The organism is Arthrobacter sp. P1_B11 (assembly GCF_056406715.1).
On sequence record NZ_JBFTZQ010000005.1, the window covers coordinates 1 to 57,671 of the forward strand.

At 64.6% G+C, this 57,671-nt stretch carries 49 protein-coding genes; 31 read left to right on the forward strand and 18 right to left on the reverse strand.

Annotated elements, in window-relative coordinates; genetic code table 11:
• The first annotated feature begins 99 nt into the window (after nucleotides 1-99).
• From AC1D14_RS05505 to AC1D14_RS05515, 3 genes are all read left to right on the forward strand, one after another.
• Complete coding sequence (locus tag AC1D14_RS05505; protein ID WP_476968199.1) at nucleotides 100-762, forward strand: WD40 repeat domain-containing protein; 663 nt, start codon at nucleotides 100-102, stop codon at nucleotides 760-762.
• Between the two features lie 661 nt (nucleotides 763-1,423).
• Nucleotides 1,424-2,899, forward strand: coding sequence for a sensor histidine kinase (locus tag AC1D14_RS05510; RefSeq protein WP_476968185.1), 1,476 nt, complete (start codon nucleotides 1,424-1,426; stop codon nucleotides 2,897-2,899).
• Nucleotides 2,896-3,573 carry a response regulator transcription factor gene (locus tag AC1D14_RS05515; protein WP_230120455.1) on the forward strand — a complete coding sequence of 226 codons (678 nt, stop codon included), beginning with the start codon at nucleotides 2,896-2,898 and terminating at the stop codon, nucleotides 3,571-3,573. The genes AC1D14_RS05510 and AC1D14_RS05515 overlap by 4 nt, the downstream gene beginning before the upstream one ends.
• Before the next feature lie 39 nt (nucleotides 3,574-3,612).
• Here the strand turns inward: AC1D14_RS05515 and AC1D14_RS05520 are convergent, their stop codons facing one another.
• The 4 genes from AC1D14_RS05520 to AC1D14_RS05535 form a co-directional block, all read right to left on the reverse strand.
• Nucleotides 3,613-4,026, reverse strand: coding sequence for a hypothetical protein (locus AC1D14_RS05520; RefSeq protein WP_230120454.1), 414 nt, complete (start codon nucleotides 4,024-4,026; stop codon nucleotides 3,613-3,615).
• A 274-nt stretch (nucleotides 4,027-4,300) separates the two neighbouring features.
• Nucleotides 4,301-6,124: a glycoside hydrolase family 15 protein gene (locus AC1D14_RS05525; protein WP_230120446.1), complete on the reverse strand. Its 1,824-nt coding sequence runs from the start codon at nucleotides 6,122-6,124 to the stop codon at nucleotides 4,301-4,303.
• 1,453 nt (nucleotides 6,125-7,577) lie between these two features.
• The gene (locus AC1D14_RS05530) at nucleotides 7,578-9,245 is read right to left on the reverse strand and encodes a phosphodiester glycosidase family protein (RefSeq protein ID WP_230120444.1); all 1,668 of its coding nucleotides are present in this window, start codon (nucleotides 9,243-9,245) and stop codon (nucleotides 7,578-7,580) included.
• Between the two features lie 256 nt (nucleotides 9,246-9,501).
• Nucleotides 9,502-12,288, reverse strand: a complete 2,787-nt coding sequence (locus tag AC1D14_RS05535) for an alkaline phosphatase family protein (RefSeq protein WP_476881396.1) — start codon at nucleotides 12,286-12,288, stop codon at nucleotides 9,502-9,504.
• Between the two features lie 731 nt (nucleotides 12,289-13,019).
• Here AC1D14_RS05535 and AC1D14_RS05540 point away from each other — a divergent pair.
• Together AC1D14_RS05540 and AC1D14_RS05545 are read left to right on the forward strand one after the other, a co-directional pair.
• A complete protein-coding gene (locus tag AC1D14_RS05540) occupies nucleotides 13,020-14,714 on the forward strand; it encodes a phospholipase C (RefSeq protein ID WP_476968186.1) in 1,695 nt (564 codons plus the stop codon).
• Between the two features lie 614 nt (nucleotides 14,715-15,328).
• Nucleotides 15,329-15,571 (forward strand): hypothetical protein, encoded by a 243-nt coding sequence (locus AC1D14_RS05545; RefSeq protein WP_230120438.1) that lies wholly within the window; start codon nucleotides 15,329-15,331, stop codon nucleotides 15,569-15,571.
• A gap of 101 nt (nucleotides 15,572-15,672) precedes the next feature.
• On the opposite strand, the gene AC1D14_RS05550 is transcribed toward AC1D14_RS05545, so the two are convergent.
• Nucleotides 15,673-16,722, reverse strand: coding sequence for a glycerophosphodiester phosphodiesterase (locus tag AC1D14_RS05550; protein ID WP_230120436.1), 1,050 nt, complete (start codon nucleotides 16,720-16,722; stop codon nucleotides 15,673-15,675).
• Nucleotides 16,723-16,961: 239 nt separating this feature from the next.
• Between AC1D14_RS05550 and AC1D14_RS05555 the strand changes: the two genes are divergently transcribed.
• Together AC1D14_RS05555 and AC1D14_RS05560 are read left to right on the forward strand one after the other, a co-directional pair.
• On the forward strand, nucleotides 16,962-17,708 hold the full coding sequence (locus AC1D14_RS05555; protein ID WP_230120435.1) for a potassium channel family protein: 747 nt from the start codon (nucleotides 16,962-16,964) through the stop codon (nucleotides 17,706-17,708).
• A 99-nt stretch (nucleotides 17,709-17,807) separates the two neighbouring features.
• Entirely contained in the window at nucleotides 17,808-18,743 is a 936-nt protein-coding gene (locus AC1D14_RS05560; protein WP_476881394.1) for an endonuclease/exonuclease/phosphatase family protein, read from the forward strand.
• Between the two features lie 154 nt (nucleotides 18,744-18,897).
• Here the strand turns inward: AC1D14_RS05560 and AC1D14_RS05565 are convergent, their stop codons facing one another.
• Nucleotides 18,898-19,200 carry a helix-turn-helix domain-containing protein gene (locus AC1D14_RS05565; RefSeq protein WP_230120424.1) on the reverse strand — a complete coding sequence of 101 codons (303 nt, stop codon included), beginning with the start codon at nucleotides 19,198-19,200 and terminating at the stop codon, nucleotides 18,898-18,900.
• Nucleotides 19,201-19,243: 43 nt separating this feature from the next.
• Between AC1D14_RS05565 and map the strand changes: the two genes are divergently transcribed.
• From map to AC1D14_RS05595, 6 genes are all read left to right on the forward strand, one after another.
• Entirely contained in the window at nucleotides 19,244-20,026 is a 783-nt protein-coding gene (gene map / locus AC1D14_RS05570) for a type I methionyl aminopeptidase (protein WP_230120417.1), read from the forward strand.
• A gap of 372 nt (nucleotides 20,027-20,398) precedes the next feature.
• Complete coding sequence (locus AC1D14_RS05575) at nucleotides 20,399-20,563, forward strand: hypothetical protein (protein ID WP_476881393.1); 165 nt, start codon at nucleotides 20,399-20,401, stop codon at nucleotides 20,561-20,563.
• A 493-nt stretch (nucleotides 20,564-21,056) separates the two neighbouring features.
• Complete coding sequence (locus AC1D14_RS05580; protein WP_476881392.1) at nucleotides 21,057-22,808, forward strand: Ig-like domain-containing protein; 1,752 nt, start codon at nucleotides 21,057-21,059, stop codon at nucleotides 22,806-22,808.
• A gap of 571 nt (nucleotides 22,809-23,379) precedes the next feature.
• Nucleotides 23,380-23,898, forward strand: coding sequence for a hypothetical protein (locus AC1D14_RS05585; protein WP_230120413.1), 519 nt, complete (start codon nucleotides 23,380-23,382; stop codon nucleotides 23,896-23,898).
• Nucleotides 23,899-24,453 (forward strand): RES family NAD+ phosphorylase, encoded by a 555-nt coding sequence (locus AC1D14_RS05590; RefSeq protein WP_230120412.1) that lies wholly within the window; start codon nucleotides 23,899-23,901, stop codon nucleotides 24,451-24,453.
• 264 nt (nucleotides 24,454-24,717) lie between these two features.
• The gene (locus tag AC1D14_RS05595) at nucleotides 24,718-26,118 is read left to right on the forward strand and encodes a hypothetical protein (protein WP_476881391.1); all 1,401 of its coding nucleotides are present in this window, start codon (nucleotides 24,718-24,720) and stop codon (nucleotides 26,116-26,118) included.
• A 38-nt stretch (nucleotides 26,119-26,156) separates the two neighbouring features.
• Here the strand turns inward: AC1D14_RS05595 and AC1D14_RS05600 are convergent, their stop codons facing one another.
• Nucleotides 26,157-26,282 carry a hypothetical protein gene (locus AC1D14_RS05600; protein ID WP_476968187.1) on the reverse strand — a complete coding sequence of 42 codons (126 nt, stop codon included), beginning with the start codon at nucleotides 26,280-26,282 and terminating at the stop codon, nucleotides 26,157-26,159.
• A 1,258-nt stretch (nucleotides 26,283-27,540) separates the two neighbouring features.
• Here AC1D14_RS05600 and AC1D14_RS05605 point away from each other — a divergent pair.
• From AC1D14_RS05605 to AC1D14_RS05615, 3 genes are all read left to right on the forward strand, one after another.
• The gene (locus AC1D14_RS05605) at nucleotides 27,541-28,998 is read left to right on the forward strand and encodes an FAD-dependent monooxygenase (RefSeq protein ID WP_476881390.1); all 1,458 of its coding nucleotides are present in this window, start codon (nucleotides 27,541-27,543) and stop codon (nucleotides 28,996-28,998) included.
• Between the two features lie 135 nt (nucleotides 28,999-29,133).
• The gene (locus AC1D14_RS05610) at nucleotides 29,134-29,733 is read left to right on the forward strand and encodes a hypothetical protein (RefSeq protein ID WP_230118079.1); all 600 of its coding nucleotides are present in this window, start codon (nucleotides 29,134-29,136) and stop codon (nucleotides 29,731-29,733) included.
• Nucleotides 29,734-29,977: 244 nt separating this feature from the next.
• Nucleotides 29,978-30,589: a carbonic anhydrase gene (locus AC1D14_RS05615; protein WP_230118078.1), complete on the forward strand. Its 612-nt coding sequence runs from the start codon at nucleotides 29,978-29,980 to the stop codon at nucleotides 30,587-30,589.
• Nucleotides 30,590-30,697: 108 nt separating this feature from the next.
• Here the strand turns inward: AC1D14_RS05615 and AC1D14_RS05620 are convergent, their stop codons facing one another.
• Complete coding sequence (locus AC1D14_RS05620) at nucleotides 30,698-31,078, reverse strand: DUF7793 family protein (protein WP_230118077.1); 381 nt, start codon at nucleotides 31,076-31,078, stop codon at nucleotides 30,698-30,700.
• A 725-nt stretch (nucleotides 31,079-31,803) separates the two neighbouring features.
• Here AC1D14_RS05620 and AC1D14_RS05625 point away from each other — a divergent pair.
• The 5 genes from AC1D14_RS05625 (at nucleotide 31,804) to AC1D14_RS05645 (ending at nucleotide 35,863) form a co-directional block, all read left to right on the forward strand.
• The gene (locus tag AC1D14_RS05625; RefSeq protein ID WP_476881389.1) at nucleotides 31,804-32,424 is read left to right on the forward strand and encodes a TetR/AcrR family transcriptional regulator; all 621 of its coding nucleotides are present in this window, start codon (nucleotides 31,804-31,806) and stop codon (nucleotides 32,422-32,424) included.
• A gap of 190 nt (nucleotides 32,425-32,614) precedes the next feature.
• The gene (locus tag AC1D14_RS05630; RefSeq protein ID WP_476968188.1) at nucleotides 32,615-32,965 is read left to right on the forward strand and encodes a YegP family protein; all 351 of its coding nucleotides are present in this window, start codon (nucleotides 32,615-32,617) and stop codon (nucleotides 32,963-32,965) included.
• Nucleotides 32,966-33,594: 629 nt separating this feature from the next.
• The gene (locus AC1D14_RS05635) at nucleotides 33,595-33,960 is read left to right on the forward strand and encodes a hypothetical protein (protein ID WP_230118076.1); all 366 of its coding nucleotides are present in this window, start codon (nucleotides 33,595-33,597) and stop codon (nucleotides 33,958-33,960) included.
• Between the two features lie 205 nt (nucleotides 33,961-34,165).
• Nucleotides 34,166-34,441 (forward strand): hypothetical protein, encoded by a 276-nt coding sequence (locus AC1D14_RS05640; protein ID WP_230118075.1) that lies wholly within the window; start codon nucleotides 34,166-34,168, stop codon nucleotides 34,439-34,441.
• A gap of 159 nt (nucleotides 34,442-34,600) precedes the next feature.
• A complete protein-coding gene (locus AC1D14_RS05645; protein ID WP_230118074.1) occupies nucleotides 34,601-35,863 on the forward strand; it encodes a MinD/ParA family ATP-binding protein in 1,263 nt (420 codons plus the stop codon).
• A 26-nt stretch (nucleotides 35,864-35,889) separates the two neighbouring features.
• Here the strand turns inward: AC1D14_RS05645 and AC1D14_RS05650 are convergent, their stop codons facing one another.
• From AC1D14_RS05650 to AC1D14_RS05675, 6 genes are all read right to left on the reverse strand, one after another.
• A complete protein-coding gene (locus AC1D14_RS05650; RefSeq protein WP_476881388.1) occupies nucleotides 35,890-36,819 on the reverse strand; it encodes a DUF6177 family protein in 930 nt (309 codons plus the stop codon).
• Nucleotides 36,816-37,226 (reverse strand): hypothetical protein, encoded by a 411-nt coding sequence (locus tag AC1D14_RS05655; RefSeq protein ID WP_230118072.1) that lies wholly within the window; start codon nucleotides 37,224-37,226, stop codon nucleotides 36,816-36,818. Before AC1D14_RS05655 ends, AC1D14_RS05650 begins: the two co-directional genes overlap by 4 nt.
• A complete protein-coding gene (eccCa, locus tag AC1D14_RS05660; RefSeq protein WP_476968189.1) occupies nucleotides 37,223-41,206 on the reverse strand; it encodes a type VII secretion protein EccCa in 3,984 nt (1,327 codons plus the stop codon). Before eccCa ends, AC1D14_RS05655 begins: the two co-directional genes overlap by 4 nt.
• A gap of 1 nt (nucleotide 41,207) precedes the next feature.
• A complete protein-coding gene (locus AC1D14_RS05665; RefSeq protein WP_230118070.1) occupies nucleotides 41,208-42,092 on the reverse strand; it encodes a CpaE/TadZ family protein in 885 nt (294 codons plus the stop codon).
• 205 nt (nucleotides 42,093-42,297) lie between these two features.
• Nucleotides 42,298-43,665: an EsaB/YukD family protein gene (locus AC1D14_RS05670; RefSeq protein ID WP_476881386.1), complete on the reverse strand. Its 1,368-nt coding sequence runs from the start codon at nucleotides 43,663-43,665 to the stop codon at nucleotides 42,298-42,300.
• Entirely contained in the window at nucleotides 43,662-43,934 is a 273-nt protein-coding gene (locus AC1D14_RS05675) for a hypothetical protein (protein WP_230118068.1), read from the reverse strand. The genes AC1D14_RS05670 and AC1D14_RS05675 overlap by 4 nt, the downstream gene beginning before the upstream one ends.
• A gap of 195 nt (nucleotides 43,935-44,129) precedes the next feature.
• Here AC1D14_RS05675 and AC1D14_RS05680 point away from each other — a divergent pair, with 195 nt between their 5' ends.
• The 6 genes from AC1D14_RS05680 (at nucleotide 44,130) to AC1D14_RS05705 (ending at nucleotide 49,295) form a co-directional block, all read left to right on the forward strand.
• Complete coding sequence (locus AC1D14_RS05680; protein WP_230118067.1) at nucleotides 44,130-44,471, forward strand: hypothetical protein; 342 nt, start codon at nucleotides 44,130-44,132, stop codon at nucleotides 44,469-44,471.
• A gap of 81 nt (nucleotides 44,472-44,552) precedes the next feature.
• Nucleotides 44,553-44,858, forward strand: coding sequence for a pore-forming ESAT-6 family protein (locus AC1D14_RS05685; RefSeq protein WP_230118066.1), 306 nt, complete (start codon nucleotides 44,553-44,555; stop codon nucleotides 44,856-44,858).
• Between the two features lie 20 nt (nucleotides 44,859-44,878).
• Nucleotides 44,879-45,259: a DUF6507 family protein gene (locus AC1D14_RS05690; protein WP_230118065.1), complete on the forward strand. Its 381-nt coding sequence runs from the start codon at nucleotides 44,879-44,881 to the stop codon at nucleotides 45,257-45,259.
• A gap of 31 nt (nucleotides 45,260-45,290) precedes the next feature.
• The gene (locus tag AC1D14_RS05695; RefSeq protein WP_476881385.1) at nucleotides 45,291-47,564 is read left to right on the forward strand and encodes a DNA/RNA non-specific endonuclease; all 2,274 of its coding nucleotides are present in this window, start codon (nucleotides 45,291-45,293) and stop codon (nucleotides 47,562-47,564) included.
• A 72-nt stretch (nucleotides 47,565-47,636) separates the two neighbouring features.
• Nucleotides 47,637-48,224 carry a hypothetical protein gene (locus AC1D14_RS05700; protein ID WP_476881384.1) on the forward strand — a complete coding sequence of 196 codons (588 nt, stop codon included), beginning with the start codon at nucleotides 47,637-47,639 and terminating at the stop codon, nucleotides 48,222-48,224.
• A gap of 96 nt (nucleotides 48,225-48,320) precedes the next feature.
• On the forward strand, nucleotides 48,321-49,295 hold the full coding sequence (locus AC1D14_RS05705) for a dienelactone hydrolase family protein (protein WP_476881383.1): 975 nt from the start codon (nucleotides 48,321-48,323) through the stop codon (nucleotides 49,293-49,295).
• Between the two features lie 71 nt (nucleotides 49,296-49,366).
• Here AC1D14_RS05705 and AC1D14_RS05710 read toward each other — a convergent pair whose 3' ends face one another.
• Nucleotides 49,367-50,257 (reverse strand): ribonuclease Z, encoded by an 891-nt coding sequence (locus AC1D14_RS05710; RefSeq protein WP_476968190.1) that lies wholly within the window; start codon nucleotides 50,255-50,257, stop codon nucleotides 49,367-49,369.
• A gap of 165 nt (nucleotides 50,258-50,422) precedes the next feature.
• On the opposite strand from AC1D14_RS05710, the gene AC1D14_RS05715 reads away from it, so the two are divergent.
• Together AC1D14_RS05715 and AC1D14_RS05720 are read left to right on the forward strand one after the other, a co-directional pair.
• Nucleotides 50,423-51,640 (forward strand): pyridoxal phosphate-dependent aminotransferase, encoded by a 1,218-nt coding sequence (locus AC1D14_RS05715; RefSeq protein WP_230118084.1) that lies wholly within the window; start codon nucleotides 50,423-50,425, stop codon nucleotides 51,638-51,640.
• Nucleotides 51,641-51,661: 21 nt separating this feature from the next.
• Nucleotides 51,662-52,081 carry a nuclear transport factor 2 family protein gene (locus AC1D14_RS05720; RefSeq protein ID WP_230118060.1) on the forward strand — a complete coding sequence of 140 codons (420 nt, stop codon included), beginning with the start codon at nucleotides 51,662-51,664 and terminating at the stop codon, nucleotides 52,079-52,081.
• A gap of 106 nt (nucleotides 52,082-52,187) precedes the next feature.
• Here AC1D14_RS05720 and AC1D14_RS05725 read toward each other — a convergent pair whose 3' ends face one another.
• Entirely contained in the window at nucleotides 52,188-53,039 is an 852-nt protein-coding gene (locus AC1D14_RS05725; protein ID WP_230118059.1) for a glycoside hydrolase family 16 protein, read from the reverse strand.
• A 592-nt stretch (nucleotides 53,040-53,631) separates the two neighbouring features.
• Nucleotides 53,632-54,009 (reverse strand): cupin domain-containing protein, encoded by a 378-nt coding sequence (locus AC1D14_RS05730; RefSeq protein ID WP_230118058.1) that lies wholly within the window; start codon nucleotides 54,007-54,009, stop codon nucleotides 53,632-53,634.
• Nucleotides 54,010-54,614: 605 nt separating this feature from the next.
• On the opposite strand from AC1D14_RS05730, the gene AC1D14_RS05735 reads away from it, so the two are divergent.
• The gene (locus AC1D14_RS05735; protein WP_230118056.1) at nucleotides 54,615-55,268 is read left to right on the forward strand and encodes a DNA alkylation repair protein; all 654 of its coding nucleotides are present in this window, start codon (nucleotides 54,615-54,617) and stop codon (nucleotides 55,266-55,268) included.
• Nucleotides 55,269-55,292: 24 nt separating this feature from the next.
• Here AC1D14_RS05735 and AC1D14_RS05740 read toward each other — a convergent pair whose 3' ends face one another.
• Nucleotides 55,293-56,627, reverse strand: a complete 1,335-nt coding sequence (locus AC1D14_RS05740; protein WP_476968191.1) for an ammonium transporter — start codon at nucleotides 56,625-56,627, stop codon at nucleotides 55,293-55,295.
• Nucleotides 56,628-57,050: 423 nt separating this feature from the next.
• Between AC1D14_RS05740 and AC1D14_RS05745 the strand changes: the two genes are divergently transcribed.
• Nucleotides 57,051-57,500: a DUF1810 domain-containing protein gene (locus AC1D14_RS05745; RefSeq protein ID WP_230118054.1), complete on the forward strand. Its 450-nt coding sequence runs from the start codon at nucleotides 57,051-57,053 to the stop codon at nucleotides 57,498-57,500.
• The last annotated feature ends 171 nt before the right edge of the window (nucleotides 57,501-57,671 follow it).

The following is a 57,671-nucleotide window of genomic DNA, read 5'->3' on the forward strand; positions in this document are numbered from 1 at the left end:
GCACCGGATCGTTTCCGGCAGCACCGGATCGTTTCCGGCAGTACCGATGGCACGATAAGGCGTTGGGAGGCGGAGACGGGCCGGGCCYTYGGCRARCCGTTGACCGGACACAGGGATGCGGTGACGAGTGTTGCGTTCAGCCCCGACGGGCACCGGATCGTTTCCGGCAGTACCGATGGCACGATAAGGCGTTGGGAGGCGGAGACGGGCCGGGCCTTCGGCGAGCCGTTGACCGGACACARGGATGCGGTGACGAGTGTTGCGTTCAGCCCCGACGGGCACCGGATCGTTTCCGGCAGTACCGATGGCACAGTGGAGCGTTGGGACGCGGAAACGGGCCAGTCCCTTGGTAAGCCGATGACCGGGCACTTGAATGGGGTGTACAGCGTGGCGTTTAGCCCGGACGGGCTCCGCATCAGCACGGGGGGTAACGACGGCACGGTGCGGCTATGGGACGCGGAAACGGGTCAGCCCCTCGTTGGACCGATGACCGGACACGAGGGCCCGGTGTACAGCGTGGCGTTTAGCCCCGACGGCCGCCGAGTCGCCTCCGGGAGCGACGACAGCACAGTGAGGCTGTGGCCCGCACCCCRGACCCCGTCCGACACATTGTGTACCAAACTTTCCCAGAACATCAGCCACAAACAGTGGCGTGAGTGGGTGTCTCCGGGCATCGACTACATCGAGGTCTGCCCCGGCCTTACCGTTCCTCCGGACACGCCAGGCAACCGTCGGAAAAAGACTACCCCAAGCCAAGATTGAAACCAGGCGGAAGCAAATTCACCCTGGGCAGAACGTGGTCAGAGGGCGAAGGTATAAGCGGAATATCCGCCCATATTGCTCTGGCCGATGCACAGTGCTACAACGGAGGCACGACTCCGAGTATGAAAGATGCTGTGGGTCAAGTTGAGGAGCAGATTGCATTGCAGGCTCCACTTCATCACGAGGATGTGCGTGGTGGCCCGGGCCTTGGTACGGCGAATGGCGACTCCTTCCGCCCTCTGGCCAGCAGAGGGCCTTGCCAAATTGACCCAAGGGCTGGCTTGGGACGGAAGTGCAAATGACTACGCGACAACTCACTTCTGTAATCGGGGTGACGACGGGCTTCGTAATCCTAGTCTTGGTCTGCGTCGATTGGTCACCCACAGCCCTACAGGACCCTGCTCGAACCCTAGGTTTAAATGCCCAAGGGGTACTCCGGTGGGGGGAGAATCCGAACCGGACTCCGTTTACAGTTTTTGAACTGACACTGTTCTTGGGCGTGGGCTTAGCATTCGTTCTGGCTGGTGTGACGGCGTGGCGGAGCCGGCCTTCCCGGAATCCGGGGCTGCTGTTGGTTGTGGCGGGTTGGCTTTGGCTGGCGTCCGGGATTCGCCGTTCCAGCGACCCGGTGGCGTTTACGCTCGGTGTAACGCTTACGCTGATGTATCAGCCTCCCTTGCTGCAGTTGGCGCTCAGCTTTCCGTCAGGAACGCTGCGCAGTCGAGCTGAAAAAACTGCCGTAGCGTTCTTCTACACTTCTTGGCTGTTTGCCCCCGTACCAGGCTGGGCCTTCTTCGATCCTCGCCTCCATGTCACGGCGGGGGAGTCCACGTCCCGCAATCTGTTGCTTCTTTGGGACAGCCCGTCCCTCATGACCGCGCTCGGGAACGCAATCCGCATATTGCAGATCTCGGTGGGAGTCGCGATCGTAACGGTCCTGATCGCCCGTTGGCGCGCGGGGACAAAGGCCTACCGTTCGGCATTCCTGCCGCTATGGCTTGCCGTAATCGTAAAAACAGCGGCCACCGTGTGGGTGTCCCTCGCCGTGATCCAACTGTCTGGATCTCTGTCCTCAGAAGCGTTGCTCTGGCAATATCCCGCGACCTCAATTGTGCCGCTGGCCGTATTATTTGGTCTGTGGCGCTACCGTTTCGCGCGTGGCACATTGGGTGATCTCATGGTGGAAGTCGGCTCAGCCCCGGTTAGCGACAGACTAATCGGCGCGCTTCGGCGATCAGTCCACGACCCCACCCTCACTTTGCTGCGTTGGTGGCCCGATCAGGCGTCCTTTGTTGACAGCAAGGGAGTTCCCCAGACGTTGCCGGATGGTTCAACCGGACGCGCCTCCATGGTCTTGGAACGCCACGGAACACCAGTAGGGGCCCTGGTTTTTGACGAAGCCCTCCAGGACCAGCCGCAATTGTTGGCCGCCGTGCGCGGCGCAACGTCGCTGGCCTTGGAAAACCAGCAGATGGAGCAACAGCTCCGGGACCAACTCATTGAGGTCCGTCGCTCCAGGGAGCGAATCGTAACGGCTGGCGACTCCCGGCGTCGTCAGCTTGAACGGGATCTTCACGACGGAGCTCAGCAACGCCTGGTCGCCGTGTCGATGGAGCTGGCGCGGGCCCAGCGTACGACGGATTCGCTGGAGGTACAAAGCCTAGTCGGGCAGGCAAGGGCCGAGCTTTTGGATGCACTGGACGAGTTGCGCGAATTGGCGAGAGGCGTGTATCCCCCCTCGCTTCGGGAGAGGGGACTGGCTGGCTCCCTGACCGCGTTAGCGGAGCGATCATCGCTGCCCATGGAACTGGATCTCAGGACGAACAATGGGCTTCCGGCTCACGTGGAGCTGGCTGCCTACTTCATCTGCGCAGAAGCCGTCACCAACGCTACGAAGCACGCCAGGGCGGCCTGGGTGCGAATCTGCATCGACGGAAACGAAAAGGAGTTGCGAATCGAGATCGTAGACAACGGAATTGGTGGTGCCCTGCCGGGACCCGACGGCGGGCTGCTGGGGATTGCGGACCGAGCAGCGGCACTGGGAGGCCTATTGTCCATCGACAGCCCTGAAGGCAGAGGGACGACGATACTTGTCGTCCTTCCCTTCTCCACGGACCCGGAAGGCGACCTGCCATGACGCTGCGTGTTGCCATCGCTGAAGACTCGGCATTACTGCGCCGGGGATTGTCCGCCCTGTTGCAGTCCGAAGGTCTAGAAGTCGTAGCTGAGGCTGCCGATGGCCCGCATCTGCTGGAAGCGATTGACAAACGTGGGGCCGACGTAGCTGTGGTGGACATCCGGATGCCACCCAGTTACACCGTTGAAGGCATCCAGGCCGCCGAAACCATAAAAAGCAGACACCCCGAGATCGGCGTTCTCCTACTGTCCCAGTATGTGGAAACGGAAAACGCGATGTCCCTATTGAAGAATGGGGCCAAAGGCTTGGGCTACCTGCTTAAAGAGCGGGTGTCAGATGTTGACGAATTCATTGACGCCCTGCATCGCGTTGCTGCGGGGGGAACGGCCATCGATCCGGAGCTTGTTACACGACTGGTGGCCCGTCCACATAAAGGTCACGATCGAGGCGACGACCTTACGAGCCGGGAGAAGAGCGTCCTTGAGTTAATGGCCGAAGGGCGCACCAACCAGGCAATAGGGAAGTCGCTCTTCTTAGGTGAGCGGACCGTAGAGGCCCATATTCGGAGCATTTTCCTTAAGCTCGAGTTGAGGCCCGAGCCCGAGGACCACAGACGTGTGCTTGCCGTCCTCACGTACCTTCGAGGAGTCGGATCGGGCCGGATTTCTGGATAGCCGGCCGGGGCCGCGGTTCCTGCCCGATGTGCGGCATGGTTAGGCAGCTATCGCTGCCTCCGCTGACGCGTCGTTGGTTGCCGCACTGGCCATCTCGGCTGCCTCCAGCGGGGCTAGGAGGAGCGCCCGCTGGGTTGCGGACAGCGTCTGTGGAAAGGCGAGCGCAAGATGGGCCAAATGCAGTGCGGCAACGATGTAGTGCGTGCCCGATGTCCCTCCCAGCGACCGCGCTACGCTCGCCCTGATGCGTTCCAGGCTCAACGTATTCCCCTGATTGGCCAGTGCCAGGCGCGCGAGCATGTGCTCCGGATGCCTCTGGACCTTCCTGTCCATTTCTGCTGCAGCCTGAAGCTGTGTTCTGGTCCAGTGACGATCCAAGAGCTGGGCGGGGTCCTCTGCCCCCGTGCGATGTGCTCGGTGGATGGTGCTCACCGATTCAGGCGTGGACAACATTGACGTACTCCTTAGGACTGCTGAGGGGTGGCAACGGAACTTGTAGGTTGATCTGTGCCGCCTGGCTTAAGTCCATACTGCTTCGCGCGTACGGGTCCAGCATCCGTGCCAGCACGCATTCTGGCCGGAGACAGACGACGCATGTCTGTCTCTAGCGTCGCCGCCCCCCTCCCGAACGGGCCCAGGCAGGTGTCACACCCGTGGTAGAAGGCACTCGTGATCCCGCCGCCAGCAGTTTGTCCCTTCAACCTGCGGTGCCGAACCGGCCGAGTGCCTAGCCGGTCGCGGTTTTTGCATCGCGCGCTGCACCGTTGAGAGCATCGGCAGCCCTTATCAGGGTGAGGTGTGAGAACGCCTGCGGATAATTACCTGCCATGCGGTGGCTGCTTGTGTCGTATTCCTCGCTCAATAACCCCAAGTCATTCCCGTAGCCGATGAGCCTGTCCATAAGCGTCTTCGCTTCAGCAATCCGGCCCGTCCGCGCATACTGCTCTACCAGCCAGAAAGAGCACGCCATGAAGGGGTGTTCCCCCGGCTCGAGACCGTCCAGGCAGGCTTCCGTGCGGTAGCGCATCAGCAGGCCGGCCTCGTCAAGCAGGTCACGTTCCAGACGGGACACCGTCCCGAGAATTCTTTCGTCGTCGTAAGCCAGAAAGCCCACCTGTGGCAGAACAAGAAGGGATGCGTCTACCTCTGTGCCCCCATACGTCTGGGTAAACGAGTTAATTGTACTGTTGAAACCTTGCTCCAAGATTTCGGTGCGGAGCCCGTCCCTGATCTCCGCCCATCGCCCGACCGGACCGTCAAGACCGTATTCCTGGACAGCTCGCACTCCGCACTCCATTGCGGCCCACATCATCACACGGGAATGAGTGAAGTCCCGTTTCTCGCCCCGCATCTCCCAGATACCGTGGTCCTTGCGTTCGATGTTGTTCTCTACGAAGAGAAGGATGTTTCGTTGGAGAGGCCAGGAGAAGTGGTCTTCATGCACGCCTTGGTTGCGGAGCTTTGCCAGCGCAACCATGACTTCACCCACAACGTCACCTTGGTATTGGTCGACAGCACCGTTACCAACCCGCACAGGGGCGGAGCCGTTATAGCCCGGCAAGTGACTCAGGACGCGCTCGTGCAGTTCGCGCTCACCGGCTATTCCATACATGATTTGCAGATCATGGGGATCGCCGGCGATAGCCCGAAGAAGCCAGTTCCTCCAGTACAGAGCCTCCTGTTGGAAGCCATGGGTCATCATGGCTTCCAACGTTAGGGCGGCGTCCCGGAGCCAACAATAGCGATAATCCCAGTTACGTTCGCCACCGAACTGTTCCGGCAGCGAGGTGGTGGGTGCGGCCACAATTCCGCCGGTCTTCTCGTGAGTTAGTGCGCGCAAGACGAGCAGTGAGCGTTCTACTTCCGTGTCATAGTTCCCTTGGGGAAGGTAATTGCTCGACCAGCTTGTCCAGTACCTGCTGGTGGCTTTCAGCGCCCGGCCGACGTCGAGTGCCGGCGGCGGCATACTATGGGATGAAAATGAATGAAGTTGCAGGTCGAAAGTCTGGCCGGCTTCCACCTTGAACTCACCTACGTGCGAATAATCAGGCCCGGCCTGGGGGAGACCATCCGCTCGTAGCATCACAGCCTGCGGGCCGGCGACCGCTAGCAACGCCTCTCCGTCGTCGTCGTGAATCCGACGGACCCAGGGCACGATTTTTCCGTAGCCGAACCGCAGCTCCAATTCTTGGCGCATCAGGACCTGCCCAGTGACCCCTTGTATCCTGCGGATCAAAGAATTGCCTCTTCCACCGATCGGCATGAATTCAGTGACTAGGACTTCCCCGCTTCCGGTCCTCCAACGCGTCTCCAATATGAAAGTGGAGGGCCTGTACCGGCGGTCTACTTCGGCAATACGGGAGATTAGCCCGTCCTCATGAGCTGGTGCGAGTAGCCAACGACCATGATCGTTGGTCCCAACCAAGGCTCCGAAAACCGATTCAGAGTCGAACCGTGGCAGACAGAGCCAGTCGATACTGCCTTCGCGTGAGATCAAGGCGCCGGTGCGAAGGTCTGATAAAAAACCGTAGTCCTCGATCCGTGAGGTCATGTTCCTAACTCAACCACATCCAACGGCGCGTCGCAGCACGGTTGCAGACATAAAAGCTCGACTCATTGTAGAGATGCAAGTTGCATGCGGGCCGACCGTTTCGGATTGCGCTTCGGGGCCCGTGAGCAGCGGTGTCCGCCCGCGGTGCCGCCAGGCCGCTCCTCTTCGAACTGGTGAAGGCACCTGCTGCTTACATCATGCTCATAGTCTCGGGTTATCGGCAGAAACCGCTCCAGTAGTAAACATGAAGATCCGCCCCCAGCCTGGAGTCAGTCTGTATGGACAACAAGCGGCAGAGGCGGCGGCTGGGCCGCGCCATCCGAGCGGACGTCCGGGACGAGATCAAGGTAGGGCAGGCGCCCAAGAAGGCGCGAGCGGCAAGGCTGCAGGAGATCCGAGATAAGCGCTACCGCGCCAGGCCCAACACGTTAGTCGACTGGACGCTCTGCGGCGACAGGTTTGAAACAACGAGGGCACCCACGCCGATGCCAGGCGCCCCATCCTGAGGGTCAGAAGCTCGGAATGGCGCCAGCTACTGCCCTTTACGGCAATGGGACCTGTGGAGCCGGAACTGCTCCGTGCTTGACCTACGGCGCGGAAAACAGCCTAGAAAGTTGGAGCACGCGCCCGGCCGGCAAACACGTGGAAGCGGCGCCACAAACTTCCAATTACATGGATCATTATGATTCAGTTCGCTGGCAAAGTGTCGGGCGGCATTCCGCAGATTTGCTCTTGGAAGTTCTTCCAGATAGCTCTGCGCCTCACATCTTCTTCAGGGGTACTCGTGCAGGGGGCGCGGTTGTGAGGTTCTACGGTAGCGTGGCCGTTTTCTAACTTAGGTGGCCCGGGCTGTTGTCAGGGTCTCGGGCACCGAAGTACTTTGCCCGTGAATCCGAGGGCCCAGTAGGCGTGCAGAACGTAAGGATCTCCTGATCTAACCCGATCGTTCCGGCTGAAGGAAAGGCTGCCCAGGCTCACGCCCGCGGCGACCAGGGCGGCACTGACCTGAATCCGGCCCAGCGGGTAGGCCTACCCCGTGGGCAGCTTGTCCCGGTCGTAGCGCTGCCACGGTTCTTCTTCTGTCATTCCTGCATCGTAGACGCCGCGGCGGACGCCAGTACCTTGCCTTGGTGGACTGCGTTGGGCGTGTGAGGATGTGCCGATGGGGCATAAGAGGCAGTCACGGAAGAAAATTCTGTCCAGGCTTGAGCAGTCAATGGCTCAGCTGCAGCCGGTCAGTATTGCCCGTTCCTTCAAGAAGGGCACGGAACGGCACGGCGTGGTCCAGGAGATAGGCGATGAGTGGATGCTGATGGCATCGATCCGGGATGGCGGCTACCTCAATGGGTACATGGCCCTCCGGCCTAGGTATGGCCCGGACGCAGCCGGCCGCGGTGCGCAATGTCTAGCCCTAGCGCACCGCCGCCGGCACCTACTCCGGTCTTCCCTGCCGTCAGTCCTTGCGGCGGGGGAGTACGAGAAGGGCATCACCCACGGGTCGCTCACCGGCCGCGTCGGAGGGCGAGTTCACGACCTTCCCGCCGACGACCATGGTGGTCGATCCGCCGCCGTCCATGTTGATGGCATCGACCATTCCCAAGGAACGGGCAACATCGGCCGATTCCTTGATGCTCAGCCCGAGTGCCGTCGTCTGCCGTCCATCGGCGGTGACGATCAGCGTGCGCCCCTGGGCATCGACACCGGCGATCGTGCGGGGGTTGCGTTTGTGGACCCAGCCGTAATAGAAGCTGTTGCTGTCGCCGGCGTGGACCATGCCGTCTCGCTTTGCGGTGATCTTTTCCTGGCCGCCGGACACTAGCACCGGGCCACCATTGACGACGTCGGTCGAGGAACCGGCCTTCAGCGGCTTGCCCTGTTCGTTGATCAGATCGGTGTCGAGCTCGATCCGCGTGCCGACCTTGGCCACGCTCTTCAGGCGTTGCACGTCTGCCCCAATAGCCTGGAGTGTCCGCCCGTGCGCGGGAACTGCCATACCGCGGGAAGTGTTGACGGCGGTGACGGTGCCCCGTTCATCGAGGACAACTTCCAACCCCGGCCCTGAAGGCGTGGAGGCCGCGAACTCGGGCGTGAAGCCGACGATTTCGTCCGGATCAGTGCACGTCGCATCGTGCACGGGGAGCGAGGTTGGGGCGTCGTCGGTCCCGCCGCAGTTGCGGATCAGCCCCGGCACACGGTTCAGGCCGTCCACCGCCAACTTGGCCTTGCCAGGCGCCGTGACGGTGCCGTCCCAGTGCAGCCGCTGCACTGAGGAACGGTTCGTGGTGCCGTCAATCACGAGCGAAGGCCGGTCGCCGACAGGCTCGCTGAGGATTTTCCCGTTGGCGACGGCGGTCCCGGCCGGGTCGCCCGGGGCGCCGGCTTTGGGATCCAGCACGAAGTAACCGCCATTCGTGGCTGCCAGTGCGCCGTCCGCGGCGGCCAGAGCGCTGGTTGTTTCCCGGTCCTGGAGGTTGGGTCCGAAGCTCGAGCTGAGTTCGCCCCGGAACTTCTTGGGGTCGATAGTGAGGACTTCGAGCTTCCACGGGCCGCGGGTTTGTCCGCTGGTTTCGGCGTCGCCGTCCCAGCCGGTGTACAGCACCGAGGATGCGTAGCCGGCGGCCTTGATCTGTGCCACCGTGGCTGTGCCGTCAGCTTTGGATGGGAACTGCCCGGCTCGCACCCGGTATCCGAGGTCGCCGCCCGCATCTGCGAGCTGAGGGGACTGCACATGTTCGACGCGGGCCTGAATGCCTGCTGCCTGAAGCTTTGCTGCGACTGCCTGGGCGTGAACCTGGTCGGAAAGTGCTGATGCAGGGGCGTCCGGGTCGGGGGAGTTCGCGGGGATGGCGACCTCTGCCGTCCAGAAAAGGGAAGCGTCAGGGGCCCCGCGTGTGATGGAGGTCCTGGTCAGTCCGGGGGCCAGCGTGGTGTCAGCGCGCTTCTCGGGCAGATCCGAGGCGCCGAGATCCAGTTTGGCTGCACTGATCGGGGCGGTAGCTGGGCGTGAGGATACTGTCGGGGCTGCATTGACGGGGCCTACGGGGGTGAGGAAGGCTGCCGGGAGTCCCAGGGCCAGGGCAGCGATTGCAGCCCTGCTGACGTTTTGTTTGGGGAGAGTCATGCTGGGAAGTTATCGCGGTCCGCCCCTCCCGACGGCACTCAAACGGCGCTGTTCAGCGAGACTTGGCGAACCGTTCACGCGCCGTTTCACCTTCCAACGCCCCCGGCGACAGGGCATGCACGAGCGGACCTGCCCCCCAGTCTTCGGATCTTTCCTGAGTCCCAAAGCTGAAGGCCACCTCCGCAGAGGTGGCCTTCAGCTTTGGTGTGGATGCCGGCGATGGGTGATCGGCGGTCGTCAGCCGGTCAGTGGTGGATTAGCCGTCCTCGTGGCCGGTCGAGCCGGCGGGGATGCCCGGCACGTTGTTCGGGCCATAGATCTTGGCGTCGCCCGGGTACGGGCTCTGCCAGTTGTGGGCCTGGTACCAGGTCCAGCGGTTGAACAGGTACGGGTTCGCGGAGTCTTCCTTCGCGCCTTCCCCGGTCAGGTGCTGCTGCTTGGACCAGGTGTCCCACTGTTCGGCGATGTCCTGCATCGGGGCCGGGACGGACGCTGCTTTGGCTGCACTGGTGTTCACCGCGGTGGCGGCTGCACCGGTTTTGCCGAGCGTGTCGGTGCCGCAGGCTGGGGCGGTTTTGACGCCTTCGGTCAGCGGGACCTGGTTCGGGACCGCCTTGTACGGTGTCGGGTCGGCTTTGTTGGTGAAGGCGGCGAACATCGGGGTGGCGGCGGCGACCTTCTGGTTCAGCGGCTGGGCACCGAGGATCTGCTGGATGGTCCGCACCATGTTGATCTGTGAGTAGAACGTGCTGACGGTCTTGCCGTGTACCGCGTAGGGGCTGATGACCTGGACCGGGGCGCGGTGGCCGTCGACGTGGTCGGCGCCGTCCTGGCTGTCGTCCTCAGCGATGAAGATCGCGGAGTCCTTCCAGTACTTCGAGTGCGAGATCTCGTCGACGATCTTGCCTACGGCGAGGTCGTTGTCCGCGACCTGGGCCCGCGGGCCGGCGGTGCCACCGGTGTGGTCGCTGGACAGCCATGTCATCTGGAAGTTCTTCGGACCGTTCTTCTTGAAGTCCTGCTTCCAGGTCTCGTAGCGGTAGATGTCCGGCACCGAGGTGTCGAACGGCGCCGCGTTCGGGTCTGTGATCGCGTTGAGCGAGGGGATGTCCGAGCTGGCGTGCATCTGGAGCGAGGGGGTGAAGAGCTGGGACGGGTCGCCGCCGGCCATCGTGCTCGTTGCCGCGCAGTAGTACTGCTGCCAGGTCGCGCCGGCCGGCTTGCCCTCGCCGTACTCGAACTCCCCGTAGTTCCTTGCGGTCTTGCCCGCGGACTCGATTGCCGTCCAGAGGAAGCCGGAGCGCTGGTGGCCCAGGACGTCCTCTTCGGTGTCGTAGGAGCGGGTGTACTCACCTGCGCTGGTCTCGCTGTAGGCCGGGTTGTCGCCCTGCATCATCCAGTTGTGGCCCTCGGCCGAGTTCGTGCCGATGTCGTAGGTGTTGTCGTACAGGCCGAACTGGTTGGCCAGTGCGTGCTGGTTCGGGGTGACTGTCGCGCCGAACTGAGCGAGGGAGGCGTCGCCGTTGCCCTGCTTCATGTCGCCGTAGATCTGGTCGTAGGTGCGGTTCTCTTTGACGATCAGGAACACGTGCTTGATCGTCGACGGGTCTCCGATCCGCTTGGGCACGGCCACGGCCGGGATCTTGGCGGCGGCTGCGGCCGTCGATTCCTTCACGGAGCTGCTGTCCCAGCCGTTTTGCTTGAATACGGTCTCGGTGTGGTGCTGGATCTGTTCATCGTTCGGCAGGGTGAATTTGGTGAGCGAGGCGGTGGTGGAGTGTGTGCCGTGACCGGTCGCGACCGTGGTGCCGGGGCCCTTGTTGAAGCTCAGCTCCGGGCCGCGCGCGTCGATGCCGCGGGTGTTGGTGACCACGATCTGGCCGTTCACGGCGGTGACGTTCTGCGGGAAGTAGTCGGTCGGCAGCAGGCCGATGTAACTGGCGGGGTCCTTCGGGTCCTTCTTGTTGACCTTGTAGACCGCAATCGCGTTCGCACGGCCCAGGGAGACCAGCAGGTGGTCCCCCTGCATCGTGATGGCGGTTGGCTCATAGCCCACCTGCGAGGAGGCCCACGGCTGGGTCGCGATGGTCTGCAGGACCTTGTTGCTCGCGGTGTCCACGACCGAGACGGTGTCGCTGTTGGTGTTCGCCACGTACAGGGTGGAGCCGTCCAGGTGCATCGCGGTCGGGTGCAGCTGGACGTCGATCGAGGAAACCGGAGCGGAGGTGTTCGCCGTGTCGATGACGCTGAGCGTGCCGGTCGTGGAGGTACCCAGGTACGTGTCCGCGGGAACCTGCGTGCCGTAGGAGCCCATCGTCGCCTCGCCCGCGGCAGCCTGGCGGCCTCCCTCGTTGGAAACGTACAGCCTGGTGCCGGCGAACTTCAGCTGGCGGGGGGCGATGCCGGTGTTGAAGGTTTGCTTGAGCGTTCCCGCGGCCGGGTCGATCGCCACGACGGTGTTCTGGCCGTTGACGGCCGCGTACAGAGTCGAGCCGTCCGGGGAGAACGCCATGCCGGCGGTCAGCGCCTTCTTGCCGTCAGCGGTCGGGACGCCGATCTTCGTGCCGGTGCCGAGCGAACCGTCGGCGTTGAAGGGGTAGCGGACGAGGCCCGTGGCGACCGGGGCGTAGAGGAACTTGCCGTCGGGGGAGAAGACCGGTCCTTCCTGGCCCACCGAACCGTCGGTGAGTTTCTGGTAGGCCGTGTCCGGGTAGCCCGCGTTGCTCGCCGCCGTCGCGAACGAGGCGGCCGCGAGGGTGCCCGCGGCAGCGACCGGCTTGTAGGTCTTGAGGTCAAATACCTGCAGGGCGACCGACCGGTCGGCGCTGGTCCCGACCAGATAGCGGCCATCGGGGCTCACGGTCGAGCCCATGATCTTGCCGAACGGCGTCATCAGACGGTCGCCGATGGGCTTGATCACCTGGTTCGAGGAGATCTGCTCCCCGTTCTCGTCCTGGGCTCCGACCTGCTGCTGGCCGAATGGGATGGTCGACGCGGCGGCGAGGCCGCCGCCCACCAGGGCAAGCATGCAGCTTGCGGCCACGATCGAGAGCGGTTTGCGAGCGAGTACGGCTGCCGACAGCCGACGCAGGCCGAAGTGACCGGGGGGTTGCTCGTTGGGGGATTTTTTGTTTGTTCTTGACTTACTTGTCATGCGGATGAACGTATGGATCTCAGCTTAATTCCCTTTGCTGCTCAGCTTAATTCCATCGCCGACTTTGGTGACGTTAAAGGTTCGCCCCGGCAACTACTGCCTACCGAGAACGCGTCGACACGGGCTTTTGCACGTTTGCTGATCTGGACAGAGACGTGGCCGCCGGTCACGAGCTCTGCCCGTGTCGAGAAACTCTCGAGGAGACGGGCGCAAGCACCGCGAAGCCCGCAAAGAAACGTCGCATCGCAGCAGCGGCAGGGATTAGGCCCTATCTGCAGGGTTTACGCCCGGACTTTCACATCCGAGGGTCCGGTATGGAGTCGCCGAGCCTTCATTCATCTTTGCGTCTTCAGTATGGACTTGCCACGTGATGGCCTGCCTGTCGCTGTGGGAAGACGGTAAGCAGACTTCCCTTCGTTGATTGCCGTTCACAGTTGGTTTACCTAGGCAACTTAGTGTCGCCCCTGCGAGCGAACCCAACAGCGCCGCAATACCCCTGGTCCACGGGCCTCGCTGTCCCCAACCCATCGGTAGGAGACCCGGCGCGGATGGACCCGGTGCCCCTGCCTAAAGGCCGGCAAGCAGAGCCGGCTCCCGATAAGGAACGAGTAGTAGGTCTCATGACTCATCCAGCAAAGCGGTTCCCCAAGAAGCGAACAGCTCTTGCCACCGGCGCCGCGGCCCTCGCGGCCTGCGCCCTGGCCAGCGGCCTGCTGGGCCTCGGTGCCAGCCCGGCCTCCGCCAAAGGAACACCCCCGTCCGGCACCGCGACGCCGATCAAGCACGTCGTGGTGATCTTTGGAGAAAACGTCTCCTTCGATCATTACTTCGCCACCTACCCCAAGGCGGCGAACACCGCGGGGGAAGCTCAGCAGGGCACCGCCGCTGCCGCGGCCCGGTTCACTCCGGCGGCCGACACCCCGAAGAACATCGCGACCCTCGCCCATGACGGCCTGCTCGCCCCAAACAACCCCAATGCCGTCCAGCCCGCCCGGCTCAGCCCCGCCCAGGCGGTCACCTGCGACCAGGACCACACCTACACCGCCGAACAAAAGGCGTACAACGGCGGCCTGATGGACAAGTTCGTGGAGTTCACCAGCCGCGACGCGTGCGGCGCCAACCAGTACGGCCGTGCCGGCCTCACCATGGACTACTACGACGGCAACACGGTCACCGGGATCTGGAACTACGCGCAGAACTACTCCATGAGCGACAACCACTTCAGCACCGTCTTCGGCCCCTCCACGCCCGGCGCGCTGAACCTGGTCTCCGGCCAGACCCACGGTGCCAAGGAGTTCACGGCCGCGGGACAGCCCCTGACGCCGACGGCCAGTGACAGTGCCGTGCGCGTCCCCGACGCCAACGGCGTGGGCACCGTCATCAACGACCCGGACCCGGTCTATGACGACTGCTCGAACAACAGCCACGCGAAAAGCAGCAACCTCATCGGAATGACCGGCAAGAACATCGGTGACCTGCTCACCGCCAAGGGAGTGAGCTGGGGCTGGTTCCAGGGCGGATTCACGCCCACGGCCGCAGCCTCAGGCACGAGCCCGGCATCCTGCGGGGCCACGCACACAAACGTCGCCGGCGTCTCCAGCACTGACTACAACCCGCACCACCAGCCGTTCCAGTACTACGCCTCCACGGCCAACCCCCACCACCTGGCCCCGGCCAGCGACGCGGAAATCGGCCACAACGGCCAGGCTAACCACCAGTACGACGTGAGCGACTTCGACAAGGTCGTCAACAGCGACAACATGCCCGCAGTGTCCTTCCTCAAAGCGCCGAACTACCAGGACGGCCACGCCTCCTACTCTGATCCGGTCGATGAGCAGAACTTCATCACCAAGCAGGTCAACGCCGTCCAGAAGTCGAAGAACTGGGACAGCACCGCCGTCGTGCTTGCCTACGACGACTCCGACGGCTGGTACGACCACGTCGCGGCCAAGGTGAAGAACTCCTCCAACAGTCCCGACGACGCCGCCTGGTGCCTTAATGCCTATAACAAGGGCGTTCCCATGTCCGGCGGCTACGCCGACCGCTGCGGCCCCGGCCCGCGCCAACCGCTCGTGGTCATCTCCCCCTACGCGAAGAAAAACTTCGTCGACCACACCGAAACGGATCAGGCCTCCATCCTCCGCTTCATCGAGGACAACTGGAGCACGGGTCAGATCGGCGACGCCTCCGCTGATGCGACGGCCGGGTCGATGACCGCCATGTTCAACTTCCACCACCAGCGCAACGACAAGGTGCTGCTGAACGAACAGACCGGCGCAGTCGCCTCCATCACCCGCACGCCAAACCGCAGGTAGCAGGCTGTCAACACCCGGTAAGGCAAAGGAGGGGAGCCCAACGGGCTCTCCTCCTTTGCTGTCTGGTAGGCACGTGCGCCAGCCCGGCCCCGGAAGTGAACTGGAGGAACTCCTGCCGCACTTCGAAGCCACCTTGGCTTTGCTGCCTCACACCTTGTACCGAGGCGACGGGGACGTGGGCCCAGAACGGGGACTGCGAGGAACCGCCGACGCTGACCTCCGCAGGTTAGACCACTTTGTCCGAGGCCTGGATGGCGAGGCCAGGTTCCTACGCTAACGGGTGTGGGGCCGTCCGGACCAGGAGTGCGGGGAGGCTAGTCGGCACGGTCCCTGCGTAAACCTTGGCGATGTACCCCCAAATCTGGGCAACGCCCAGGCCATCACCAGCGTTAGAGGCCGCGCTTATCCCAAGACGCAGGGGAGACTCTGAGTGTTCTGGAGTTGAAGGTGACCAAGAACCCAGAACAGTCGGGGCCGGTGCCCTCCCCCAGTAGCACCGGACCCGGCGTCACAAGGCCCGCGCCAGGCTGGGGTAGCATGGCCGGGAACTTGTGGCGCCTGCGAAGTGGAGAACTGAAGCGGGCGGGGTCGACCCGCTAGACGGAACACGTCAATTGGGGAAGCTACGAAGCGCCCGCTGGCTGCTGGTTGAACTCGCCGAAGCCGACGAACCGAACATCGCAGTGCGTGACCTCATCGATGACTTGGCCTTGATACAGACGCGCCTGAATGTCGCTTTCGTATTCCCGGAGGAGCTGCCGGACGCCTTGGAGAGGGTTTGGATCCGCGTTGTCTGCCGGATGCTGTCCGGTGACAGGCATTGCTGCAGGGCCGGTCCGGTGACCTCCTCGGGCTAAGCGCGGAGGCGGCCGATGCGCGGATTGGGCATTGGCCGCCTCCAGACCTCCTCCGGACAGGGACGGGGCAGTAGCCCGGTTCATGCTCCGAATGGGCACCGTTAGCTGTGCGGCAGCTTCATGCCGGACTCGGCCATGACCTCGCGGAGGCGGTTCGGGTAGTCGGTGATCATTCCGTCGACGCCGGTGGCGATCATGGCGCGCATGGTCGGCTTGTCGTCCACGGTCCAGGGGATGACGCGCATGCCGGCGGCGTGTGCGCGGGTGACCATGTCTTTGGTGACGTAGGGGACGTAGTTGGCGTCCTCGACGGTGCCGTTCTGCGGCGTGCCGTGCACGGGGGAGATGGCGTCGAAGCCCACGGAAGCGGCGGAGGCGACCAGGTCTCCACCGAAGTCGTCGGAGTCGATGCCGCCCAGCCATGGGGACTTTCCGGGCTGGCCGGCCTGCAGGAAGTCCTTGTTGGTCAGGGCCACGGTGGGGATCTGCGGTGCCTGCTGCTGGACCAGGCGCAGCGCACCCCAGTCAAAGCTTTCGATGGACACGCGGTGCTGCATGTTGGCGGCCCTGATTTCGCGCAATGCCACCTTTACGAATTCTTCACGGGGAGCTGTCTGCTCCGGCGCGCCGGCCTCCACTTTCGTTTCAATGTTGAATTTCACCTGGCTGGCGTGGTGGGCGTCCGCGAGGGCGAAGACCTCGGCCAGGGTGGGCATCGTTGCGCCGGGAGAGGCCTGCTGGCCTGGGAACTCGGGCTGCGTGAGGCTGCCGCAGTCAAGGCTGCGGACCTGCGCGAAGGTGAGGTCCTTGATGTACTTGCCGACGTACGGGTACTGCGCGTCTCCGGGCGTGACGGGTCCGGTGTCGGTGCACTTCTTGTCGCTGATCCTGCGGTCGTGGGTGATGACTTCCCGGCCGTCTTTGGTGATCTGGAGGTCGAGCTCGAGGGTCGAGACGCCGGTCTCGATCCCTTTTGCAAAGGACGCCAGTGTTGACTCGGCCGTGAGTCCGATGCCGCCGCGGTGGGCCTGGAGGTCGAAGTGGTTGTCTCCGCCCTTCGGGTTGGTATCAGCAGCCATGGCCTGGGAGGGGATGGCGAGCAGCAGGGCCGCGCTGAGTACGGCAGCGCCGAGCTTCGTAGGGGTGTGCATGTGGTGTTCTCCACTCTGGTGGTGTGCAGGTGCACGTGACACCGTGTCCGCCCTGTGCCAACAGCTGGCCACCTACACCCCACCTTCAGGCCAACCGAAGGTTAACTCCCAGTTCTGGCATTCGCCGTGACCGGGGAATTTGTATGTTGACCGCTGTGGCCCCCTGCGATCTGGCCCTGACCCCGCCCACCAGTCGGGAGCATCCCTGGACCCGACAGGCCCTCCCCTAGAATTCAGCAATGACACAGGAAGCATGGCGGAGGCGCTCCGAATGGCCCCTGACCGTCGCGGCACTCGTATTTTTGGCAGCCTACTCAGTCCAGGTCATCGCCAACACGGACCTGCTGGTCGTTGAGGTCCTGATCTGGGGCACCTGGGCGGCGTTCGTTCTGGACTACGTAATGAATCTTGTTCTGGCGCGGGAGCGCGGACGCTGGTTCATCCGTAACCTGCACGAGCTGGCCATCGTGGCGCTGCCGGCGCTCCGCCCCTTGCGGCTGCTGCGGCTGGTCACCCTCCTTCGGGTCATGCACCGGGTCGGTGGGAACGCGCTGCGGGGCAGGGTCCTGACCTATGTCCTTGGGGCGGCCACGCTCCTGATTTACGCCGGCGCCCTGGGAGTGCTGGACGCCGAAGAAAACGCGCCGGGCTCGAACCTGACCACGTTCGGAGACGCTATCTGGTGGGCGATGACAACGATCACCACGGTCGGGTACGGCGACCACTACCCGGTGACCTTCCTCGGCCGCTGCGTGGCTGCCGGGCTGATGGTCGGCGGCGTCGCTGTCCTGGGCGTGGTCACCGCATCCGTTGCCTCCTGGATGGTGCAGTCCGTCGCCGAGGAAACCCAGGCCGAGCTCGACGCCGCCGAGGCGCCGGTCCACGAGGAGCTGCGGAAGCTCACCGCCCAGGTGGAGCAGCTGAGTGAACTGTTGAAGGACCGTGGCCCGTCCCCGCACCAGGGCCGTAGCGAGGAAAAGCCTTGACGATCGGCTTCGGGTGTCCCGACGCCACTGAGACACTTCCCGTTCATTCTGCGGCGGTAGCGTGGTTTCGTCAGTGACGTCCCTTGAAGGAGCCCTGAGATGCCGGTAATCACGACCTGGAACCTGGAGAACTTCTTCCGCCCCGGCGGCGAGTACGGCCCCCGCACCCAGGACGTCTACGAGAAGAAGCTCGCCTACCTCGCTGACCGGATCAGCGCCCTGGCCCCGGACGTGGTCGCCGTCCAGGAGGTCGGGGACCCCACTGCCCTGGCGGATCTGGCCAGCCGGCTCCCGGGAACGTGGCAGACTGCCTTGTCGACTCATCCGGACCACCGGGGGATCCGGGTCGGGTTCCTGAGCCAAACTCCGCTCATCACGGTGGAGGAGGTGACCGCGCTGCCGGCCCCGTTGCTGCCGGTACAGGTCGGTGATGCCCCCACGGAAACCGACGGGTCAATGGGACGCGGAGCCCTACACGTGAGGACCACGGCCGGCGGCCGCGACCTGGACCTGGTCGCTGCGCACCTGAAGTCGAAGCTGCTCACCTACCCCGGCGGCCGGTTCAGCCCCCGGAACGAGGACGAACGGGCCCGGTACGGCGCCTATGCCCTGTACCGGCGGACCATGGAAGCCGCGACGCTGCGGATTTACGCCAACGGAATCCTGAAAGGCGGCGTGCAAGACCTCGTCGTCCTGGGCGACATGAACGACACGCAGTTGGCGGCCACCACTCAGATCCTCTACGGCCCGGACGGATCCCAGCTGGGCACACCCGGCTTCGACCGGCCCGATGCCGGTGACGCGGCCCGGCTCTGGAACATCGCGCCGCGGATCCCTGACGGGCACCGGTTCTCACGCCTACACGGAGGCGACCGGGAGCTCATCGACCACATCCTGCTCAGCCACACCCTGGTCCAGAACCTCGCAGGCGCTGACGCGTACGTCCAGGACATCACCACGATCGGGAACACTCCGTCCAGCCGCCGGGACGCCACCGTCCCGGACCACGCACCGGTCACCGCCACCATCGGCTAGGGTCGCCCCTATGTTTTTCGTCAACCCCGGGCTGTTTGATTGTGTCAACGTGGTGCGGAGCGGCCGTGGTAGTTGTACTGACCGGGGGCATGGGTGAGAGCCCGCGCCCATGCCTTCTCTCTGCTCGAAGCCTCCACCGCAGTTGCGGGAAGACTTACGAGGCTAACCGCTCACGTGTCTTGTGATCAGCGATGGTCGGTTCAATGCCACGTTCGGGCTGATTGATCTCGGTCCACACCACATCGAGGGAGAGCCCGAGGACATCGGCGATCGCAGCGATGGTCGGGAAGGCAGGGGTCGCTACGCGGCCCGTCTCGATCTTCCGGAGGGTCTCCGGTGAGACACGCGCATTGAGCGCGATGTCGAGCATCGAGCGCTGGCCCCTGGCGCGGCGCAACAGGGCACCGAGGCGCTGTCCGCGCTCGACCTCGTCGAATGTGAGCGGCAATCTGACCATGGCTCCGATTATACCGGGATAATATGACCGGTATAGTTATTGGATGATTGAGATCCTGAACCCCACCGAAGTGGCCCGAGCAAAAGAGACAGGCGCCCTGGTCGCTGACATCCTGCAGACGCTGAAGAGCCGGGCCACGGTCGGCACGAACCTGCTGGACATCGACCGGTGGGCCAAGGCCATGATCGCCGAGGCGGGTGCGTTGTCCTGTTACGTCGACTACGCGCCATCCTTCGGTCGCGGACCGTTCGGACACTACATCTGCACGGGCGTCAACGACGCCGTGCTCCACGGACTGCCACACAACTACTCGCTTGCCGACGGCGACCTGTTGACGCTCGACCTTGCCGTCTCCAAGAGCGGAGTCGCTGCAGACTCTGCCATCAGTTTCATCGTGGGCGACTCCCAGCCCCCGGCGAGCGTCGCGATCATCAGCGCGACCGAGCGCGCGTTGAGCGCAGGGATAGCTGCTGCCGTACCGGGGGCTCGCATCGGCGACATCTCCTATGCCATCGGCTCCGTCCTCAGCGAGGCGGGGTACCCGATAAACACCGAGTTCGGGGGTCATGGCATCGGATCGACGATGCATCAGGACCCGCACATTGCGAACGCCGGACGGCCCGGCCGCGGATACGAACTGCGTCCCGGGCTGCTGCTGGCACTGGAGCCGTGGGTCATGGCGGACACCGCTGAACTCATTAAGGACGCCGACGGGTGGACGCTCCGAAGTGCGACTGGCTGCCGGACAGCACACAGTGAGCACACGATCGCTATCACCAACGACGGAGCCGAAATCCTCACCTTGACGACGCAGGCGCACTCGTGAGACCGGAGCCAGCCTGAATTCGCTGTTTTTCGTCAAACCACGGCGGCCTTTGGGGCATACAGGGTTCCGTCCCGGCCGCGGCATCGTCCAGCCAGTAGACGCAACCAACAGGTAGGCTTCTGCGAGTGATGGGGACACAGAAATGATGACAAAGGCTGCAGATTCAGCCGCCCGCTTCCCTTCCGCAAAATTTTCTCCACTAAGGAGCCCGTACGTGGCCGAACCCCGCGCGTCTGTCAGTTTCGATTTCGACCACAATCAGGTTCAGCGAATCGTGTTCGCTGGCTGAACCTGGTCTCCGGCCAGACCCACGGTGCCGAGGAGTTCACGGCCGCGGGACAGCCCCTGACGCCGACGGCCAGTGACAGTGCCGTGCGCGTGCCCGACGCCAACGGCGTGGGCACCGTTATCAACGACCCGGACCCGGTGTATGACGACTGCTCGAACAACAGCAACCTCATCGGAATGACCGGCCAGACGAACGGGATCGGTTCCCGCTCCGCCCGGCTCCGCGCCGTCCTCCGGAACGAGGACTGATCCGGGGAGCGACGCCGGGTGCCACCGGCGGACTGTAGCTGGTTGTTCTCACAGCTTCAGACGGATGCCCCACACCTTGTACCAAGGTGACGGGGACGGGGGCCCAAACGGGGCCCCTCGCTGCGGCCGTCGCCCAATGCTTCTGCAAGGTGCCCCTGTCCGGGGTAGCCGCTGGCGAACCCCACTGGGGGCGGACGCAGGAAAAGCCCCGCGGCCTTGGAGGGAATACGGGGCATTTCCTGACGTCAAGCCCGCCAAGTCTGCGACTCGGTGGGCCTTGTGTCCAAGGTAAAAGTCCTTCCTGAGAATTGCCTCCGAAACTCCGAGGAATTCGCCGTGTCCGTGACGCTACTCGGGCGGTGCCAGGGGTTTTCGTCAAGGGTTTCCGCAGGGTCGCTTCCCGATACTGGCATCCACGCCGGCCATGGACCGGAGTGCATCATCGGCCCGGACTCGGCCCGGTGAAGTCTGGGGCTTCTGAGGGGAGTTTTCCATGAAATCTGAAAGAAACCATCAACGGGTGGCGGCCGGTCTCGCGGCCGGTGCGCTTGCCATCCTGGCGGTGCAGAGCGCAGCAGTGCCGGCTTCGGCGGCCATCAACGCGGTCCCGGTCGCGCCGCATTCCATTCTTGTTTTCCCGGTCCGGGACTTCGTCTCGGCATCCGGGTATGCCAGGACCGATGTGGCCACTGTTCAGGTACTTCGCGGCGGGGCCGTCATCGGTACCGCGTCCAACCTCATCCCGCAGGACGATCCCGGGACGCCGGGCTTTGACGGTCTCGTGGAAGTCAACCACCCCGGTGGAGGTTGCTGGGACGGTGTCACACCGGACATCCGCACCGGGGATGTCGTCCGCGTTCTCACCGCCCCCACCGTCGGGGACGAGACCTTCACCGCGAACGTCACCGTCACCCAGCAGGCCACGAAGACCGGACCCGGCACCGTGGTGATGAAGGGAACGGCTGTCGCGCCTGGCGGCGGACAGATTCCCATCGACCAGATTGAGGCCCGAATCGTGGCCAAGAACCAGTCCTTCGTCCTCAACGGCAAGCGCACCCTCCGGGCCAGCGCCGCCGCCGGCGATGACGGCGCCCTGGCCTACGACGGCCCGGGCCTGACCACCTGGACGGCCACGTGGACAGGGCTCACAGGCGTCAGTGGATTCGATGGTATCTCCGATGCGGACAGGGCATCGAACCCCGTCAACTCCGAAAGCCGCGGGATGTGGCTCGGCCGCAACCCCGCCCTCCTGACAGAAAACACGATCTTCGAGTTCGGTCAGATCGGAGGCCCCACCGCCCCGTGCACAGCGCCGCTGGCGAAGGGTCCGTCGATTCCCGACATGACTGCCGCTTCGGACACCGGCAGCTCCACCACGGACAACATCACCCGCAACGTCAGTCCCACCTTCACCGGTGCTGTGGCACTCCCTGATTCCACGAGCGCCACGCTGTACGTAGACGGGGTGGCCAAAGGCACGGCCGCGGTCGCCGCAAATGGCAGCTTCTCGCTGACCCCGACCACGGCTCTGACCAACGGCCGGCACACCATCACGGCCAGCGAAACCACGGCCGGGGGAACCGAAACCATGTCGGCCGGTTCCCTTGCCGTGACGGTCGATACCGTGGCGCCCCTCGTGACGGCGAAGGCCCCGGCAGTTAACTCCATGGCGGTAAGCCAAACGGGCAATGTCACGGCAACCTTCAATGAGCCCATTTCGGGTCTCAGCGCTGCGCGCTTCACGCTGAAGAACGCCGCCGGAGCCATCGTTGCCGCACCCGTGACCTGGACCGCTGCGACCCGCGTTGCCACCTTGAACCCGACGGCGACCCTCGCCGCGGACAAGCGGCACACGGCAAGCCTGACGGCAGGCCTCACGGACCTCGCGGGCAACCCGCTGGCCCCGTCCTCCTGGGTCTTCACGACCGGGCCCAGGCCAGTCATGGCGACTAGGACACCAGCGGTCAACGCCACCGGTGTCAGCCGGACCGCCAACGTCACGGTCACCATCAGTGAGGCCGTCACCGGTGTCGCAAACGGAACCTTCGCGCTGAGGAACGCCACCACAGGGGCGCTCGTCAGCTACGCGGTCAGCTACAACGTCTCCACCCGGGTGGCAACACTGAACCCGAATGTGACCCTGGCCGCCACCACGAGATACACGGCATCGATGTCCTCAAGCATCAAGGACGCCGTCGGAAACACGCTCGCCGGAGGCTCCTGGAGCTTCACCACCGGCCGGTAGTGCACCCAGGTAGCAGGAGGTCCGCCCGGCACCCCCCGACAAGGGGGTGCCGGGCCGACCTCATGGGGCCGCGTGTGGAAACTGAGAGCCTGAGCAGCTCACGGACAGACCTCGACGGTGGCCCAGCGGACCCGAACGTTGACTGCCGAGGACAGTCGACGCTGACTCCTCCGGTTCGACCACTTTGTCCGAAGCCTGGATGGCGAGGGCAGGTTCCTACCGCTAAAGGGTGCGGGGCCGTCCGGACCAGGAGACTCCACGGAGGCTACTCGGCACGGTCCCTACGCAAATCTACAAGGACGTCCAGGACCTGGGCCCGATCATCCCGGTCCATCCCACCCGGCTGCGCCTGGACCGCTCCCGGCGGCTGGCTCCCGGCCAGGTCTACGTGACGCGGACCGGCACGCTGTACCACCCGCCTGGTGTGCGGTCGTCGCCCGCAAATGGGACAACGACGCCGGCGGGCTGATCCTCATCTCCTAAGGCACGGTCGGCCGGGGCAAGGAATGCATCGCTCACCGACTGAGCCGCAGCTCTTCCGGCCGCCCTGCCCAACAGATAGTGTTGGGCTATGGAAAAGCAGCGGAAGACCGTGGAGCAGACCGTCATCCTGAAAGGCGGCGGCCGCGAGACCCCGGTCAAAATGCGGAACGGCGTCATCCTTCTTCCCAAAGGATTCAGCGTGGCACCCAGACGCGCCCCGGCCCGGCACAGGACACTGAAGGCGGTCACGGTCAACCTGGCAGGTCTGAGGGACGCGCCGGACTACCGTCCGCAGGCCATCACGCAGCGGCTGGTGAACGCGCTCGGCAACAACGCGGTGGCGGCCCTCCTCGGAGTTAATAAGGACAGGCCCGGCCGGTGGGTCTCCGGTCAGGACGCGCCGAACGAAGAGAACCGCGCCCAGCTCGCGGACCTCGATGCCCTCGTGGGCCATCTGCACAGCGCGTTCACCCCGGCCCAGGCCAGGCTCTGGCTGGAAGGCCAGGACGCCCACCTGCGCGCCCGCCCCATCGACGTGTACCGGCTCGAGGGTGCAGCGCCGGTGATCGAGGCGATCCGCGCCTTCGAACAGGGAGCGTTCGCCTAGGTGGAGTTCTGGCGCGTACTCAACTGGCACCCCGATGCTTCCTCCCCATCCGAGAACGGGCACCCGCTCTACATTTGGCCGCGGCAGGGCGCCGGCCGGGTGGACGACCCGGACCACCAATACATGGTGCTCTACGTCGGCGACTCGGCTGAGGGTGCCGTGGCTGAAGCCCTCGGGCGGTACCCCGTTTGGACTTCTGACATCCTGGCCCCGCCACCGGGAACACCTGACGGCACGAGGAAAGCGCTGGTGAAGTACGAGGGAGATCCGTCGATCCTGGATCTGGATGACCCGGAGGTGCTGCAGGACTGGTCCCTGCGGCCCAGCAACGTTGCCTCCCGGGACCGGGCCTCCACCCAGCAGTGGGCGCGGTCCATGTATGAAACCGGCGACTACGCCGGCCTCTCCTGGTGGTCCTTCTACGAGCCCCGCTGGGCAAGCTTCGGTCTGTGGGACGTTACCGGGGTGACGCTGGCCGGCGACCCGGAACCACTGACCATGGCCCATGATGCCGTTCAGGAGGCAGCTGCACTTATCAGGCGAGTCATCAGCTAGGCCGGTCCAAGGAATGCACGACGGTGAGCCACTGAAGCACCGCCAGGCCCGCCGTCTGCGCTTGTTCCTGATGAGGACCAACCGAGGGGACACGTGGGGATGCTCGCATTGACGGCATCACTCGAGTCCTCCGCGAAGACCGGAAAGTTCTCTTGGTCCCAACACCCGCCGGGAGCGCCAACCGGCTCCACGAATGGGTAACCAACTATCTTGAAGACAAGATCCGGGACTGAAATCCCTTTGAGCTGGCTAAAAAGGAACACTATGGCTGGGAACAAAACCCGGAATGAGATCTGGTACTACTCCATCTTTGGCGCGGTAGTCCTGATCGGGACTGTTGCACTCATGCTGTTCGGCAAAAACCCACAGGTGTCAGATGACATCGGGCCCCTGCTTGCCGGATTGGCGGTGAGCATCTACCTGTTCCGCTTCGGCGTACCTTGGGTATGGCTCAACTTCCTGCTCCTTGCATCGTTCCTCGTCGTCGGCCTCCTGCTGGGGCAGCCCGGACTCATGTGGATGGGCGGATACGTTGCAGGGTCGCAATTTGGTGTTGCTTGGCGGCTTGCGGTCGTCCAGCCAAAGGTGCGGTCCGAGTGGACCGTCAACGGTCGGGGTATCGGCACGTTGACCGAGGCGCGTAAGGTGGCCCAGGAAGCGCTGCACTCCCTGGACGGGGACAAGCGTGCGCGAGTCGTCGTTGAGCACGGCTCAGCACGCTTCGAGGTCGCCGGGACCTTGCCATCGAAGCTGGTATGCCACCGGAATCCTGATGCCGACGATGAGAACTCCTGGGCGATCCTGTCCCGGACCGGACATGCCTCAGATGAGTCGGTGGAAGTGCCGATGGGCCGGATGAAGGGTTTCATCCCGTCGCAATTCGTACACGACATTGGACCTGTCGAGGCGGCGCTGGAGGACTTCCTCAAGAATCCGAAGCCTCAGCCGCTGAGGCGGGAGTGGAACACCGACCCGATTGCATTCGACCTGCGCCTTAGCGTCCAGAGCAAGCACCCCGGAATGGAGACAGAGATGACTACCGATGTAAACGCCCTGACGCTCGACATGCTTAAGTTCGCGGGCCTGCTCAGACTCATCAGCCAGCCGCAATTGGCCCAGAATTATGAATCCCTCGCGGTGGAACTTCGATCTGATCCCTCAGATCAGGGCGTGGAAGATGCTCGGGAGTGGGTCCGTACAACACTCAGGGGAGGCAGCGGCGGCCTCGGTGACGTGTACGTGCAGAAGAAGGACGGATCCCTTGATGAGGTACTGGACCAGGAATATCAGGAGCTGCTTCAGAGGCTGACCGATTTTGCCAATGGTGGTGAAGCACCCCTATCGCCCTTGCTCAAGCAAATCGGGAACTCCATGTTCGCCAATGGATACGCATACTTCCGCCAAGTTGAAGCTCCGGTCCGCAAGGGGCTGCTCGTGCGTGGTCACACCATGTACGAAGTGATGACAGAACCGGGCGCGACGCGCCGTGTCGGGTGGAAGCAGTTGGGTGAAGCTCTAGGGCATGGACCTCAGTCTTCCCGGAGGGACATGCAGGAATGCCAAGCCGCAGCCGACCGCCTCTTCCGGGAGGGCCGGAGCGACGACTGGGTTCACTACTCAAGCGCCCAAGTGGTGCCGGGAGAGTCGCTGCAGGGCCTCACATGACGTCTCGGCTTCAAGGCTCTGTTCGAGGCATCTAGCCCTCACCGCCCCATCACGTCCAGGACGTCGAATATGGTGCGGAGCAGCACCAGGGCCAGACTGCACGCCGCGATCCACAGGCCGGTGACCTGGACGCCGGTCAATTTGGCACTCCCTTGCTCTTCCATCTGAGACCACTCTTCACTTGTTGGGGAATCATCGTAGGGGCCAGGAACTGACACTCAGGCGGGGGCGAAAATGGTCCCGATCGCGGCGACGCACAGCATGTCCATGACGGCTGTGTATACATTGGACCTGGGTTTCTCGCCTGACGGTGGGGCCGCACCCTGCCGACCGGGTGGGACCCCTGCAGAGCCTTGACGCTGCCAAAGCGGCCGCGGAACAAGATGCAGGGAAGCCGCTGCGGTGGCGCTGGATGGAGAACCGGCAAGTGTGGCGGGCCGAAGTCGGCTACCAGCGCGCCGCGGAGATTAGCAAGGGCCATCCTGGAACGCACTGACGTGGGGGTCGGCCTGATGACCTGATCATCCGGGCTGGCCGCCGGCCGCTGGCCCCTTTCCGGTAGCTCCGCTTCAGAGAAACGGGTAAAGGGGGAAGATGTCGGGAAGATTCAGCGCCGCGCGTGGGGGAACAGACTCTTCATCAGGCCCGACTGTCGGTGGGGCAGCGTCGTGCTGAGGCAGGTCGAAGAGCTGGAACTGAGTCTTCGGCTTGTCTTCGAAGAGGCTGTTTGTGATGGTCGTTGGCCGGACTGGCATTGCTGACCCCCTTTGCTACCGCCGGAATTCATTCCGGCTTTGGTGAAGGAAAAACGCTCCTGCTGCCTGCCGCTCACCGCCCGGACAAACGCGGGCACCAAACCGGCTAAGCCTTAGCCCAGTCTTCCTCCCGCCCATCAAGTGTCGATCCGCCTTTCGTCAAGGTTTGCTCAAGAACCGTTTACATCTGCCATGAGTCATGCGACCTCGCCTGCTGCCGGGACCTGGACTGGCGCAAAGCCGAGTGTGGCTATGAGGAACCAGCGGCGGTGATCCTGCCCGAAGCGACCACGTTCTGCACCATGTGTGTGGAAAAGATTCAGGGCCTCAGGGACTGCCCGGCTCCGGCCGATGCCCGTTCGATGACCGGCCCTGCCCTGACGATGAGACCGTCAACCGGATGATCGAAGAGCGGACTTCGCGGATTGCCAATCACACCCGGGGCCTTTTGCCGTGGAGGTATAGCGAGGTGGACACCACACCGCTGAACGAGCGTCGACCGGAGCATGCGACGGCCGTGCCTCTCGTGCCTGCTGGCGCTGTGTGTTGCCACTTCCAACTTATCGCGTACATAGGGGCTTGCGGCAAGGCCCCCGTCATGCCTCAGACTGGCTCGGACGGGCCCTGAGAAGGTGTACGGAAAAGGCTTGGAGAAGCGGGGGTTGAGATGGTTGATGTGATTGTTGCCGGAGGCGGTCCGACTGGGATGATGCTGGCCGGTGAGCTGACGCTGGCGGGGGTGGATGCGGCGATTGTGGAGCGCCGCCCGACGCCCGAACTGGTCGGCTCGCGTGCAGGCGGGTTCCACTCGCGGACGATCGAAATCCTCGATCAGCGCGGGATTGCCGACCGGTTCCTCGCCGAGGGCAAGCCCGTCCAGGCGGCGTTCTTCGGGAAAACGATGCTGGACGTGAGTGACTTTCCTACACGGCACCCTTACACGCTCGGCCTTTGGCAGAACCATATAGAGCGGATCCTGGCAGGATGGATCGAGGAGCTGGGTGTGCCGGTCCACCGGGGGCTCGAGGTGGCCGGCTTCGCCCAGGACGACAGCGGGGTCGACGTGCATCTCGCCGACGTCGGGCCGATGCGCGCGCTGTACCTGGTCGGCGCCGACGGCGGGCGAAGTGCTGTCCGCAAGGCAGCCGGCATCGAGTTCCCCGGCTGGGATGCGACGAGGAGCAGCCTGATCGCCGAAGTGGAGGTGACCGAGGAGACGCCGGCGGGCATCCGCATCGACGAGGTGGGGATCCACGGGCTGCACCTGATGGAGGACGGGCGGACCACGCGGGTGATCGTGACCGAGAAGCAACTTGGACCGGCGACCGAGCCCACCCTGGCTGACCTCGGCAAGGCGCTGACCGAGGTCTATAACACCGACTTCGGTGTCCACACTCCGACATGGATCTCGCGGTTCACCGACGCCACGCGCCAAGCCGCGGCCTACCGCAGCGGCCGTGTGCTGCTGGCCGGGGACGCCGCGCACATCCATGCTCCTTCGGGCGGGCAGGGGATCGGGCTTGGTATCCAGGACGCCGTGAACCTCGGCTGGAAGCTCGCCCAGGTGGTCAAGCGCATTGCGCCGGACAGCCTGCTGGACACTTATCACGCCGAGCGGCACCCCGCTGGGGCCCGCGCGCTGAAGCACACGATGGCGCAGTCGATCATGCAGCGGGCCGACCCGCGCATCGGCGCGTTGGCCGACACGGTGGCCGGCCTGCTGACGATCGATGAGGCACGGAAGCGGCTGGGCGGACTCATTTCCGGCCTGGACCTCCGCTACGACCTCGGTGAGGGGCACCCGCTGCTCGGGCGCCGCATGCCCGATCTCGACGTCGTCACCGCCAATGGCACCCTGCGCGTGTTCACCCTCCTGCACGATGCCCGTGCGGTGCTGCTCAACCTCGGCGCGCCGGGCAGCATCGACCCGGGGCCGTGGGCGGATCGGGTGCAGTTGGTGGACGCCGCGTACGACGGCGGGTGGGAGCTTCCGGTGATCGGTGCAGTCAGCGCTCCTGCGGCCGTGTTGATCCGGCCCGACGGGCATGTGGCGTGGACAGGAGACGGGACTCAGCCAGGGCTGGAGGATGCGATGGCCGGCTGGTTCGGACCTGCGCGGCATTAACGCCCCGCGAAGTACCGGTGTTTCCGCTTTGTTGCACCTGATGCGGGAGTGCTTGACTGGAAGGTACGACGACGGCCACGCCGCCTTTTTCGCCGCCACCGGAGGTGCTCGAATGCGCAAAACACGTATGAGCTGATGGCCGGTATCTGGCCCACTGCCGACCGGAATCCTGACCTCTCGGCGCACCTGGTCGAGTTCGCCGGGTGTCCTGATTTGCTGCTCTGGACGGCTATCGGTCTCACGACCATCTGGCAGCTCAAGCGCCGCAGCGCAGTCAACGGCCCGGTGAAGCTGGCCGAAGCCGAAGCGTGGAACCCAGCCGTCGTGACCCGCTACGCAGTCGCCGCCGGCCGCCGTCGGCTTGACATGCACCGGGCGGAGCGCCGGGAGGCCGAACGTGCCCAGGCGAATGGTGCCGCTCCGACGGAACCGGAACAGCCGGAGTTCCGAGGCAGGGCTGGCGGCTCAACTACTTTGCGCCCGAACCTCGTCAGCACAGGTGCCTTCGACGCGAGGGTGGGCGGCCGAAATCGACCCTGCCTACCAGGCATAAGGGCAGCCGTCGGGGCCACGAGGAGTGCCCAAGCATCCTCAGCCCGAGGGGCCAGCGACGACTGGGGTACCAAAGCCCCGGTCTCAGAGGGCTTCAGTTCGTCGCCGGCCCCGGTCAAAGCCCGAACGCTCCGTGCTCGGGAAGTGGTGAAGCAGCCGCTGAGCCCCCGCGGCGGGGCGTGAAGGGCTGCTTCACCTTCAATTCAACACTGGCCGCCCGGGCACCGCACCAGTGGCCAATACCTGACTTTGTGCGTGCCTGGCTACTCGCCTGCGCAGGTGTGACCGACGCGCGGATTTACGTCACCGGCATTCTGCAGGGCGGGTCCCGCCCCTATCGCCTAGCAGTCCGACCCAGACCCCTTAACCCGGCCACGGAAGCGATACTTCCCCATATGAGTCAGGACGCCCCCGTAAAGTAAGCAGGGTGAGCAGAATCAGCCCGTACGATGCATGGCAGCGCCTACTTGAAGGCAACGCGCGTTTTATCTCGGGAGATTCACTGCACCCGAACCAGAACGCCTCCCGGCGCAGCGAACTGGTGAACACCCAAAACCCGTTCGCGGTCATCTTTGGCTGCGCGGACTCCCGTCTCGCCGCAGAGATCATCTTCGACGTCGGTCTCGGAGACGTCTTCGTGGTGCGCACTGCCGGGCACGTAATCGACGACGCCGTTCTCGGCTCGATCGAGTACGGTGTCTCGGTGCTCCACGTCCCGCTGATCGTCGTCCTCGGCCATGACAACTGCGGCGCCGTCACGGCCGCGAAAGACGCCGTGGAAACGGGGGAGGTGCCCCAGGGCCACATACGCGACTTGGTTGAACGGATCACACCGTCGGTGCTGAGATCGCTGCGCGAGGACAAGACGGACATCAACGACATGGTCGTCGAACATGCCAAGCAGACCGTGCGCCGGCTGCTGGACAGTTCACGGGTGATCTTCGACGCCGTGGACGATTACTCCACCGCGGTCATCGGCGTCGCGTACCGGCTCGAAGAAGGCCGGGCGCAGCTCGTCTCTACATCTGGCGTCCTCTAAAGCTGGCGGACCCTGCGCATCCAGTGGCCGGATACGGCTAGCTCTCTCTCAACGCAGACCGTCTACTTGACTTCCTGCTGCCGTGGGCACGGTGACTGCGGCCGCTGGTCACGGTCGGTGACCGTGCAGCCAGCGCATGGCTTCGCACTCGTCCGTGAAGTACTCGGTGGGGCATGGAGGCTTGGGGAGGCCGAGCATGCCGTGGGCAATGACCCTGTCCACGGGCGTGGCGCCGAGAATGGCGAAGGCCCTGACGGTGGCGGCTTCGCTGTAGACGCTGATCGCCTCTCTGCTGACGGAACCGACGCCGGTGATTTGGAGCAGTACGACCGAGGGTTCCCCGCCCATGAGCGCCAGAAGCCCTTCGCTGGCAGCGGCTCCATCCTCCGCTGTCATTCGTGCCCCAGGTTTCAGGGTGATCCGAACGATTCCTTCGCTGATCAGATCCACGCCAACATTGGCGGCAGCGGTGTCCTGGAGTGATTGCATTCGTGTTTGGGTCCCATCACGTGGCGAGTTAGTTTGGCCGCACAGGGACGCTCGTCAGGTGCGGCATAACGCATACGCGTCTTCCGCTCACCCCCGTGGCCTGACCTGCTCAGCCTACTTGCTATTTTGCGTCAGACAAGTCGCAGTGCGGAGCGATTCCTCTGGGTGGTTGCGCCGCCATCACGACCCCAGCAGGAAGTCTGCCAGGGCGGTAGTGGTCCGAAACCCGCCAAGAGATTTCGTCTAAGGTCAGTCCGGTCATGATGTGCGGGACGGGTCGAATGATCCGGCGGGCGGGGAGTAAGCCAGCCCTTCAATGAGAGGGGCTCCGTCAGACTCGGAAACCAGGCGATTTGGTCGACCTCGTCGGCATCCTCAGCCAGGCGGACATCGCCGGGAACTACACGGAAGACTGGGCGGGTGGCGACCGTCACTTCGTCTGGTCCAACCGCGGCGGGGTCACTTTCCCAACCCACTCTCCGGGCGTACGCTGGGCGCCATCCAGTCGCCTGTATGGCGCTTGCAGCCCGGCCCAGGAAGGCAACATCAATGTCGATAGGCACCACGGGTAACTGGGACATGCCCAGCCGCTCGGCGCTGAAATGGCTCACCGATAACACCGGATCCCTGCTGCGCACCATAGCCGCCATCATCTGCAAGAGACCGGCGGACCAGCGGAGCTCTTCGGCCCTGCATCGACGCCGTGAACCTAGGACATTTGGATCATGACCGCAGCAGAGGTTCCGCACGGCATGTCGCTTCCGGGCCAGCCCTCCGTGGCCACTGTCGGCACTGTGGATCGTATCCTCGGCACCGCTTACGATCTGTTCTCCCGGCGGGGCATCCGGGATGTCGGCGTCAACGAACTGATCGAGTCGTCCGGGGTTGCGAAGTCGACCTTCTACCGGCATTTTCCGTCAAAGGACGATTTGGTCCTGGCAGTTCTGGCCCTCCGGGACCAGATCTGGTTCGCGGAGGTCGTTGCCGAGGCACAGCGCCGCAGCGGGACTCCGGAGGAAGAGTTGCTGGTCATCTTCGACGTCTTTGCTGACTGGCTCGGCAGCGGCGGCTACGAATCCAACGTGTTTATCAAAGTCCTCATGGAAATGGGCCCGGACCATCCCTTGGGCCGTGCCAGCGTCGAATACCTGGCCAGGATCCGAGGACACGTCCAGACCTTGGCCGAGGACGCCGGGCTGGAGCACTCCGATTTGTTCGCTCGGGCATGGCACCTCCTGCTGAAAGGCTCTGTTATCTCCGCCATGGAAGGCGATGAGGGGGCCGCCGAACTCGCCCGGCAGATGGCCAAGTGTCTCATCCAGCGCCACCGCCGCTGCATGCTCTGACGGAAGAGCAGGGGGTCGGGGAGTGCCCGCGTACTTGATGGGGAGTTCCCGTCTTTCCTAAAGGCCCCCTCCTGGTGACTGACTGCCCGGCCACCCTCATTGGTGGCTGCCCGAACCCGGACTTATCATGGCCGAGAGCGGACAGCCGACCCCGCCCGTCCTCTCCAAACAGCAGAAACGGAGGCGCAACATGTCCGGGTACTTTGAAATTATTGATGCCCCTGACGGAGGATTCCGCACTCGGCTCCGAGGGCCGTCGGGGGAAATCCTGGCCGTATCAGAGACCTTTCCGACGAAGCGACGGGCGGCGGCCGGCATTGGTCTCATTAGGGAGGTTGCCGGGACCGGCCTCATCCGGGACATGTCCTCAGGGCATCGCGGGGAGCCGTTCCGGCGCAGGCTTCGGCTCCTTCGGGCACAATCCGGTCGCACCGTGGTTGGCCAGCTCCGGGCGCATCCAGATCCTTCGTTTGACAGCGCGGTCACCGCCAGGGCGACTCTGCAACGAGCCGGTTCACGCCGCTGGCATTCCGTCACCTGACCTCAGGTGGTGGAGCAGGGCGCAATGAGGCAGCGGGTGGACCTCCCCGCCGGCAAGGCGAAGGAGCTGAAAGGCCGCCGGATGATCGCCGCGGCAATGGTAAAGGGTCAAATGGGCAGGCCTAGCGGCCGAGAAGTGGGGCCTCTCATGTCGGCGGCGCCCTTGTCGATCCCTTCGGTACGGAGCTGACGCGTTTCCTGCATTGCCGCACGGATGAGGGGCACGAAGACGGAGGCCAGGACCGCGATGATCAAGCGGAGCTCTAGGGCCGCGGAATGCCGGCTGTCTGCAGCCCCAAGCCCAGAAGCCACCCCACAGGCAACAACCTCAGAGACGCGTAGACGACCAGGCGCCTCCGCTTGGGCGGCATGCCCTCGAGTGAATCCGGCGGCCATGATGGCCAGTCGTACTTGCTGCCATCATGGCCGCCGTGGCCATGAGCCCGTGGCCGTGCCCACAGACTACGCGCACCCCGGCGCTATGACCGGGCCTGCAACGCGCATCCATGGCGGCAACGGGTCGCTCCGGCGGCCCGTGCCGTTCGCCTGCGGTGGCGGTACATTTTCTGCGTGCCTCTCGCGACCGTGTCCTCTCACGAGTAGCCTTTCAGCATCACCAGAGGGGTCACCATGCGCATACTCCAGACAGCCACCGATGCCATCAACGTGGCCAGGATTGACCGGATTGCCTATCTCAACCGCGAAGAGCGGATCTTTCTGACGAGGACGACCGGCAGGCCGGACTATGCCACCCCGGACCAGGGCGAAGTCATTGCTGACATAGGGCGGGCAGTCCCCGTCACCCTGGTCTACGTTGAGGACCAGCTCGAAGGGAGCCTCATCGTCGCGCGCCTCACAGACCTGATCGCCAATTCTGACTCCTCGGTCATCAAATTCGCCGAGGTTCGAAAGGATGCCCGGGACAGGGTTGCTGAAATGCGGTACAGAGATTCCGACGGCGGCGAAGATGCTCGCGATGTGGACTCCACTGACTAGGGGCACTCCACACGGTGAGGACCCCGTCCTTTACAAGCGCGAAGGCATGGCTGCTGTGCCCCGCCGCGGTGAAGGTGAGAAGGAAACTTCCGAACCGGAGTAGTGACGTCGGACTCGTTGGCTGCCCCGGGGGAATAGCAGAACCTGCGAATGCCTTGTTCTATGTGGGGCACCGAAGACTGGCTGCCCTCATGAAAGGATTCCCTTGCCCACCGCCTTTATCCCGTTCACCATGCACGCCACCGTCCAAGAGGGCCACAAACGGTCCTTCCGGACCGACATCGAGCGGCTCACCGCAGGCCACCGAGGCTGGGCGCCTCTGGATGTCGTGAAGTCCACAAACACCAAGGCGTTTTTTCGCGGTGCCATCCCGCAAAGTGAGCACACCGTGACCGATGCGAGCCTGGCCCGCTACCTCGAGGACCGCCTCGTGGCCGACAACGACATCCACCTGGATCTCAGCGTCACCATCGAGCGCTAGCAGACGCCAACGCAAGCCCCGGACCAGACAGGTCCGGGGTTCTTTGTTTGTGGCCGGAAAGCCCCGAAACGCGGCCGTGACATGACCCCACCCGCGGGCACCGGATAGTATCGCTGGGGCGGCGCCGTGTGGCGGACGCAGTACTTGAGGAGTGAAGTGATGGATCTGGGGGCCACACGCGTCGAGGTATTCGTCGATGGCAGGGTAACAGTTGGCGGGGAGCCCATCGCTCCTCCTGACGGAATGGACCCATACTCAGCGGCTATTGCAGTCCTCGCCGAGTACGCCCGCAGTTCGGGTTCGCCGGCGCTTGCACATGCCGTTGACCACACCAATGGCCAAGAGGGCCGGTTCCGGGTGCTGGCCGATGGCACCGCAGAACCAGTCGCGGAGGCCGTTTTGCCTGCTGCGCGGGAGGATTTCCCGCGCACCGAGCAGCCGGCTCCTCGGCCGGACATGGACACAGCGCCCGGCGCCGCGGGAGAACCGTCGCCGTACGGAGCGCGCCACATTGAGACCCAGTTCGTCCGGCCGGACCGTCCGCGGCCAACCAGCGGAGTCCGGGGCGTTCTGTACTCTGCCACCGGCGGGTTTGTGAACCTGGGCCCCAGTGCCAAGGACCAGGATGAGGCGGAACTGGAACGCCGGATCGCCCGGCCACTGTCCGGCAGCTTCAACACCGCCGTCCTGAGCCTCAAGGGAGGCATCGGCAAGACGTCCACCACGGTGGGTGTCGGGATGATCCTGGCCGAGTACAGGGGCGACCACCCCTGCGCCATCGACGCCAACCCGGACAGCGGGGACCTCGCCGAGCGCGCCCTGGGCGAGATGCTTTACCAGAAGGTCAAGCCCAGAACCGTGACGGACATCGTTCGTGACATCGATGCCATCAGCTCACTGACCGCCCTGACCGACTACATGCACCACGCGAACCGGTTGCACCTCGTGGCCGGTGAGCAGGATCCTGCGTTGTCGGACGCACTGACCGCCGACGAATACCTCAAGATCAAGAAGCTCGTGTCACAGTACTATTCGGTCACCCTGACGGACTGCGGCACCGGCGTCTCCCATCCCGCGATGGCGGGGGTGCTGCCGGAGGCCACCAACCTGGTGATCGCGTCCGGCTATGCCGTGAGCGGAGCAAAGCGCGCCAGGAATACGCTGCAGTGGCTGGCCGAACACGGCTATGAAAATCTTGCGCGGAACGCGATCGTTGTGGTCACGGACAAGGACCAGGTGTCGAACCGCGTAAACAAACGCGCCATTGAAGAGCACTTGGCCGGCTACTGCCGGCGGCTCATCACCGTGCCGCACGACCGTGGCGTGGCCGACGGGGACCGCATTTCGCTGGACAAGATCTCAGCAGGGACGCGCCGGTCATACAAGGAAATTGCCGCCGCTATCGTGGACGGCTACGTCTAGGCCCGGATCCTGCACACACAAAAATCCTAGGCATCTGCTGCCAGGCCGAGCAGCAGACGCTCCCGAAGTACCAGGGCACGGCCCGCGTCCCAGCCGCCTGCGTCCTGGCCGGCCGCCTCAGGGAACCGGACCGCCAGGTGCCGCAGCGGCGGTGATCCCCGGAACTCGGCGCTGACGCCGTCGAGGGTGGAAAGATCTGGCCGTAGCTGGCGAACCAGGCCAGGCCCCATCAGTGCCAGTTGCGGCACGCGGAAACCGTCGTGGCCGGCCGGAACTGCGAGCCCGTCGGCACCGAAATGCAGCTCCACTCCGAACTCATGCGCGCCGCACGCCACCGCCACCTTCTCGGCACTCCGCCAGTCAGGATCTGCACGCGAAGGATCAGCACGCACCTCAGCGGAAACCATGGCATCAAAGGATTCCACGACGCCGGATCCGGTGCGGGCAACGGTCAGCGCGCCCGCAAAGCCCCGGCCGGAGAACAGCATCGTTGCCGACGGCATGTGCTTCCGGAACCATGTGGTCATGGGTGCCGTCTCCCAGGGCTGACCCAGCGGCTCGGCGGGCCCGGCGTACTCCGGCCTGCCGCCGGTGACGGCCTGCAGCATCCCTGCCGTGAAATCTCCGATGACGAGTTCATGGCTCGCCGCATGCAGGACGCTGCCATGAAGGACGACGGCGGGATGCGGCGCCGGTGCGTCGCCCGGCCCGCGCGCCGAGAAGGCGCCGCAGAGCCCGGTTCCGCTTGGGACTTCAGTCACCCAAGTGACGCCGGAGGCCTTGAGGAACGCCAGCAGCGGATAACTGGGTGCTGCCAGCGGCTGGGTCTGCAGGGCGACGACGCTGCCGGGGGCGGCTGCCCGGGCGGCGTCGCCGAGCTGGGCGCGCAGCGAACGGCTTAGCCAGGGGTGCGGCGCCGGCGCGGCCACAAGCAGCAGTGGCAGCGCCGCGTTCATGGTCCCCAGCCCGCGTTCAGGACCTGGTTGGCCTGCGGATCAACGACTAGCCCTTTGGTGCCAATCACAGTGATCATGAGGAAGGCGCGGACCGACTCGGCGGTTTCCTTGTCCGCGTCTTCCGACTCCGCATCTTCCTTGTCCACAGCGCAGCTGACTTCCGAGACCCAAGCGTCGCCCTTGAGCTGGCCGGCCACGTCGGCGCCGAAGATGCGCTGAAGTTCCTCGTTGGCGGTGCGTTGGGGTGCGCTGAGCAGCGCGAGGTCTTCACCGTTGAAAGCGATGATCAGGTCCGCAGAATTCTCTGCGGACACCAGCGTGAACTTGTTTTCAAACTGTGCCGAAGCCCGGTCGAAGAGCCCCAGCCGTGGATCCTGGTCTGAAATCAGGTGGAAGTCGTAACTCACGGCAGGGCGGCCTCGCTGTCGTGGTGGAAAGTCTGCAGTACCGTGGCGTGCCGTCCGGGGCGGAGTATCCTGGCGCGCCCGGTGACCAGCGGCATGGGCCGCTCTCCGTTGGCGATCACGCCTTCGGACCGGTCGCCGGAGAACATGACCACCGGGGCGCCGGCAGCGCGCAGTCCTGCGACGAACGGATCGTGCACAGTCAACGCCGCACCGCTGATCCTTCCAGTGACCAATGCAAACAGCCCGACGTCGGAACCCGAGGGCAGGTAACCGGCCAGTGGCCGCAGCGGCTGGCTGCCTGTTGCGGCAAGGATGTCGTAGTCGTCCACAAGCAGCACAATGCGGGGTGATTTCACAGGCGCGCCGGTGCCGTCGCCGAGCCGTTCCCTGACCTGGCCAGCGACAAAGTCGGCCAGCTGCGCGGCGCGCAGGCCGTTGGAGGCGTACTCTCCCAGATACTCATCCGGGATGAAATTCTGCAGCTGCTGCCGCGGATCGAACACGGCAAAAGCGAGTTGGCCGGGTTCATGCGTGGCGATGAGCTGGGTGGCGACGGTCTTCAGCAGGTTGGTCCGGCCCGTTTCCGGGTCGCCGAAGATCACGGCTCCGCGGTCTGATCCGAACAGGTCCAGATGCTCTGTTTCGGCGTCATGCTCACGGATGCCCAGTGCGACCGTGYCGGATACCGGGGCGCCTGCGGGCAGCCGGACGAGCGGCGGCAGAACCCGTACGGGGGGTGCCGTCCGGTCACTGAACTGCCGGAGGGCGTGGGTGAGTTCGCCCAGCTCGGCGGCGGAGTTGCCGGCGTCAGGGGCTTCGGCCAGGGACGGCAAGGCAAACTGGCCGATGGTTCTGTCCATGGTCAGTGCCCTTCCGGGCCGGTTCGGCCCCAGCGTGCTGGCGAGCCTGCGGTCAAGCGAGTCCGCGGGATCGGCGATGTGCAGTTCGATCCTGTTGCCGAGGAGCGATTGCCTGGTCATGCGGACCTCCGACCAGTTCCGGACACTCACTACCACGTGGATCCCCAGGGAGCTGCCGCGGGTCATGATGTCGTGGACTGCATCCTCGATTTCCTGGAACTCCGAACTCAGGCTGCCGAATCCATCGATCAGCAGGAACACGTCGGTGCAGCTGAGTTCTTCGAGCCGGCCTTTGCCGCGTGCCGACCGCATCGCCTGAACCGTGTCGAGCCTGTTCGCGTCAAACGCCGTCTGGCGGATGTTGAGGAGGCCCTGGACCTCCTCAATGGTGCGTCGGAGCAGTTCGCGGTTGCCGCGGCCGGCCACGCCGGCGCAATGCGGCAGGTCCGCCAGCCCGGCGAGGGCGTTGCCGAGCAGATCCACGGCATAGAGGTTGACGTCGGACACGCTGTGGCTCAGGGCCAGCGCAGCAGCGACGGTCCGCAGTGCCGTGGACCGGCCGCTTTGCGGCGCGCCGATCACTGCGAGATTGCCGCCGCGCGCTGTGAAGTCCAGATGCCAAGGGCCCTGCCACTGCCGCGCGGGGTCATCCAGTATCCCGACGGCGGGGGCCAGGTAACGGGGCTGGGCCAGCCGCGGCCCTGTGGAGGTCAGGTTCAGGGCGGCGCCGGTACCGTGCAGGGACACGGCAGCCGGAAGGGGCGGCAGCCACACCGGCGGTGTCATGCGCGGCTGCGCGGATGCGAAGCCGACGACGGCGGACAGGATGGTGGGGCGGTCCCCGGAACCGTCGGACGAGTGGGTTTCGGGCTGGATCGCGACGCTGGAGCCGTCGGGGGAGACGGCTCCGCCGGCTGGGCCGGCTCCCTGCAGTACGGGGAGCGGCGGCTGGGCCCCTAGCTTGAACAGCGTGACCGGGACGGCCTCCTCGGCGGGGGCGCCGCCGTCGTCGTCCTTCGACGGAAGGGCGCCGGACACGTACGCTGCCCGGAATCTCTTGAACACCGTGGTGTCCACCTTCAGGATTCCGTGCCCCGGTGTGCTGGGCAGGTGGTAGGCGTCCGGGACATCGATGATGGTGCGGCTTTCGCTTTCCGAGTTCGTGTGCAGCGCGATCCGGTAGGCAAGGTACGTGTCCAGGCCGCGGAGCATCCCTGATTCGACCTTCTGGGAGGCGAGCAGCAGATGGATGCCGATGGAACGGCCGATCCTGCCGATGGAGAGCAGCAGGTCGATGAAGTCTGAGCGGGCGGTGAGCAGCTCGCCGAATTCGTCGATGCAGACGAACAGATAAGGCAGCGGCTCCTGCAGTGCCGGGTTGCCCGGCGTCCGTTCCCGCGCCAGCCGGTAGTCGTTGATGTGGGCGAAATCGCCGCCGTGCTTGAGCAGTTCCTGACGCCGTTTGACCTCACCCGAGAGGCTGGAATGGATCCGGTCCACCAGGCTGGCGTCGCTCACCAGGTTGGTGACGAGGCCTGAGACATGGGGTGCGTCCTCAAAGGGGGCAAAGGTGGCGCCGCCCTTGTAGTCCACCAGGACCATGTTCAGGTCCTGCGGGGAATGCGTGGCGATCAGCGAAAGGACGATGGTGCGGAGCAGTTCTGACTTGCCGGACCCCGTCGCCCCCACGCATAACCCGTGCGGGCCCATGCCCTGCTGGGCCGGTTCCTTCAGGTCCAGGTGGACGGGGGCGCCGTCATCGTCTTCGCCGATGGCCACGCGGAGGAAATCGGGACCCCGGTCCGTGTGCCACAGGCGGAGCATTGCCTCGGCCGTGTACTCAGTGAGCCCCAGGGCTTCCGCGTAGCTGCGGGATGACTTGTGCTCGCCGAATTCGTGGGACATCTCGGACAGGCGCAGGGGCGCGAGGGCACGCGCCAAGCCATCGGCAACCTCGGGCGGCACCTCGTCGGCAATGCCTGTGACCATTTCACCGGTGGCCGTGGCCTCCACTGTCAGTGCATCAGATGAGACGGTCAGGCGAAGGTCAACGCGTTCGGGCTCGTGCTGCTGTTCCGTCAGCAGGTGGATCCTCGTGATCGCGAGCCGGTTCAGGTCAAGGCCGGCCGGCACGCCGGGAAGAGGCGTTGCGTTGTGTCCCGGCAGGTCCGAGATGACCACAAGGCGGGGCAGGGCGTCTGCCGGGAGCAGCTGGAAGTTACGGGCGGCACTGGTGAGGGCCGCCGCTCGTGCGTCCAGTGAGCTTCGCAGCAGTGGGGCCAGCTCCTGGAAGGACGCAGCCTGCCGGACGTTGCCACCCGTCTCCTGCAGGTGCGGCAGCCATTTGGCCCAGTCCCAATCGTCCAGCTGCCGTTCTCCGGCGACGATGGCCAGCTCCACATCCTCGGGGGAGTGGGCGGCTGCGAGCTGGCCCAGCAGGCTGCGGCATACCATCAGTGCCGCGGCGCGGTCACCGACGATTGAAACGTCGGAGACGGATCCCAGCGGCAGGGTCAGGGGAATATCCGGGGTGGACATGAACCGCTGCCGCAGCTGCTCGGCTTCGGAGAGCATGAAAGTGTCGGGCCGCTCCACCGCGTCGCCGCTGTCCTGGACCGTGATACTCCGCCGGGGGACGGCACCCGTGCCGAAACGCGTCATCAGGAAGTCCGGACTGGTCCGCCGCCGCTCCCACAGCCGGTGCGGATCATTGACCACATTTTCGACCAGCCGGGAGGCGGGCGGGTGTGCGGCGTTGGCCGAAGCCCGGGCACGGTGCTCCTCCGCTTCAAAGTCCTGCCGCCGCCGTCGCAGGTAGTCCAGGTAGAGGCGGCGTTTGGCCGCCCGCTGCCGCGTTGACTTGCCGCGCTGGGAAAACAGCAGCACCACGGAGGCCAGGACGGTGGCCACCATCATGATGGCACCGATGCCGGCCAGGGATGAACCGCGGAACAGCATCATGACGGTCACGGAGGTCGCGGCGCCCAGCATGGGTACAAGTGCCAGCAGGTTTGTGCCGCCACCGGTCGCCAGCTGCGGGGGCGCATCCAGCTGGGCGGCCTCCGAGGCCTGTTCGGGGAGGGTGGTCCGGGCCGGCCTGTGGACGATTCGGATAGTCATATCAGCTCCTGTTGGCTGCCAGCAGAGCCCGACCTGCCAGTTCCGTGGCGGCGATCCTGGTCCGTGAACCGAGCCTGCTGAGCTGGAGGGCGCCGCCTGAGGCCAGGTGGCGGTCGTAGGGCAGGCCGTCCGCGGCTGCCGCCCCGGCCTGCCGCGAGCGCACGGTGACGCTCAGCTGCTGGGCAGCCGGGAACGAATCCGCCAGGTCAGCGCGTATCTTGCCTAGGAGGGCCGCATCGGCGTCTCCCGGCGGAGTGACCAGCACGACGGCGTGCGCCGTCGACAGCAGCGCGGCCGAGTGGCGCGACAGCGGGGAGTGCCCGGCGTCGACCACCGTGACGGCCATGAACCGCGACAGGGTAGAGGACACATCAGTCCATTCCGCGACGCCGATTGGCGAGTCGGCCAGCGTCAGCACGTCCCGGCGGTCCGCGGCAAAGATCTGGTTTCCGCACAGGACCGCACAGGCCGTGGCGTCCGGCAGGGTCCGGACAGGTTGGGTACGCAGCTGATGCATCAGCGCGGACAGGGGCGCCGGTCCTGGCGCGCCCAGGTAGCGCAGAAGCCTCCCCGACTGGTCCGTGCTGTCCAGAGCCATGACGGTTTCCTGCCGGAGGCTGCCGAAGAGTTTCGCCAGGACCGCGGTCACCGTTGACGTACCGGCGCCGCCGGCAGTTCCGACGACGACGATCCGCCGTCCCGTGGTGATGGGCGCCTCGACAGCGGCGCTGGCCCGGATCAGGCGCTCCGACAGCGACCCGGATGTCACAGCGTCGGTGACTTCGAAGCGGATCCGTTCCCACAACGTGTCGCCGTTCTTTCGGTGGCCTGTTGAAGGGCTCGGCGCGGGATCGGGACGCGGCGTCGGAACGGGACGCGTTTCCACGACCGGTGCCTGCGCTCGCGGTGCCCGGGCTTGGGGTGGCGCAGGAACAGCGAGCGGTGCCGAAGGTCCAAATGGCGCGGCCGCAGCGGCGACCATGCCTGGAAAGCCAGCTGCCGCCGTCGTTGTTTCCGGCGGAGCAGCATCCTCTGGGGAGGCCAGCCGTCGCTCGGATGTCATGCCGAGAGGGAATCCGTTGCGGCGTTGGTCAGCCAAAGGTCTGTCCTAGCTGTGTGTAGGCTCCGGACAGACCGAGAACCAGTGGGATGGTGGAGAGCACGCAACAGAGTTCGATCCGTGCGGCGACCACGCGGAGGCGGGCTGCGGTCTGGTCCCGGACCCGGGCTGCGGAGGCTGCCAGCACGAGCACGCCCATTCCTGCAGCCCCGGCCAGCAGGAACGGCTGCTCCGCCGCACGGGCCAGCACAATGACGGAAGCAAGGAATCCGGCGGCGGCGGCGACATAGACGCCGGCGCGCTGTGCCAGCAGCGGCAGTGACAGTCCGCGGAACGTCAGCGCGCCCAGCAACGCGAGGGGCAGCAAGGCCGCCCAGACGGGCCGGTCCGCGGCAGTCGCGGTGACGGCTGCGGCGGTCGCCGTCACCGCGGACGAAATCAGGGTCCACCCCGTGAGCGCCCCGTGGGCCGAATGGATGGCGTCCAAGGTGCTGCGTCGGGTGATGCGCCTGCCTTGGCGTTGGTCGTCGTCGAGGCCGCTGAGACCCGCAATCGCCGTGGCCATCCGCGGGGCGACACCCAGCGTGAAGATGCCGGCAATACCCGCCAGCCCTGCGGCCAGAGGTGCATCGGACGTGCTCCAGTTGAGCAGCGCCCAGGTCCCGCCCAGCGCCGAGAGCAGTCCGGCGCTGGAAAGCCAGGGAACATACTTGCCCGTCCCCGCGGCCATGGCGGCCATGGCCAGAGTTATGGCGCCGACCGCCAACAGGGCTCCCGTGCCAGGATCCGCCGTGGCCCAGGCAGCCGTCGTCACAGACACGGCGGCGCCTGCAGCCGTCAACGCCACCCCGGCCGGCAGGGCACGCAGCCGCATGACGGGGACGCCGAGCAGGATAAGGGCCGCCGCGAAGAGGATCCCGGTCAGTGGGGCGGAGCCGCCGCCTGGTCCGGTGCCTTGCAGCAAGACGGCGGCGGTGCTGCTGCCGGCCAGTAGCAGTCCTGCGACTGCGGCCAGTCCGACCGTCCGCAGGGTGCCTGACCAGAGCGCGGGCATCCGCTCGGTGGCTGCCGCTGCAAACGACGGGACGTCGTAGACCTCCGGGGCAGGCGGCACATCGCGCTCATCACGCAAGTACAGCAGTGCGCCGTCGACGATCCCGGACTGCCGCAGTGTATGCGACACATCCAGGGTCGATCCCAGGCTGGTGGTCAGGACCGACGACGTGATGAGAGCGGGGGCCGTTCCACGCGAGGGCTGTGGCGGCGCGTCCGGGGGCCCATCGTGCAGGAGCGTGAGGATTTGGGGTATGAGCGAGGCCAGTGGCTCGTCTGATGGAAGCCGCAGGTCCAGATGCCGGTGAGCGGAAATGACCGTGACGCGGCTGAGGGCTGTGCTCAAGGGGTGATCCCATTCATCATGGCGGAGTGGATGGTGGCTGCGGAGCCGGCCTGCTTGCGGTTCTGGTCCTCCAACAGGCTGTGGACAAAGCTGTAGCCAACGCAGATCGCGGCGACGAGGGCAGCGATCAGCAACGATTGCAGGAGGCGGCCCGTTGCCGAGCTATAGCTCCGCTCCTGGGTGTTGCCGCCAAAGAGCAGTGAGTCGTCAAGCCTGTGCTTCCTGACGCGTGCTGATTCAAGTAGCCGGGCGTCATAGTCGTCTGCCACGAACGGGCCCCCTTCCATATCCGTTACCAGGGCACCCACAAACCTACCGCGGCACTATTCGGACTCCGCAAGTCACGCGTTGTAGGAGCCTGTTTAGTGCATCGACTGGACTTATGCGCCGGGATTCTCCATGCTGGTTAACGTGCCTTGGCGCCGTCCGGCGCCGGCGCGGTCTCATATTCCGGTGGGGGAGCTATGGCCATTTTTGATATGGGTGCCGACACGATCGGTAACCTGAACAAGCAGACTGACGTGTCGCATCAGGACCTCGGTGCCTTGGTCCGGCGTTTTGTGGATGCGGTGACGCCACTCGAGGGCCGTTTCAGCGGAGCAGGCAAGGCGTCGTTTGATGCCTTCAAGAACCGCTCCGATCTCGTGGCGTCCGAACTCAACGCGGCACTCGCCGCAATCGTGCACGGCCAGTCCGGGATGAACACAGCCTTCCAGCAGGGCGACCTGGCGGCCAGTGATAACGCCCGCCGTACGGAAGGGTCCGCGAACTTCGACGGCGCACGCTTCCAGGGCCGTGCCAACTGAGGCAGTTCCTGCCACCTGTCCGCAACAAATTTCCTTTGAATCCGGAACGGAGCAGGAGCCGCCGCAGGCTCCGACATACCCATGACTGCTAACCGCATCGCATACGACACCAACGTTTCCGCCCAGGTACAGGGCGACATTCAGGCGCTCGCCGCCCAACTCGAAGGCCTTATCGCCCAGCGCCAGTCCGACGTCAACCAAGCGATGGCCGACTTTCGCGCAGACGGCGTCGACGCCGAATACCAGGCGGTTGAGGCGCGGTGGGGCAACGCGGCGAACGAGGTCAAGGCAATCGTCGCGCTGGTCCGCAGCACGCTCGGCCTTAACGACGAATCCGCCTCCACGGCTGCCACCTCTGCCCGCAATGCGGTGCAGGGCATCGGCTAACGCGGTCGGATGTCCGGCTGATGACAGGCTCGTGGAACATCGACGTCGCTGCGACAGCGGCGACCATTAAGGCGACGGCCGCCCAGGTTGAATCCGTCCAGCCCGCACTCGTCGGCATGGGCAGGTCATTGGAGCAGGCAGCGGCAGCGATCCCGGGCGAAGCAGCCGTGGTGCTGGCCGCCCTGAATGATGTGCTGAACCTGGGAATAGGGCCCGCAGCCAATGAAGTGGTGGGACGGTCCGGGACCATCATCACGTCCACCGTGCAGGCAGTGAATTTCTACCAGCAGGGCGACCTTGCGATGGCCTCCTCGGCGCAGCGGAGTGCCGGTGCCGCGGCAGTGCTTGCGGGCGACGAGTCGGCAGGTTTCAAGAACGCCGGCTCGGCGACAGTTCAATGATGAGAATTTTAGTGAGGGGTTGAACGGCGAAATGGCTTTGGCTCCCGATGTCTGTGTTCAGACCGGATCGTCCGGACTGGATCCGAGCGGCGGCTTCCGCCTGCCCGACGTCGATGCCCTGGACGCTGCGGCGCATGGGCTGCAGCGGCACGCGGACGACTTCATGGCGGGCATCTCCTCCTCGGCCAGCCAATGGCAGGGGCTGGGGTCGTCGTACTCCACCGACGATGCTCCAACTGTTTTGGCCGCCTTCGGGAAGGTCACACCCGCCGCAGAACGGGTGCAGCGCGGCGGAACGGAGACGGCGACTGCCCTCACCGCGTTTTCTTCAACCTGCCGGGAGTTGAAGCAACGCTTGGAAGCCTACGGGCGGCGGGTTCATTCGCTGGATGCGGACATCGATTCGTTTCCCACCTCGGTGGAAGAGACCACGATGGTTAAGGGTGAGCAGGTCACCACGAACGTCACCCAGCACTGGAGCGGCGACGCCGACCTGACAGGCCGGCGCAACGCCCTTGCAGCTGACGTCGCGGCCATTCGCAGTGACTATAATGCGGCCCAAAACACCTGTGCGGCTACCYTGGCGGTGCTCTCCGGAGGAGACGTGCACACCGTGGCGCAGGCACCCATGACGGATCACCGGTCCGGAAACTGGGTGGATGACTGGCTGTGGGACGCCGGCACGTTCGTGGGTATCGACCACCACGACGAAGAGCAGCCCTGGGGCATGCAGACCGTCCCGTACCGCCCGAACGGGGTTTTGGGGTTCCTGCAGGGTGTGGGCGCAGGGGCGGTGGAACTTGTGGACGGTGTCTGGTCCCTGACTGGCACTGGAAACCAGGCAAAGCGCGATCAGGCCTGGGGTGGCATCAACACCCTGGTCACCAATCCAGGTTCTGTGGACTGGGGGTCAGTTCTTTCATCGTTTGCGCATTTGGACGAAGCGGGCACAAACCAGAATTGGGCCATGGGCGCTGCGATATTCAACACCGCTTCCTTGTTCGTTGGCGGCGGGGCCGGCGCCGCAGTGAAGTCCGGGACGGTCGCCAGTAAGGCCGGGCTGGCGGCGGAGAAACTCAGCATCGCGACGATGGACAGTGCCCGGCTTGGAAAGGTCTCCGCCCTGCTCGGGACCACGGCCCAAGGGCTCTATTCCACCGGAACGGTCCTGTCAAAGCCCGGTTCGCTGGCACTGAAAGTTTCCGACCTCGTCATGCCACAAACAACCGCCAACGTTCTGGACGCTCTCACCAAAGTCAAGGTAGGTGCGTGGATGGCAGCTGAGAAAGCGCCGGTGGCCGTCTGGGACCATGCGGTGGTCCGTCCCTTGGAAGGTGCGTCGACGCTCCTGCGAGCGACCGATCAGGCGATCCCGAAAGTTGCCGTTTCACCCGGCGGTGCAGCCAGCCTTGGACACGGATCAATGGGTCGAATGGCCGACAGCCTGGACTCGGCCGCGGCACATGTCCGCGCGGCCAAGGTTCCCGAGACGCCCATGGCGCAGGTTGTCAGCCCCGTTGAACACTTTCCAAAACCCGAGACTGTCACGCAGACCATCGTGGTCCGGCATGGGGAGGCGAATTTCCCGGTCAGCAAGAGGGATAGCTTCGCCGACCGCGTGGGACTCAAGCCCAACGCGGAGTACGTGGTTGAACACCGCACAACGATGAACCACGTGACCCATGAACCCGTGGACTCGATTGAGAAGTACTACACGGATGCCACCGGCAAGGTAGTCAGGGTAGACACCTACGCTGGAGTCCGCGGTGCGTGGTCCCCGGAGCTCAATAAGCCGGTGCCGAATGTGACCTACAACGTGGTGGCGAAGGTCGACGGAGACCTCGAAAATACATTCACCTACGCAACTGACGCCACGGGACATGCCCAGAGTGTTTCGGGCCGCATCACGTCGACCTTTGCCGGGAACATGAACCGAAACGCCTGGCAGCAGCTGCTGGCAGGAAAGCGAGTCGGCGGACCGGCCTACGAGGGTGGGCATTCAGTACCCTCGTTCCTAGGGGGTGCAGGGGAACGAATCGGCCTGTTCGCCCAGCACCAGTTCCAGAATCGCGGCGCCGGTGTGCCTAACGCCGGCGGCCCCGCGTTCCACGAGTTGGAGCGTACGATGAGGGACGACGTCAAGCAACGACTGGCGGCCGGCCAGGCGGTAGATGTGAGCTGGTCCATGGAGAACGTGCCCGGGCCTAAGCCCGGAATGCCGCACTCCATTGCTGTTGGGTACGAGTTCGCGGGCGAACGCGAAGTCTTCGACGTCTTCGATAACCTCGTTCAGGGAGTGAAGTAGGTGCCAGATTTTAGCCAGTCGGCCGGGACAGCTGAGGTGCAGACGGCCCTCCAAGCTCTCCAGAGAACGTGCATGGGGCCGGATGGCGCCTTTGCCGACGTCGACGAGTTGGTCATCACGCAATCCACTTTTGCGGGATTCTCACACCGATACGGGGACATGAGGACCGGGGACACGTGGGCCTTTACTACGGGCCGCCACCGCATTCCGGTCTCTGAGCTGGCCTGGCTCGGCGAGTTCAAGAAGAGCGCGTTTCGTCCCGGTTTCGGTAGCTGGATCACGGTACGCGTCCATGTATTTCCCGATGCACCTGGATTCGTTGAGGTTTTCGACGAGGAAATTCCGGCTTCCGGAGGTGCCGGCGGAGTCGCATCCCGGCGAGTCGGAACGGCGGGCGTACTGACTTCGGAGTTATTGGCATTTCCCCGTACTGTCGACCACATTCCTCAGTGGATGTGGGATGTTTTTCGCGCCGACGGCGTTTCCCCTCCGGTGTACAACGCCGATATGAAAACTGTCGACTGGGATAACAAACGTCTGCCCGTGTCCGATACCGGCACGGATTTCTCTGTGGATCCCGTGGTCATTGATCCGGCAAAGGAGCCCGGCGTCTTTTCAAAGATCAGCAAGAAGATTTTCGGGAAATGGGCTGATCGGTAGTTGCCGGCGGACGACCACCGGGACCGGTCGCACCGCGCCCCTTGAAGTACGACGGGCTTCGGAGGAGGATTTGCGGCAAAACTCCAGGAGGCCCTCATGACCCAGCTTGGCAAGTTTGAGAAGTACCTGATCGAGGAATTCTTCGACGATTACCGCGCTGGCGCCATGACCCAGCACACATTCACTCGCAGGGTCGCATTCGTCACCGGCAGCATGGCAGCAGCATCGGCCGCGATGCTGCTGGTCGGTTGCTCGCCGAATGAAGTTCCGCGCAGCACCGATCCCATGCCCACCCCGGCGCCTTCGTCGTCGCTTCCCGGGAGCGCGGCTTCCGCCGGCGCAGTACCGGGGGCGAAAAGCCCCCTTTCCGTTCCTGAGGGTGCGGCAGGCCTGGTGACGGCCACGGTGCGATTCCCTGCCGGCGGAGCAGACGTCAGCGGCTACCTTGCCCGCCCCGAGGCCAGTAAGGCAGGGCCCGCTGTACTGGTCTGCCATGAGAACCGCGGGCTGACCCCGCATATCCAGGACGTGGCACGCCGGTTCGCCAAGGCCGGATATACAGCGTTGGCGCTGGACCTGCTGAGCAGGGAGGGAGGCACGGCGAGTTTGGACCGGGATGCCGTCCCTGGGGCACTGACCAAGGCCGGAGCACAACGCCACGTGGCGGACTTTTCCGCCGGTTTCGACTACCTGCAGTCCCAGGACTTCGTAGATCCGGACCGGATCGCCATGACCGGCTACTGCTTCGGCGGCGGCATCACCTGGCAGGCGGCGACGGAGCTGACTGGTCTGAAGGCAACCTCGGCGTTTTACGGACCCGCTCCCGATCTGGACAAGGTCCCGTCCATCAAGCCGGCGGTCTTTGGCGTGTATGCGGAACTTGACGACCGGATTACCGGCGCGATGCCGGCGTTCCGGGATGCGCTGGCCGCCACAGACGTCCGCCACGAGCTCAAGGTATATCCCGGCGTCGACCACGCGTTCCACAACGACACCGGAGATCGCTACAACGAAACGCAGGCGACCGCCGCCTGGAACGACACACTGGCCTGGTTCGGCAAGTACGTCTGACGGTGCGCGCGTTGGCGCAGAGGCGTCCATGTGGCCCGTATGCTCATGACGACTAGGTTGCGTCCCGCACGTTACAGCGTCCGCTGCCGGCTGGGGAATGTGATCCTGTCAAGGTCCTTCGCGGCCACGACTGTTGCCCCGCCGGCGCATGCCCGGGCCTGCCCGGCAAGCAGGTTAACATCCCCATAGCGGGACGAGAAGTGGGTGAGGACGAGCGTGCCGACTCCGGCTGCGGCAGCCAGTTCGCCTGCCTGCCCGGCGGTGAGGTGGGCAAACTGGGCGGCCAGGTCGGCGTCGTCGTCACTGAACGTGGATTCCGCCACCAGCAGGTCAGCTCCTTCCGCGAGTTCCTCTGCGCCCCAGCACGGCGCCGTATCCATGACGAAGGCGAAACGCTGACCGCGCCGACGGACGCTTACCTCGTTGAGGTGCACTCCGCGCAAGCTGCCGTCTCTCTGCAGGCGGCCGATGTCCGGCCCTGCAATGCCGGCCGCTGCGAGCCGGTCCGGGAGGAGTGTGTGGCCGTCCGGCTCGGTGAGCCGGTAGCCGTAGGTCTCGACGCGATGCTTAAGTGGCCGCATTTCCAGCCCCGGCGCGATCTGTCCGGGACCCGAGTGCGGGTGCAGTCGCAGGTCAAGGCGTGGAGGCGTGACGGACACGAGCGCCCGGACCACGTCCTCGCCGGAGGCTGGATAGTGCAGGTGCACCGGATGCGCCACGCCGTCCAGAACCATACGCGAAAGCACTCCGGGCAGCCCAAAGCAGTGGTCGCCGTGGACATGAGTGAGGCAGATGCGCGTGATTTGGCTGGCCGAGACTCCGGCGTGGATCATCTGCCGCTGAGTGCCTTCCCCCGGGTCGAAGAGCAGGCCCTCGCCGTCCCACCGCAGCAGGTAGCCGTTGTGGTTGCGGGTCCGCGTCGGAACCTGGGAGGACGTGCCAAGGACGACCAATTCACGCATGAAAGTGAGTGTCTCACCGGCTCGCGGCGCAGGGCCATCGTGCGCGGCAACTTCATGGGGCGCTGGGGCACAATACTTCATATCTCTAATGGGCTGCGCGCGGGTTGGCGAAAACAAATCGGCGGCAACAACGTGGCTCATGGCGGGATTATGAAAAGATCAACCATGCGTCCGATGCAGCTCTCCAGCAAACTCCAGAACGTCCGGTATGAACTCCGAGGACCCCTGCTCCAGACGGCCAAGCAAATGGAGGCCGAGGGACACAGGATTCTCAAAATGAATCTGGGGGACACCGCGCAATTCGGACTTGAAGCGCCCGAATCCGTAGTGGTGGACATGATCCACCACTTGCGCGGCGCCCAGGGCTACAGCGATTCCAAGGGCATCTTCTCGGCCCGCACCGCCATCTCACAGTATTACCAGACCAGGGGTCTCCTGCAGATTGGCGTCGAGGATATATTCATTGGCAACGGTGTCAGCGAACTCATTTCCATGAGTCTTCAGGCATTCATGGAAAACGGTGACGAAGTTCTCATCCCTGCTCCCGATTACCCCTTGTGGACCGCAGCCGTTTCGCTCACCGGCGGCAAACCCGTGCATTATCTGTGCGACGAGGACGAAAACTGGTGGCCGGACATGGCCGACGTCGAGGCGAAGATCACCCAGCGCACTAAAGCGATCGTTATTATCAATCCGAACAACCCCACCGGGGCCGTCTATCCGCGGCAGGTTCTGGAGCAGTTCGCCGCCCTGGCACGCAAGCACAACCTCGTCCTTTTCTCCGACGAGATTTACGAGAAAATCCGCTATGAGGACGCCGAGCACATCCACACTGCCGCAGTGGCGGACGATGTCTGCTGCCTAACGTTCAGCGGTCTGTCCAAGGCGTACCGCATGCCCGGCTACCGCGCTGGCTGGGTGGCCGTCACCGGTCCGCACGCGGCGACGCTGGCTTACCGCGAAGGGCTGGAACTGCTGGCTTCCCTCCGCCTGTGTCCCAACGTCCCTGCCCAGCACGCGATTCAAACCTGTCTCGGCGGCTACCAGAGCATCGATGCGCTGATCCGGCCCGGGGGAAGACTGCGGGAACAGCGTGACCGAGCGCTGAAACTGCTCACCGCCATACCCGGCGTGACGTGCGTCCCCGCTGCGGGAGCAATGTATTTGTTTCCACGCCTTGATCCAGAGCTCTATCCGGTAAAGAACGACGAGCAGTTTGTCCTGGATCTGCTGCGGGACCAGAAGATCCTGGTTTCGCACGGAACGGCGTTCAATTGGCCCGAGCCTGACCATTTCCGCTTCGTCATCCTTCCATCCGTGGAAGACATCGAGGAAGCAGTGCGCAGAATCTCCGCGTTCCTTGCGGCCTACCGGAGCAGTTAGCAACTGAAGGGGAGCGAACTGTTGAGTGAAATTGTTGATCGACTGGCGGCGGCAATGAACGCCCATGACCTCGAAGCGGCAGCCGCGCTGTTCCACGAGGACTACCGAAGCGAGCAGCCGGCGCATCCTGGCAGGGCCTTCGTTGGCCGGGCCCAAATGCACGCAAACTGGCGGGCGATGTTTGCCGGCATTCCTGATTTCCGCGCGGAAGTGGTCCGTTCAGTCGACGACGGCAACACCACATGGAGCGAATGGTTGTGGTCCGGAAACCGCACTGACGGGCAGCGGTTCCAGGTCCGTGGGGTGACCCTTTTCGAAGTGGCTGGAGACTTCATCACCGCAGGCCGCCTCTACCTTGAAAATGTCGAGCGCGAAGATGTGGGCATCCAGCAAGCGGTGCAGGACCTGTCCGGACGCCGACCCGGCCGCTCAGGGGACTGAGCAGGCAGGCCCTGGGCGGTGCGGAAGCTGCCCCGATGCTCCTCCCGCTCCCGGTTTGAGGGAGGGGAGGAAACAGGGACCCGCCAGGCCTGCGTTGGTGCCCGTCTTACTTGTAGACGCGGACCCAGTCGACCTGCATCTGAGAAGGCGTGGTGCGTGCCCCGTTCGGGAACCAGTCGAGCTGCAGTGTCTGGTGCATGGCAACCGACGGCAGGTGCGCCCGGTTGGTGTCGGTGAAGGTCTTCACGCCGTCGATGTATCCGGTGATGCCGGAAGGAGTCCATTCCACCGCGTAGTTGTGCCACTGCGTAGTATCAACGGCCTTCGCCATCGTGGTCTGGGAACTGGAGCCGCCGCAGGCGTAGTGCAGGAAGAACTTCATCTTGGTGGTATCAGAGGTGCCCTCGGCATAGTCGATCTCGGAGCATTTCGGTCCCGTGCTGCTGTTGGGCCAGAGGATCAGGACCGGATGGTACTGCGGTGCCCGGGCGCTGGTCCTCATGCGGGTTTCCCATCGGCCGTACTTTTGGCGCCCGAACTTTGCAGACATACCGCCGGTGGTGCCGGCCGAGTCACCCTTTACCGTGGCCACGCCGTTGGCGACGGACCAGGCCTTCGCGCTGCGGACACCCTTGCCCGCGTGCCCTGAACCCTTGTAGACGCTCCATTTTGTGGCGTCCGGTGCACCGGCGCGGGAGAACTCGTCGCCCGCAAGGACCCGGCCCCAGCGCAGGCTTGTGGCGGCCTGCTTGTCTGTGCTCGCTGTGGTGAGGTAGGAGGCGGGCACAACCGTCGTTGCCGCAGCGCCGCGTGCGTAGGACGCGGGGGCTGCAGCACCCGCGGCTGGATCGGCGGCAACCGACGGGCTGGTGGTGCCGGTTGCAGATGGCGCGACGCTGCACCCGGTCAGGGACAGGGCGCCGATGGCAATGGCTATGGCGAGCTTGTTCTTGGACAAAAGAGGACCCCTCCGGGCATAGGAATGGCGCACACGAACCACAGCCGGGGTGTGATGACGCATGCGGAAGTTCTTCGGCCCCCTTTACGGGAGCCGGGGCGGCAACGGTGCCGCCCGACGGGTCCAGAGCCCTGCGTTCAGGCATCCGGGGCCCGGTTTTCGGGCCAGCCCTCCGGGCCAGTCGCCAACGTTACCTGTTCGTGACCATTGACTGCAAACCGAAATCGGTTGACAGGATGGAATCGAGTGCTTGGCAATGTCCGGTCGCATGGGAATGGTCACCATGCAGGAGCAGGCGTCGGCTGGCGATTTTGACGTTTCGGGCGCAACGGCCCCGTGGGACCGACGCTGCCGTTCAGCGCGGGCTCTGCCCGCTACCGATCAGCGCTATTGGCGCATCTAACGGCGCCTGCATGCAGCGGGCTCCCGGTGTTCAAGCGTCCGAGGGATCGGTGGCCAGGTTCCCTGGTCACCGATCCGGGAAGCCGGCCCACCGATCCGGGAAGCCGGCCCACCGATCCGGGAAGCCGGCGCGGACCCAAAGACTGCAGGCAAAAACCGCGTCGGGAGCCGGCAAGGCGGCGCAGTAAGGCTAGTCCGCCGCCTTGGCGAACGTGGCAGCGCTCAGGAACTCGATGCCCGTAAACGAGTCGTCTCCTTCGACCCAGGCGTCGTGGCCTGGCGGGATGGTGTACGAATCGCCCTGAGTGATGTTGATACGTTTCCCATCAGTCGTTTCGACGACCAGTTTCCCGGCGACGCAGAAGCCGACGTGGCTGTTCTGGCACGAGTCGGTATTGACCACGGGCTTGATTGACTCGGACCAACGCCATCCGGGCTCAAATGTGAGCCGGCCAATGGTGTAGTCGCCAACCGTGACGACGTCGACCGCGGCCTTATCCGGGCGGCGCTTTTCGTCAGGGGTGTTGTGTGACTTCACATCCAGCTGAGTGACAACGTTAGTGGGCATTGCACTCCTTCTTTCAACGTGGGGTGGATATGGGCCGTCAGGTCAGATACTGAAACCCGACAGCAGAATGAGCACGCGCGCGCAGATTTCGCGCAAACCATTCACCAGATTGCGTACGGTGACAGCCTCCTCCGTTCGGTCGCAGTTGTCGATACTCCACGATCGAGGCCGGGACTCAATGGCCGGGGGTGCCTTTGCGCTGATGATCAACCGACGGGATGCCCGTGGTCGCAGGTGGTTTCACCGGGCCTGACCTCATGCCCCTGGATGCAGGTCACGCCGGGAGGCGACGGCGTGTCATGCGCGATGAAGAACAGGCTGCTGTTGCCGTGGCTGAACTGGCTTTCTTCGCGCTGCAGCCATGAGGTGGTTTTGTGCCTGTGCTTCTTCGAAGCCTCAGAGTCATCGTGCTGTAGGTGCCGAAACGGGTTCGTGACCACGGCGACCTCGACCTTTCAATATTCCGTCGCTGCCTCTGCGCAGTGAAAGAGCCGGTGCAACGAGTATAGGCGCGGCCGTCGGCTCGGATAAGCCCTCACAATTGACCAAGACACGTGCATCAGGGGGATTAGACGTCGCGGCGCGGGACCGGAAAGAATAGTCAGGTGAGTGAGGCTGGCGAGTTCATCGACATCGCCCTTCAACGTGAAGGTGCGTGGCATCGGGCCGAAGATATGCGTCTCAAGCTTGGCGACGATCTTCAGTTCTACGGCTCCTCGGTTGGGGCGGTGCGGGGCGCCATCCGCGATGCCCTCCGCCGCCACTCCGACCTGACGCACGACGAGGTCACCGCATTGAGTTCAGAGCTCTGGGCTGTGCCGGTTTTTGAACGCCGCCTCGCCGCCGTCGTACTGCTTCAATCCAAAGTGCGGCTACTGATGAACTCAGACCTGACCCGTATCGAAGGCTTTGTCAGGACAGCACGATTGCGCGACTTGGTCGATCCTTTGGCGGTGGACGTCGTTGGTCCCCTGATGGAGGGTCTCGACGCTCAGGGTAGGGGACGGGCTGACGCTGTGCTGGACCGGTGGGCGGAGGAGTCTGACGTCTGGTTGCGCCGTGCTGCCCTCTTGGCGCCGCTGCGGGCACTTCGGCGCGGCAGGGGTGACTGGGACAGGTTCTCGAGCCAGGCGAGGACCATTCTCGAGGAACCCGCGGGCGATGGCCCCGAGTGCAGGGCAGCCCGTGAGGCAATCTCCTTCGTACTGGATGAAGTGGCGAAAAGCCGGCCGGAGCTGCGGCTTTCGACCGGCTTATAGGTCCGCGGCTGTACCCGAAGCCGCTTAGGCGCTGACCGTTTCCGGCTCGGGCTGGACGCTCTGCTGCGCCGACGGCATGGTGTGGATGTGCTGGCGGAGCGGGTGGAACTGGCTTGGGCCAAGTCCGCCGAACTCGTACGCGGTCTCGGCGTGCTCGGTCAGGTCTACGCCCGTGACCTCGTCCTCATGGCTGACACGGAAGCCGATGGTCTTGTGGAGGGCGATGCCGATGACGGCCGTCATGAACGCGGACAGTGCAAGGGTGATGAGGACGGCAACAGTCTGGGCAACGAGCTGCTGGATGCCGCCGCCGTAGAAGAGGCCGCCGCCTTCGCCGTTGACGGGCAGGGCGATGAAGCCCAGGGCCAGTGTGCCGACAAGCCCGGCACCGAGGTGGACACCGACTACGTCGAGCGAATCGTCAAATCCAAACTTGTACTTCAGCTCCACGAACATGGCCGAAGCAAACCCGGCAACCAAACCGAGGGCCACCGCGGCGACAGGACTGACGTTGGCGCAGGCGGGAGTGATGGCGACCAGGCCGGCGACGGCGCCGGACGCAGCACCCAGCGAAGTCGGGTGGCCATGGCGGACTTTTTCGGTGACGAGCCAGCTGAGCATCGCCGCTGCCGGAGCCGCAAGCGTGTTGATCCAGATCAGTCCGGCCTGCTCGGCGGTGGTGGCTGCGCCGGCGTTGAAACCGAACCAGCCGAACCAGAGGATCCCCGCGCCGAGCATGATGAACGGGACGTTGTGCGGCCGGTGGCTGGCGTCCTTGCCGAAGCCGTGGCGCTTGCCGATGATGAGGGCAAGAACCAGGGCAGCGATGCCGGAGCTGATTTCGACGACGGTGCCGCCGGCGAAGTCGATGACCTGTCCGAAGACTGCGCTGACCGCTCCGCCGTGGCTCATGAGGCCGCCGCCCCAGACCATGAAAGCGAGGGGGCAGTAGACGGCTGTGATCCAGAGCGGGACGAAAATGACCCAGGCGGTGAACTTCGCCCGGTCTGCGATGGCGCCGCTGATCAGGGCCACGGTGACCATGGCGAACGTTCCGCTGAAGCCGGCCTTGATCAGGTCAGAACCAACGATGTTGGAGAGGCCGAAACTGGCGAACGGATTGCCGAACACGCCCAGGAAGCCTTCGCCGCCGCTCATCGAATAACCCCAGAGGACCCAGACGACTCCGACAATGCCCGCCGAGACGAAGCTCATCATGATCATGTTGAGGGCAGCCTTCGCACGGGTCATGCCGCCGTAGAAGAGGCCCAGACCTGGGGTCATGAGTAGAACGAGTGCCGCCGACACCATTACCCAGACGTTTCCCGCAGTGAGTTCCACCAGTGTGTCCCTTCGCATCAAGTTTGCCAACCGGGCTCCGATGATGCCGGCCGATTTCCCCCGTATCGATACTCGTGGACGTTTGTTTCAGGCCATGGCTAGCCGAGTTACGTCAACGTTTCAGAAATCGTCCTAAAGTAAAGCCCGCATGACCGATCTGTTTCCGGAATGTTAACGGAGCCGCTTGAGGCGCGGCCTTATTGGGCGCTCACAAGGCCTTTGGAGCGGAAACACGCGCCTTGGCCGGAATGGCTCGGTGAAAACACGTCCAGCAGCGGTTCATTACGGCTGCGTGAACGGCTCCTAACCGGGCATCCGGAGTGGCCGTGCGGCGGCCGGGATGTTGACCGCCACCTCGCGGCGCGCCCACGATGGCGTATGTGCAGTGCGGGAAACCCGTCTGTACAGTGCGGGAACCCCGTCGACGACCGAGGAGCAGCTGTGGATGATCCCTATAACCTTGATCGCTTTCTGACCGCCCAGAACGACGGCGGCACCTACGATCAGGCACTGGCCGAGCTGCGGGGCGGCAGCAAGAGAGGTCACTGGATGTGGTTCGTGTTTCCCCAGATTGCCGGGCTGGGCCAGAGCGCCACGTCCAGGCTGTACGCCATCTCCTCGCTGGATGAGGCGCGGGCTTACCTCCGGCATCCGGTGCTCGGCCCGAGGCTGACCGAGTGTGCGGACGCAGTGGCCGGGCTCAAGAACCGGACGGCGGGACAGATCTTCGGCGGCATCGACGCGCAGAAGCTGCATTCTTCCGTGACCTTGTTCTTGCGCGCAGCAGCACCAGCGGAACCGGCCTTCCAGAAAATTCTTGATCAGTACTTCCAGGGAACGCCTGACTCCGCAACGGACGAATTGCTGGCGGAACAGCGACCTCGCCGCTGACCCCTTCTTGGGGGTGAGCGGATGGGCTGAGCGGCCAGGCAGGCGTTGTAGCCGGGTCCGGCGTTTCGGGGGGAGTGCGCCCGGACCCGGCAGTCCCTCATCGACGGTTCGCGGCTTCCTTCAACTTCAGGACACAGCTACTCTCACTGCTGTCTCTTGGGAAAAGCCCGG

Excerpts from the sequence above, each read along its gene's own strand:
- AC1D14_RS05600 (WP_476968187.1), bottom strand. The coding sequence starts at position 26,282 with ATGGAAGAGCAAGGGAGTGCCAAATTGACCGGCGTCCAGGTCACCGGC.
- AC1D14_RS05560 (WP_476881394.1), top strand. The coding sequence starts at position 17,808 with ATGCCGGTAATCACGACCTGGAACCTGGAGAACTTCTTCCGCCCCGGC.
- AC1D14_RS05650 (WP_476881388.1), bottom strand. The coding sequence starts at position 36,819 with ATGAACGCGGCGCTGCCACTGCTGCTTGTGGCCGCGCCGGCGCCGCAC.
- AC1D14_RS05525 (WP_230120446.1), bottom strand. The coding sequence starts at position 6,124 with ATGACCTCACGGATCGAGGACTACGGTTTTTTATCAGACCTTCGCACC.
- AC1D14_RS05510 (WP_476968185.1), top strand. The coding sequence starts at position 1,424 with ATGTATCAGCCTCCCTTGCTGCAGTTGGCGCTCAGCTTTCCGTCAGGA.
- AC1D14_RS05610 (WP_230118079.1), top strand. The coding sequence starts at position 29,134 with ATGGCCGGTATCTGGCCCACTGCCGACCGGAATCCTGACCTCTCGGCG.
- AC1D14_RS05705 (WP_476881383.1), top strand. The coding sequence starts at position 48,321 with ATGACCCAGCTTGGCAAGTTTGAGAAGTACCTGATCGAGGAATTCTTC.
- AC1D14_RS05550 (WP_230120436.1), bottom strand. The coding sequence starts at position 16,722 with ATGCACACCCCTACGAAGCTCGGCGCTGCCGTACTCAGCGCGGCCCTG.
- AC1D14_RS05740 (WP_476968191.1), bottom strand. The coding sequence starts at position 56,627 with ATGCGAAGGGACACACTGGTGGAACTCACTGCGGGAAACGTCTGGGTA.
- AC1D14_RS05645 (WP_230118074.1), top strand. The coding sequence starts at position 34,601 with ATGGATCTGGGGGCCACACGCGTCGAGGTATTCGTCGATGGCAGGGTA.
- AC1D14_RS05690 (WP_230118065.1), top strand. The coding sequence starts at position 44,879 with ATGACAGGCTCGTGGAACATCGACGTCGCTGCGACAGCGGCGACCATT.
- AC1D14_RS05515 (WP_230120455.1), top strand. The coding sequence starts at position 2,896 with ATGACGCTGCGTGTTGCCATCGCTGAAGACTCGGCATTACTGCGCCGG.
- AC1D14_RS05700 (WP_476881384.1), top strand. The coding sequence starts at position 47,637 with ATGGGGCCGGATGGCGCCTTTGCCGACGTCGACGAGTTGGTCATCACG.
- AC1D14_RS05620 (WP_230118077.1), bottom strand. The coding sequence starts at position 31,078 with ATGCAATCACTCCAGGACACCGCTGCCGCCAATGTTGGCGTGGATCTG.
- AC1D14_RS05605 (WP_476881390.1), top strand. The coding sequence starts at position 27,541 with ATGGTTGATGTGATTGTTGCCGGAGGCGGTCCGACTGGGATGATGCTG.
- AC1D14_RS05680 (WP_230118067.1), top strand. The coding sequence starts at position 44,130 with ATGGCCATTTTTGATATGGGTGCCGACACGATCGGTAACCTGAACAAG.
- map (WP_230120417.1), top strand. The coding sequence starts at position 19,244 with ATGATTGAGATCCTGAACCCCACCGAAGTGGCCCGAGCAAAAGAGACA.
- AC1D14_RS05585 (WP_230120413.1), top strand. The coding sequence starts at position 23,380 with ATGGAAAAGCAGCGGAAGACCGTGGAGCAGACCGTCATCCTGAAAGGC.
- AC1D14_RS05625 (WP_476881389.1), top strand. The coding sequence starts at position 31,804 with ATGACCGCAGCAGAGGTTCCGCACGGCATGTCGCTTCCGGGCCAGCCC.
- AC1D14_RS05635 (WP_230118076.1), top strand. The coding sequence starts at position 33,595 with ATGCGCATACTCCAGACAGCCACCGATGCCATCAACGTGGCCAGGATT.
- AC1D14_RS05540 (WP_476968186.1), top strand. The coding sequence starts at position 13,020 with ATGACTCATCCAGCAAAGCGGTTCCCCAAGAAGCGAACAGCTCTTGCC.
- AC1D14_RS05715 (WP_230118084.1), top strand. The coding sequence starts at position 50,423 with ATGCGTCCGATGCAGCTCTCCAGCAAACTCCAGAACGTCCGGTATGAA.
- AC1D14_RS05580 (WP_476881392.1), top strand. The coding sequence starts at position 21,057 with ATGAAATCTGAAAGAAACCATCAACGGGTGGCGGCCGGTCTCGCGGCC.
- AC1D14_RS05565 (WP_230120424.1), bottom strand. The coding sequence starts at position 19,200 with ATGGTCAGATTGCCGCTCACATTCGACGAGGTCGAGCGCGGACAGCGC.
- AC1D14_RS05685 (WP_230118066.1), top strand. The coding sequence starts at position 44,553 with ATGACTGCTAACCGCATCGCATACGACACCAACGTTTCCGCCCAGGTA.
- AC1D14_RS05530 (WP_230120444.1), bottom strand. The coding sequence starts at position 9,245 with ATGACTCTCCCCAAACAAAACGTCAGCAGGGCTGCAATCGCTGCCCTG.
- AC1D14_RS05595 (WP_476881391.1), top strand. The coding sequence starts at position 24,718 with ATGGCTGGGAACAAAACCCGGAATGAGATCTGGTACTACTCCATCTTT.
- AC1D14_RS05520 (WP_230120454.1), bottom strand. The coding sequence starts at position 4,026 with ATGTTGTCCACGCCTGAATCGGTGAGCACCATCCACCGAGCACATCGC.
- AC1D14_RS05710 (WP_476968190.1), bottom strand. The coding sequence starts at position 50,257 with ATGCGTGAATTGGTCGTCCTTGGCACGTCCTCCCAGGTTCCGACGCGG.
- AC1D14_RS05630 (WP_476968188.1), top strand. The coding sequence starts at position 32,615 with ATGTCCGGGTACTTTGAAATTATTGATGCCCCTGACGGAGGATTCCGC.
- AC1D14_RS05730 (WP_230118058.1), bottom strand. The coding sequence starts at position 54,009 with ATGCCCACTAACGTTGTCACTCAGCTGGATGTGAAGTCACACAACACC.
- AC1D14_RS05555 (WP_230120435.1), top strand. The coding sequence starts at position 16,962 with ATGACACAGGAAGCATGGCGGAGGCGCTCCGAATGGCCCCTGACCGTC.